This window comes from Streptomyces sp. NPDC059649 (assembly GCF_042734445.1).
In the GTDB taxonomy this organism is placed as follows: domain Bacteria; phylum Actinomycetota; class Actinomycetes; order Streptomycetales; family Streptomycetaceae; genus Streptomyces.
In genome coordinates this window covers 1-57,671 of sequence record NZ_JBHWDV010000044.1, presented here as the reverse complement: position 1 = coordinate 57,671, position 57,671 = coordinate 1, and the positions used below count along the sequence as shown (strand labels likewise).

Annotated in this window: 35 protein-coding genes and 2 pseudogenes (1 of these 37 running past the window's edge); 22 read left to right on the top strand and 15 right to left on the bottom strand. The window is 73.2% G+C overall.

The annotated features are described in order from the left end of the window. From ACFV1J_RS32060 to ACFV1J_RS32050, 3 genes are all read right to left on the bottom strand, one after another. Positions 1-3,493, bottom strand: partial view of a toxin glutamine deamidase domain-containing protein gene (locus ACFV1J_RS32060; protein WP_385863985.1) — the 5' portion only. Its footprint begins 1,439 nt before the window's first position; 3,493 of the gene's 4,932 nt are visible here — the first part of the coding sequence; the start codon lies at positions 3,491-3,493; the stop codon falls past the left edge of the window. Between the two features lie 204 nt (positions 3,494-3,697). Further along, positions 3,698-4,081, bottom strand: a complete 384-nt coding sequence (locus tag ACFV1J_RS32055; RefSeq protein WP_385863983.1) for a WXG100 family type VII secretion target — start codon at positions 4,079-4,081, stop codon at positions 3,698-3,700. Between the two features lie 129 nt (positions 4,082-4,210). Next, positions 4,211-5,947: a PucR family transcriptional regulator gene (locus tag ACFV1J_RS32050; protein ID WP_385863981.1), complete on the bottom strand. Its 1,737-nt coding sequence runs from the start codon at positions 5,945-5,947 to the stop codon at positions 4,211-4,213. A gap of 492 nt (positions 5,948-6,439) precedes the next feature. Here ACFV1J_RS32050 and ACFV1J_RS32045 point away from each other — a divergent pair, with 492 nt between their 5' ends. After that, positions 6,440-7,873: a sodium:solute symporter gene (locus tag ACFV1J_RS32045; protein WP_385863979.1), complete on the top strand. Its 1,434-nt coding sequence runs from the start codon at positions 6,440-6,442 to the stop codon at positions 7,871-7,873. 89 nt (positions 7,874-7,962) lie between these two features. Further along, positions 7,963-9,630, top strand: a complete 1,668-nt coding sequence (locus ACFV1J_RS32040) for a thiamine pyrophosphate-binding protein (RefSeq protein ID WP_385863978.1) — start codon at positions 7,963-7,965, stop codon at positions 9,628-9,630. A 102-nt stretch (positions 9,631-9,732) separates the two neighbouring features. On the opposite strand, the gene ACFV1J_RS32035 is transcribed toward ACFV1J_RS32040, so the two are convergent. Together ACFV1J_RS32035 and ACFV1J_RS32030 are read right to left on the bottom strand one after the other, a co-directional pair. Beyond that, positions 9,733-11,811, bottom strand: a complete 2,079-nt coding sequence (locus ACFV1J_RS32035) for a YhgE/Pip family protein (protein WP_385863975.1) — start codon at positions 11,809-11,811, stop codon at positions 9,733-9,735. Continuing rightward, positions 11,783-12,592 (bottom strand): ATP-binding cassette domain-containing protein, encoded by an 810-nt coding sequence (locus tag ACFV1J_RS32030; RefSeq protein ID WP_385863973.1) that lies wholly within the window; start codon positions 12,590-12,592, stop codon positions 11,783-11,785. Before ACFV1J_RS32030 ends, ACFV1J_RS32035 begins: the two co-directional genes overlap by 29 nt. Positions 12,593-12,845: 253 nt before the next feature. On the opposite strand from ACFV1J_RS32030, the gene ACFV1J_RS32025 reads away from it, so the two are divergent. The 3 genes from ACFV1J_RS32025 (at position 12,846) to ACFV1J_RS32015 (ending at position 21,493) form a co-directional block, all read left to right on the top strand. Further along, entirely contained in the window at positions 12,846-15,698 is a 2,853-nt protein-coding gene (locus tag ACFV1J_RS32025) for a discoidin domain-containing protein (protein WP_385863970.1), read from the top strand. Between the two features lie 203 nt (positions 15,699-15,901). Then, positions 15,902-19,807: an ABC transporter ATP-binding protein gene (locus ACFV1J_RS32020; RefSeq protein ID WP_385863968.1), complete on the top strand. Its 3,906-nt coding sequence runs from the start codon at positions 15,902-15,904 to the stop codon at positions 19,805-19,807. A gap of 264 nt (positions 19,808-20,071) precedes the next feature. Further along, positions 20,072-21,493, top strand: coding sequence for a S28 family serine protease (locus ACFV1J_RS32015; protein WP_385863967.1), 1,422 nt, complete (start codon positions 20,072-20,074; stop codon positions 21,491-21,493). Positions 21,494-21,585: 92 nt separating this feature from the next. On the opposite strand, the gene ACFV1J_RS32010 is transcribed toward ACFV1J_RS32015, so the two are convergent. The 3 genes from ACFV1J_RS32010 to ACFV1J_RS32000 all read right to left on the bottom strand — a co-directional run bounded on the left by ACFV1J_RS32010 (position 21,586) and on the right by ACFV1J_RS32000 (position 25,697). Beyond that, on the bottom strand, positions 21,586-23,412 hold the full coding sequence (locus ACFV1J_RS32010) for a glycoside hydrolase family 3 protein (protein ID WP_385863965.1): 1,827 nt from the start codon (positions 23,410-23,412) through the stop codon (positions 21,586-21,588). A gap of 94 nt (positions 23,413-23,506) precedes the next feature. After that, positions 23,507-24,469, bottom strand: a complete 963-nt coding sequence (locus ACFV1J_RS32005) for a sugar phosphate isomerase/epimerase family protein (protein ID WP_385864005.1) — start codon at positions 24,467-24,469, stop codon at positions 23,507-23,509. 193 nt (positions 24,470-24,662) lie between these two features. Continuing rightward, positions 24,663-25,697: a GNAT family N-acetyltransferase gene (locus ACFV1J_RS32000; RefSeq protein ID WP_385863962.1), complete on the bottom strand. Its 1,035-nt coding sequence runs from the start codon at positions 25,695-25,697 to the stop codon at positions 24,663-24,665. Between the two features lie 634 nt (positions 25,698-26,331). Between ACFV1J_RS32000 and ACFV1J_RS31995 the strand changes: the two genes are divergently transcribed. From ACFV1J_RS31995 to ACFV1J_RS31975, 5 genes and pseudogenes are all read left to right on the top strand, one after another. Then, entirely contained in the window at positions 26,332-27,483 is a 1,152-nt protein-coding gene (locus ACFV1J_RS31995) for a Gfo/Idh/MocA family protein (RefSeq protein ID WP_385863960.1), read from the top strand. Further along, a pseudogene (locus ACFV1J_RS31990) lies at positions 27,480-28,604 on the top strand (dihydrodipicolinate synthase family protein); the annotation flags it as partial. The gene ACFV1J_RS31995 and the pseudogene ACFV1J_RS31990, both read left to right, overlap by 4 nt. A gap of 116 nt (positions 28,605-28,720) precedes the next feature. Further along, positions 28,721-29,653 carry a sugar phosphate isomerase/epimerase family protein gene (locus ACFV1J_RS31985; protein WP_385863957.1) on the top strand — a complete coding sequence of 311 codons (933 nt, stop codon included), beginning with the start codon at positions 28,721-28,723 and terminating at the stop codon, positions 29,651-29,653. A 269-nt stretch (positions 29,654-29,922) separates the two neighbouring features. After that, positions 29,923-32,133, top strand: a complete 2,211-nt coding sequence (locus tag ACFV1J_RS31980) for an ATP-dependent RecD-like DNA helicase (RefSeq protein WP_385863955.1) — start codon at positions 29,923-29,925, stop codon at positions 32,131-32,133. A gap of 177 nt (positions 32,134-32,310) precedes the next feature. Beyond that, positions 32,311-33,600: a citrate synthase gene (locus ACFV1J_RS31975; RefSeq protein ID WP_385863953.1), complete on the top strand. Its 1,290-nt coding sequence runs from the start codon at positions 32,311-32,313 to the stop codon at positions 33,598-33,600. 524 nt (positions 33,601-34,124) lie between these two features. On the opposite strand, the gene ACFV1J_RS31970 is transcribed toward ACFV1J_RS31975, so the two are convergent. Next, positions 34,125-34,412: a heavy-metal-associated domain-containing protein gene (locus ACFV1J_RS31970; protein WP_385863951.1), complete on the bottom strand. Its 288-nt coding sequence runs from the start codon at positions 34,410-34,412 to the stop codon at positions 34,125-34,127. Positions 34,413-34,666: 254 nt separating this feature from the next. On the opposite strand from ACFV1J_RS31970, the gene ACFV1J_RS31965 reads away from it, so the two are divergent. Further along, complete coding sequence (locus ACFV1J_RS31965) at positions 34,667-35,290, top strand: DedA family protein (RefSeq protein WP_385863950.1); 624 nt, start codon at positions 34,667-34,669, stop codon at positions 35,288-35,290. On the opposite strand, the gene ACFV1J_RS31960 is transcribed toward ACFV1J_RS31965, so the two are convergent. Further along, positions 35,226-36,290, bottom strand: coding sequence for a Gfo/Idh/MocA family oxidoreductase (locus tag ACFV1J_RS31960; RefSeq protein ID WP_385863948.1), 1,065 nt, complete (start codon positions 36,288-36,290; stop codon positions 35,226-35,228). The two genes, ACFV1J_RS31965 and ACFV1J_RS31960, sit on opposite strands and share 65 nt — an antisense overlap. A gap of 244 nt (positions 36,291-36,534) precedes the next feature. On the opposite strand from ACFV1J_RS31960, the gene ACFV1J_RS31955 reads away from it, so the two are divergent. Further along, complete coding sequence (locus ACFV1J_RS31955) at positions 36,535-37,638, top strand: LacI family DNA-binding transcriptional regulator (protein ID WP_385863946.1); 1,104 nt, start codon at positions 36,535-36,537, stop codon at positions 37,636-37,638. Positions 37,639-37,657: 19 nt separating this feature from the next. On the opposite strand, the gene ACFV1J_RS31950 is transcribed toward ACFV1J_RS31955, so the two are convergent. The 4 genes from ACFV1J_RS31950 to ACFV1J_RS31935 all read right to left on the bottom strand — a co-directional run bounded on the left by ACFV1J_RS31950 (position 37,658) and on the right by ACFV1J_RS31935 (position 41,587). Further along, positions 37,658-38,608: a 2-dehydropantoate 2-reductase gene (locus ACFV1J_RS31950; RefSeq protein WP_385863944.1), complete on the bottom strand. Its 951-nt coding sequence runs from the start codon at positions 38,606-38,608 to the stop codon at positions 37,658-37,660. A 92-nt stretch (positions 38,609-38,700) separates the two neighbouring features. Then, a complete protein-coding gene (locus ACFV1J_RS31945) occupies positions 38,701-38,892 on the bottom strand; it encodes a helix-turn-helix transcriptional regulator (RefSeq protein WP_385863940.1) in 192 nt (63 codons plus the stop codon). A 242-nt stretch (positions 38,893-39,134) separates the two neighbouring features. After that, positions 39,135-40,172 carry a Gfo/Idh/MocA family protein gene (locus ACFV1J_RS31940; RefSeq protein ID WP_385863938.1) on the bottom strand — a complete coding sequence of 346 codons (1,038 nt, stop codon included), beginning with the start codon at positions 40,170-40,172 and terminating at the stop codon, positions 39,135-39,137. 494 nt (positions 40,173-40,666) lie between these two features. Next, positions 40,667-41,587, bottom strand: a complete 921-nt coding sequence (locus ACFV1J_RS31935; RefSeq protein ID WP_385863936.1) for a sugar phosphate isomerase/epimerase family protein — start codon at positions 41,585-41,587, stop codon at positions 40,667-40,669. A gap of 380 nt (positions 41,588-41,967) precedes the next feature. On the opposite strand from ACFV1J_RS31935, the gene iolC reads away from it, so the two are divergent. The 8 genes from iolC to ACFV1J_RS31895 all read left to right on the top strand — a co-directional run bounded on the left by iolC (position 41,968) and on the right by ACFV1J_RS31895 (position 53,756). Then, complete coding sequence (iolC, locus tag ACFV1J_RS31930; protein WP_385863934.1) at positions 41,968-42,963, top strand: 5-dehydro-2-deoxygluconokinase; 996 nt, start codon at positions 41,968-41,970, stop codon at positions 42,961-42,963. Positions 42,964-43,174: 211 nt separating this feature from the next. Then, complete coding sequence (locus tag ACFV1J_RS31925) at positions 43,175-44,062, top strand: deoxyribose-phosphate aldolase (protein ID WP_385863932.1); 888 nt, start codon at positions 43,175-43,177, stop codon at positions 44,060-44,062. Positions 44,063-44,092: 30 nt separating this feature from the next. After that, positions 44,093-45,106 (top strand): 5-deoxy-glucuronate isomerase, encoded by a 1,014-nt coding sequence (gene iolB, locus ACFV1J_RS31920; protein ID WP_385863930.1) that lies wholly within the window; start codon positions 44,093-44,095, stop codon positions 45,104-45,106. Beyond that, positions 45,106-46,992 (top strand): 3D-(3,5/4)-trihydroxycyclohexane-1,2-dione acylhydrolase (decyclizing), encoded by a 1,887-nt coding sequence (iolD, locus tag ACFV1J_RS31915; protein WP_385863929.1) that lies wholly within the window; start codon positions 45,106-45,108, stop codon positions 46,990-46,992. Before iolB ends, iolD begins: the two co-directional genes overlap by 1 nt. 60 nt (positions 46,993-47,052) lie before the next feature. Further along, entirely contained in the window at positions 47,053-48,546 is a 1,494-nt protein-coding gene (locus ACFV1J_RS31910) for a CoA-acylating methylmalonate-semialdehyde dehydrogenase (RefSeq protein WP_385863927.1), read from the top strand. 158 nt (positions 48,547-48,704) lie between these two features. Beyond that, positions 48,705-49,853, top strand: a complete 1,149-nt coding sequence (locus ACFV1J_RS31905) for a hypothetical protein (protein WP_385863925.1) — start codon at positions 48,705-48,707, stop codon at positions 49,851-49,853. 149 nt (positions 49,854-50,002) lie between these two features. Continuing rightward, positions 50,003-52,735, top strand: a complete 2,733-nt coding sequence (locus ACFV1J_RS31900) for an alpha/beta fold hydrolase (protein ID WP_385863924.1) — start codon at positions 50,003-50,005, stop codon at positions 52,733-52,735. A gap of 82 nt (positions 52,736-52,817) precedes the next feature. Beyond that, entirely contained in the window at positions 52,818-53,756 is a 939-nt protein-coding gene (locus tag ACFV1J_RS31895) for an ABC transporter permease (protein ID WP_385863922.1), read from the top strand. A gap of 99 nt (positions 53,757-53,855) precedes the next feature. Here the strand turns inward: ACFV1J_RS31895 and ACFV1J_RS31890 are convergent, their stop codons facing one another. Next, a complete protein-coding gene (locus ACFV1J_RS31890) occupies positions 53,856-54,878 on the bottom strand; it encodes an alpha/beta hydrolase (protein ID WP_385863920.1) in 1,023 nt (340 codons plus the stop codon). Between the two features lie 301 nt (positions 54,879-55,179). On the opposite strand from ACFV1J_RS31890, the gene ACFV1J_RS31885 reads away from it, so the two are divergent. Together ACFV1J_RS31885 and ACFV1J_RS31880 are read left to right on the top strand one after the other, a co-directional pair. Then, positions 55,180-57,315: an FUSC family protein gene (locus ACFV1J_RS31885; RefSeq protein ID WP_385863917.1), complete on the top strand. Its 2,136-nt coding sequence runs from the start codon at positions 55,180-55,182 to the stop codon at positions 57,313-57,315. 180 nt (positions 57,316-57,495) lie between these two features. Beyond that, a pseudogene (locus ACFV1J_RS31880) lies at positions 57,496-57,567 on the top strand (hypothetical protein); the annotation flags it as partial. Between the last annotated feature and the right edge of the window lie 104 nt (positions 57,568-57,671).

Here is a 57,671-nt window from a genome sequence, read left to right as displayed (position 1 = left end):
CGTTGGCCTCGCCGCGGTCGGAGGGGGTGCCGTCGGGGTGGGTGTCGGGGGTGCGGTGGGCGGCGGCGGTGGGGTTGCCGGCGTAGGTGTCGGCGGTGGCGAGGGCGGCGTCGACGCAGTTGTTGTTACGGCCCGGGGCGTCCGGGCCGGGGTCGTTGATGGTGTTGACCCAGCGGCTGTTGTTGGGGTCGGGGTGGGGCTGCGGACGGCCGTTCTCGTCCCTGGGGACGGCGTTCTCGACGTGCTGTTGGTGCTCGTCGGTGGGGCCGTCGAGGCCGCCGGGGCGTTCGCGGTTACGGGTGTCGGAGGCGGCGGGGGGATCGTCGTCGGCGTGGGTGTCGGTGTCGGTGTCGGTGTGGGTGTCGCCGGGGTCGTGGGGCTCGTGGGCGGACTGGTCGTGGCCGGGCTGGTCGTGGCCGGGCTGGTCGGTGGGGGCGTTGGTGTGCTCGTCGTGTGGGACGTTGCCGGGGCTGGTGGGGTGTTCGGTGCTCGGCTCGTGGGGGGTGCCGGGGCTGCCCGGGTTGTTCGGGTTGTTCGGGGGGTTCGGGCTGTTTTGAGGGTTCGTGTTGTCCGGGTGCTGTTGGTCGTTCGGTGTCTGCTGACCGTTGGGTGTCTGCTGACCGTTCGGGGCCTGCTGACCGTTGCGGTCGTTCGGGGTGTCGTGGGCGTTCGGGGGCGGGTCGGTACGGGTCGGCTGCGGCTGGGGGCGCCGGGGGTCCGGACGGGTCGGGTCGGGGCGTGTGGTGTCGGGCCGGGTGGTGCCGGGCCTGGTGGTGTCCGGGCGGGTCGAATCGGGGCGCGGCTGGGCCGGGACCGGGCGCTGCTGGCGCGGGTCGGGGCGCCCGCCGGCGGGCGTACGCGGGTCGTCCGGGCGGCGCGGTCCGTCGAGGCGGGGGTCGTGGGCGGGGCGGTCCGGACGGCGCTGCTGGGTGAGGTCGTGGACCGGCTGGGTGCCGTCGGGGCGGCGGTTGGGCGGGGTGGTGCCCGGCTTTCCCGCGGGCGGGTTGGAGCCGCGCGGGGGTGCGGTGTTCGGGGCCGGAGTGGTGGTCCCGCTCGGTGTGGCGGTGTGGGGTGAGGGGTTCGTTGCCGTCGGCCCGGCCTGCGGGGGCATGGCGCCGGGCATGCCCACCACCGGTCCCGGCGCCTGCGGGCCGCCCTGCGGTGACTGCGGGGAGGGGGTGGGCGAGTGACCACCGGGCTCGGCCGCCGGGGTGGGTGGCGGGGCGGTCAGGGTGTCGGCGGACTGGGTGGTGACGGTGGTGTCGTCGTCACGGGCGTGCGGCATGGGGTCGCCGGTGGCCGGGTCGCGGTGACCGGCGGGCGACGGTCCGGCGGACGGTGCGTGCGGCACCGCGCCGCCCTGCGAGGGCACGCTCACATGCGGCGCGGTCGGACGCCCACCGCCGCCCGCACCGGAGTTGCTGCCGTCCCCGTCGTGCGAAGGCGCGCCGCCGTCGTCGCTGTGGTGGGGGGTGGGGCCGGGAGTCGGAGTGGAGGTGGGAGTGGAAGTGGAGGGGTCGTGGGAGGCGGCGGCCGGGTGCTCGGAGGGCGCGTGGTCCGGGGCTGGGGAGGGGGACGGAGCCGGGGACGGGGACGGGCTGGATGACGGTCCCGAGTCGGGCGTGGGTGAGGAGTGCGGTGCCGGTCCGGAGTCGGGCGTGGGGGTGGAGTGCGGTGCCGGTCCGGAGTCGGGCGTGGGGGTGGAGTGCGGTGCCGGTCCGGAGTCGGGCGTGGGGGTGGAGTGCGGTGCCGGTCCCGGGTCGTGGGCCGGTGCCGCGTCCGGGTGGGGGGACGGGCCCGGCGTGGGCTGTGTACCGACCGGGTCCGGCCCGGGGTGCGGCCGGGCGGCGTCGGGGGTGGTGTCGGGTGTGGGGTGGGTGCCCACGCTGCCGGAATCGGGGGTCGGGTGGGTGCCCACCGGGCCGGAGTCGGGCGTCGGAGGGGTGCCCATCGGGCCGGAATCGGGCGTCGGGTGGGTGCCTACGGAGCTGGAGTCGGGGGTGTGGCCGGGGCCTGGCGTGGGGCCCGCGTCCGGGGTGTGGCCGGGGCCCGGGGAGGGGCTGCTGTCCGGTGTGGGTGTGGGTGTGGGTGTGGGGGAACTTCCGTACGGGTTGTGGTTGTTGCCGCCCGTGTAGCCCTCGTCGAAGGCGGTGCGCTGGTCCGGGGGCGGCAGCGGCTGGGCCCGCGGGGCCTGGTGGTCGCCGTCCGGGCGTCCGGAGCTGTCGGGAGTGGTGGACGGGCCGCTGCCCGAACCGGACCCGGAATCCGGCCCGGGCCTGGACCCGGAATCCGTCCCCGACCCGGAGTCAGACCCCGAGCCGGAGTCAGATCCCGAGCCGGAGTCAGACCCCGAGCCCGAGCCTGAGCCGGAGTCGGAGGAAGGCCCGTGGCTCGTGTCGCTGTGGGTGGGCGCCGAAGTGCCGCCGCTGCCACCGGAGTTGGACCCGCTGGAGCCGCTTCCCGACCCCGAGCCGGAACCGGAGGTGCTCCCCGCCCCTGAGCCCGTACCGCCTCCGGACCCGGAATCCGACCCGGACCCGGACCCGCTGCCGGACTCGGAGCCGCTCCCAGACCCTGACCCTGACTCTGACCCTGACTCTGACCCGGACCCTGCCCCTGACCCGTGGCCGGAGCCCGCCGACTCGTTCGACGACCCGGACCCGCTGCCGCTGTTCCCGCTGCTTCCGCTGTTCCCGTTGTCTCCGCTTCCGTGTTCGCTGCCGCCGCTCTCGTGGTCCCCGCCGCGCCCGGCGGCGTGGTCCAGGCCGCCGCGGGCGTGGTGGCCCGCGCGGGCGCCGGCGCCGTCGCGCAGTGACTCCGCGAAGGTCTGGCCGGAGTTCTTGGCCGCATCGATGCCCGCGTCCGCGCCCGTCTTGAGGCTGCGGCCGACGTCGAAGCCCTGCTGGGCCCCGAAGTTCATGTTCATGCCCTGGGCGATGGCGTCGGAGATCATGGCCTCCAGTGCGGAGACGGCGGGCTCCTTGACCGTCTCCACGATCGCCTCGACCAGCGCCTCCCGCGCTTCCTTGAGGATGCGCCGGACGATCAATCTGGTCGCTTGGGTGGCGCCCGCCGCGCCGATCTCCGAAAGGCCCAGGGTGAAGGGTGCCGCCGCCTGGGCCGCGATGATCTCCGCTGCCAGGATCACCAATTGGGCGATCACCGCGACTTTCATCCCGATGATCACCACCGCCCCCGCGTCCATCGCGAAGGCGATCAGTTCGGCCGCCGAGCGCGCGTCGTCGAGGTAGCCCGAGCCGTTGCCGGAGTACTTCTCCCAGGTCTTGCTGAAGCCCTCGATGCTGTCGCCGGAGTTCGCCGAGAGGACGTTGCCGGCGGCGGTGACGCCCTCGGACTGTAACTGCTCGACGGCGTTGGCGAACTCCCGCCAGGCGCTGGCGGACTCGTTCATCTTGTCCTCGTCGCCCGTCGGCCAGTCGAAGCCGAGCATCTCGAGGACCCACTCCAGCCAGTCCGGCAGCATGAGCGACATGGCGGCAATCCCCCGTACGTGGAAGCGGTGAGAAGCGGTGAAGCGGTGAGAGCGGTGGTGAAGCGATGGCGGCGCGTGCGCAGAAGGAGCTGGAAAAGCTGACGGAACTGGAGGAAGTGACGGAGCTGGAGAAGCTGACGGAACTGGAGGAACTGGCGGAGCAGGTGGCACGAGCGGGACGAGTGGGGCGGGGGCGCGGGCCCGTTAGGTCTGCGGCGCCTTGAAGTTGCTGATCAGCTGGCTCTGCGCCTCTGCGTTGGCGACGTGCTGCTTCATCAGCGATTCGTTGAAGTCCTCGTCGGCCTGGTGGTTGTCGGCCATCGTGTTCAGCGCGCCGCCGATTTCCTGGAGCTTGGCGGCCAGATGGCCCATCGACTCGTACATGCCGTCGCGCAGGCCCTCGTAGACGACGCCGAACTTCTCGCCGATGTCGTCATCGCCCCACGGCGGGGTGTCCTGGCCCTCCAGGCCGGTGAGCGTGTTCTTCAGCTTCTCCACGGCGGACTGGTATCGCTGTCCGACGTTGGTGAAGTCCCGTCCGCCTGACTTCAGGGACGGGATGTCCGCCTGTAGTCCGTCTCCGGCCATCTGTGGCCCCCCCGGTTCCCCACGCGCGTCGACAGTGCAGGACAACGTTGCGGAAAGTTTAGTCCCGTACTCCCTTACATCTTCAAGGAGTTGACTGTCACAACGCTGTCACCGACGGCCCGGCGCGGCTCATGGGGCACCCTCGCCTGCCGTCCGGTCCGGTCCGGTCCCGGCGCGGTCGAGGCAGCGCAGGGCGAACCACAGCTCCATGCGGACGTCGGTGTCGTCCAGGTCGGTGTCGAGGAGCGCGGCGGTACGGGCGATGCGCTGGCGGACGGTGTTGCGGTGGATGCCCAGGGCGGTCGCCGTACGGTCCCAACTGCCGTGCAGGGAGAGCCAGGTGTGCAGCGTGGTGACGAGGGCGGGGGAGGCGGCCAGGGGGGCGAGCAGGGCCTGGGCGTGCCGGTGGGCATCGTCGGGATCGACGAGGGTGGCGAGGCCGGGGCCCTCGGGGGAGGGGCGGCGGACGAGGGCGGAGCGGTGGGCGAGGGCGCGGCGCAGTGCGGTGGCGGCGTGCCGGTCGGCGGTGGGGAGTTCCTCGACCGGGACCGGGGCGCTGACGCCGAGGGTCCAGCCGGGCTGTGCGCCGATCTCCCGGTCGGCCGGTACCAGGGCCCGGACCCGTCGCGCGGACGCGGGCTCCGGCGCCACGAGAGCGGTGCCCAGGGCGTTGCCCAATGCGGTGGCCAGCGCGGTGGCCGGCGTGGTGGCCGGTGCGGCCGTGTCCGACTCCGGGGCGGCGGCTCCGGCACGGCGCTCGGCGTGCACCACGGTCCAGAGGGGAGCGCCGAGCAGCGGGCCGACCTCGGCCGGCCGGGCGCCCAGGAGCAGGTGGGCCAGCGCGGCGGAATGCCCGGTGTCGGCCGCACCGCGGACCGCGGCCGGGCCGGTGATCAGCGACAGCAGCACGGCGGCGACGCCCGCGATGGTGTGGGCGGGCGGATCGTCCGGGTCCGCGGCGACCACCAGCGCGCAGGCCTCCCGCCCGGCGGCCCGCCCGGTCAGGGCGTACGCGGACAGCTGCGTCCCCGGGAGCGTGTCGGTGGCGGAGGACGGCCCACCGGCCGCGGCCCGCACCCCGGCCCCGATTCCGGCTCCGGTGCCGGTCCCGGCTCCGGTCCCGGCTCCGGTCCCGCCCCCGAAGCGCCTCCCGCCCCCGGGCCCGGCAGCCTCGCCACCCGCCACCACGACGCCACCCCCGGCAGCGCCCCCGCTCCCGGCAGCCACGCCGCCCCCGACCACCTGGGCGAGCCGTCCGGCCGCGGCCCGTACCCGGTCGGTGGGGCGGGGCCCGGCCGCGCCGTGTTCCGTGCCGTCCGGACCGAGCAGCGCCGTCCAGCCGTGGACGTGGCGGGCCAGCGCACGCAGCACGGCGTCCGCCGGGTCCGGCCGGGCGGCGGCCGCGGCAAGGGCGCGCTGCGCCTCGCCGATCCGGGTCAGCTCCCGGTGGCGGGCCTCCGTGACGGCCTGCCATACGGCGCTCTCCACGGCCGTGAACGGGGTCCCGGCCGGCACCTCCACCAGCGGCAGGCCGTGCCGGTCACAGGCCTCCACCAGCGCGGGCGGTACCTCGTCGTGCACCGGCGCGATCCCGAAGCCGAGCGCGGCGGCGCCGGCCGCGACCGTGCGGGCCGCGTAGCCGTCGAGGTACGCGGCCAGGGCCGCGTCCGGGTCCCCGTCCGCGGCCCCCGCGGTCACCTCCGCCAGGTGCACGCCCGCCGTCAACAGCAGCTCGCCGCCCAGGAGGTACGGCACCGGGTCGGCCATCTCGGAGGTGTGCACCCAGTGGAGGGTGACGCCCTCCCGCGGCCCCGCGAGCTGCCGCAGCCCCAGATCCGCCCGCGCGAGCAGACCGGCCAGCGGCACCGGCGGCGTCGACGGCGGGGAGGTCGGTGGAGGAGTGGGCGACGGCGGCGAGGTCGGTGGAGGAGTGGGCGACGAAGGGGTGGTCGACGCCGGGCCGCCCGCCGCCAGGTGCGACGCCTGCGAGGACGGCGGCGGGTTCGACGCCGGGCGTGCGGACCCGCTCGAGGGCGGCACCGGCGGCGGTATCCGGGGCGGCATCGGAGGCGGTACGGGAGGTGGCATGTGCGGACCCTCCACAGGGGCGGCCGGTGAGTGGAGGAAACGTACACTTCAGCGTCGCCGCGCCGCCTCCTAGGGTCAACCCCCGAGACGAGTCCACGGGACGACGAGCCTTTCGGGGCGAGCGAGTCCTCAGGGCGCGTCTCCCTGAGGCGGGCCGCTCTCCCCCGCGCGCGCCCGCCTCACCCCTCCTCCGCACACCCTCCCCACACCCCCTCTCCACCCTCCTCCCCACACCCCCTCTCCCCTCGGCGCAGCTGGAAGGGATGGCCCATGGCTGTCGACTATGCGGTGATCGTGCTCTATCTGGTCGGAATGCTCGCCATGGGCTGGTGGGGCATGCGCCGCGCCAAGTCGAAGAGCGACTTCCTGGTCGCGGGGCGGCGCCTCGGGCCCGCGATGTACTCCGGCACCATGGCCGCGATCGTGCTCGGCGGCGCGTCCACCATCGGGGGCGTCGGACTCGGCTACAAGTACGGCCTCTCCGGCGCCTGGATGGTCTTCACCATCGGCCTGGGACTCCTCGCCCTGTCGGTCTTCTTCTCCGCGCGGATCGCCCGCCTGAAGGTCTACACCGTCTCCGAGATGCTGGACCTGCGTTACGGCGGCCGGGCGGGTGTGATCTCCGGCGTGGTCATGTGGGCGTACACCCTCATGCTCGCGGTCACCTCGACCATCGCCTACGCCACGATCTTCGACGTCCTCTTCGACCTGAACCGCACCGTCGCGATCATCCTCGGCGGCTCGATCGTCGTCGTGTACTCGACGCTCGGCGGCATGTGGTCGATCACCCTCACCGACATGGTGCAGTTCGTGGTCAAGACGATCGGTGTGCTGCTCCTGCTCCTGCCCATCGCGGTGGTCAAGGCCGGCGGCTTCGCCGAGATGAAGGCCAAGCTCCCGACCGCGTACTTCGACCCGCTGGGCATCGGCGGCGAGACGATCTTCACCTACGTGCTGATCTACACGTTCGGCATGCTCATCGGGCAGGACATCTGGCAGCGGGTGTTCACCGCGCGCAGCGACCGGACCGCCAAGTGGGGCGGCACGGTGGCGGGTACGTACTGTCTCGCCTACGCCCTCGCCGGTGCCGTCATCGGTACGGCGGCCAAGGTGCTGTACCCGAAGCTGGCCAGCCCGGACGACGCCTTCGCCACCATCGTCAAGGACGAACTCCCGATAGGCGTACGGGGGTTGGTGCTCGCGGCCGCGCTGGCCGCCGTGATGTCGACGTCGTCCGGCGCGCTGATCGCCTGCGCGACGGTCGCCAACAACGACATCTGGTCGCGGCTGCGGGGCGCCGTGCGGCCCTCCGGTGAGCAGCACGACGAAGTGAAGGGCAACCGTGCCTTCATCCTCCTCATGGGCCTCGCGGTGATCGGCACGGCGATCGCGCTCAACAACGTCGTCGAGGCGCTGACGGTGGCGTACAACCTCCTCGTCGGCGGGCTCCTGGTCCCGATCCTCGGCGGGCTGCTGTGGAAGCGCGGGACCGTGCAGGGTGCGCTGGCCTCGGTGACGGTCGGCGGCCTCGCGGTCATCGGCCTGATGGCGGGTTACGGCATCCTCGCCAACGAACCCGTCTACTACGGCCTGCTCGCCTCCCTCGCGGCCTATGTGGCGGTCAGCCTGGCCACCCGGCCCACGGACGCGGCGGTGCTCGCGGTGTGGCGGGCACGGCTGCAGGCCAGCCCGTCCGACGCTTGACCGGACGACGCGACAAGCCCCGGCAGACGCCGCGACGCACGACGAGACGATCCCCCACGACAGCACGACAGACGGAGAGTCACCCGCCGATGAGCAGCACCGCATCCGCCCCCGCCCCCGCCCCGTCGCCGACGGGCCCCCCGCGCACCGGCGGCGACCTGGTCGTCGAGTCGCTGGCCGCGCTCGGCGCACGTACCGTCTTCGGGCTGCCGGGCCAGCACGCGCTCGGGGTCTTCGACGCGCTGCGCCGGTCCGCGCTGCGGTACGTGGGGCTGCGGGTGGAGAACAACGCGGGCTTCGCCGCCGACGCCTACGCCCGGACCACCCACGGCGTCGCGCCGCTGCTGGTCTCCACCGGGCCCGGTGCGCTGATGACGCTGCCCGCGCTGCAGGAGGCGGCGGCCGCTTCCGCCGCCGTCCTGGCGATCGGCAGCCAGGTCCCGCTGGCCGGGATCGGCGGCGGCCGGCACGGCTATCTGCACGAACTCACCGACCAGAGCGCCGCGTTCCGCGATGTGGTGAAGTCGGTCCACACCGTCCGTACCGCCTCGCAGATCCCGTCGGCGGTGGCCGCCGCCTGGGAGTCGGCGCTGAGCGCGCCGCACGGCCCGGTGTGGCTGGAGATCCCGCAGGACGTGCTGCTGGCACCGGTCGACGTGCCGCCGGTGACCGGGCTCCCGGTCGCCCCGCGGGTGCCCGCGCCCCGGCCGGAGCTGATCCGGGCGGCGGCCGAGCGGCTGAACGGGGCCCGCCGCCCGGTGATCCTGGCCGGCGGCGGGGTCGTCCGGGCCGGGGCGGAGGCGGAGCTGCTGGCGCTGGCCGAGCGGCTGCGGGCGCCGGTGGCCACGACGTTCGGCGGCAAGGGCGCGTTCCCGTGGGAGCATCCGCTCTCCCTGCAGTCCTGGTTGGAGGACCGGCACACCACCGACTTCCTGGAGGACGCCGACACCCTGCTGGTCGTCGGCTCGGGGCTGGGCGAACTCTCCTCGAACTACCACACGTTCCGGCCGCGCGGCCGGGTCGTCCAGATCGAGGCGGACCTCGGCAAGCTGGAGTCCAACCACGCCGCGCTGGGCCTCCACGCGGACGCCCGGCAGGCGCTTGGGGCCCTGCTGGAGACGGTGGAGCAGCGCACGGACGAGTCGGCGCCGCAGCGGGTACGGGAGCTGCTGACGAAGGTCGCGGCCCGCATCGCCGCCCAGGAACTGACCCTGGAACAGGACGTGCTGGCCGCCGTCCGCCGCGCACTCCCCGCCGCCTCCCCGTCCTTCTGGGACATGACGATCCTGGCGTACTGGGCGTGGTCGGCCTTCGATCCGGAGGGCGTGAACACCATGCATTCCGCGCAGGGCGCCGGCGGTCTCGGCTACGGCTTCCCGGCGGCGCTCGGCGCGGCGGCCGCGGACCCGGCCCGCCCGGTCCTGGCGGTGTCCGGGGACGGCGGTGCCATGTACTCGATCGCCGAGCTGGCCACCGCCCGGCAGTACGGCCTGCCGGTGACCTGGCTGATCGTCGACGACGGCGGCTACGGCATCCTGCGCGAGTACATGACGGACGCCTTCGGCGAGGCCACCGGCACCGAACTGGCCCGCCCGGACTTCGTCGCCCTGGCCGAGTCGTTCGGCGTGCCCGCGGTCCGTACCGATCCCGAACGGCTGGCTGCGGACCTGGCCGCGGCGCTGGCCGCACCGGGCCCCTCGGTCGTCGTCCTGCCGGCCCGGCTGCGGATGTTCGCGCCGACGCACCTGCCGGACTGACGCGGGCCGCACCGGCCCGGCACCGGTTTCGGGCTCCCGAAACGCACGGGTGCGGTGCCGGAGGACCGGCACCGCACCGTGGGGACGTCCGACGCGGGCTTCCTAGAGGCTGAGCTCCGGATGCAGGTCCTTCATCCGTACGACCTGGCGGCTGCGCGCCGCGAGGGCGGTGAGGGCCAGGGCGCCGAGGGCGAACGCGGCGAGGACCGCGCTGCCCTGCCACACGACGGCCAGGTCGCCGCCGGTGATCAGCCGGCGCAGCCCGTCGACGACGTAGCTCATCGGCAGGAAGGGGTGCAGGGCGGCGAAGAAGCCGGGGCTGGTCTGCACCGGGTAGGTGCCGCCCGCCGAGGTCAGCTGGAGCATCAGTACGACCAGGGTGAGCACCCGGCCGGCCGGGCCGAAGAAGGCACTCAGCAGCTGGATGATGGCGGTGAACGCGGCCGTGGCCAGCACCAGGAAGCCGATGGTGGCGGCCGAGCGGGCCATTTCCAGCCCGAGGCCCCAGTGGAGCACGGCCATCAGGGCCAGCACCTGGACGACGCCGATGGCGAAGGCCGGCAGCCAGGAGCCGAGCGCGATCCGCCAGCCCGGGGCGCCCGCGGCCAGCGCGCGCTTGCCCAGCGGCGGCAGCAGCATGAAGGCGACCATCGCGCCGACCCAGAGGGACAGCGGGATGAAGTAGGGCGCGAGGCCGGTGCCGTAATTGGGCGCCTTGTGCAGCGACTTGGCGGCGAGGGCGACCGGGTCGGCCATCACCTCGGTGCGGGCGTCGCGGTCCTTCTTGTCGTAGTCGGGGATCTTGCCGACGCCGCTGTGCAGCCCGTCGGCCAGCTCGTTGGTGCCGTCCTTGAGCTTGAACAGGCCGCCGGTGAGCTTCTCGGCGCCGTCCTTGGCGGTGCCGAGCCCGCTGTGGACCTTGCCGGCGCCGTCGGCGAGGGTGACCAGGCCGTCGGCGAACTGGCCGGCGCCCCGGGAGACCTGGTGGGCGCCCGCGTTGAGCTGGTTGATCTTGCTGATGGCGGTGTCGGCGCGGCCGGCGATGCCCGGTGCCTGCTCGGCGACCTCCACGGCGACCCGGTGCAGTGCGCGCAGCTTGCGGCGGAGCTGTCCGAAGTCGGCGTGCGCGACGGTGTCGTTGACCTTCTCGGCGGCGTCGGCGGCGAGCGCGGTGCCCTGCGCGATGCCCTTCAGCTTGGTGCAGTCGGGGTCGGTGTCGACCAGTCCGCCGCAGCGCTGGCGGTAGAGGTCCGCGGCGTCGTCGGCGTTCTTCCGCGCCTGGGTGGCGGCCCGGGCGGAGTCGCCCGGCAGCTTGCCGAGGTCGTCGTCGAGGTCCTGGGTGAGGTCGGCGACGAGCTGCGCCCGCTCGCCGATCTCCTTGCCGTGCTCCCGGAGGTAGGGCAGGTCCTTGCGGGCCAGGCCCTGGACCTTGTCGGCGAGCTGCTGGGTGCCGTCGGCGACCTGGCCGGCGCCCCGGCTGAGCTGCCGGGCCTTCGCCGCGGCTTCCGCGGCGCCCTTGCTGACCTGGCCGGAGCCCTTGTCCAACTTGCCCAGACCGTCGGCGAGTTCGCCGGTCTTCTCCTTCGCGGTGCCGACCCCGTCGTCGACCTTCCCGGCGCCGTCGGCGGCCTCGGCCGTCTTGTCGTGCAGGTCGGAGAAGGACACGAAGATCTTGTCCAGCATGCCGCGGGTCGACGTCGCCGAGGTCTTCGCGCGGATCTCGGAGAAGACGGTCTTGGAGATCGAGCCGACGACGTAGTTGTTGGCGTCGTTCGTACGGACCTGGAGCGCGCCGGTCCGCGGGTCGTCGCCGGAGCTGGAGGCGATCCGCTTGCTGAAGTCCGCCGGGACGGTCAGGGAGAGGTAGTACGTGCCGTCCTCGACGCCCTTGGCGGCGTCCTCGGCGCTGACCTCCTCCCAGTCGAAGGTCTTGCTGTCCTTGACGTTCTTGGCCAGTTCGTCGCCGGCGGCGATCTTCTTGCCGGCGGCGGTGGCGCCCCGGTCGTCGTTGACCAGCGCCACCGGGATCTTGTCCAGGCGGGCGTAGGGGTCCCAGAAGGAGCAGAGGTACAGCGCCCCGTAGAGCAGGGGGATCAGCATCAGGGTGACCAGCCCGATCCGGGGCAGCTTCCCCCGGCCGAAACGCCTGAGCTCAAGCGCGGCCAGCTTCGGCGAACGCATGCGCCGCTTCCTCCTCGGTGGTGTGGGGGGTGGGCTCCGGGCCGTCCTGGTCCGGGGCGGTGTCCGCGGGCCGTGCGGTGTCCGCGGGGGTGGTGCGGACGATCAGTGCGTCCGCGGGGGCTTCGCTGCCGGCCGCGACCACGGTGATGCCGGCCAGCGCGAGGTCCCGCAACAGCTGCCAGACCAGGCCGCGTTCGGCCGGGGACAGTTTGAGGTCGACGTCGTCGACGGCGAGCAGCTGCGGGTCCTGCATGAGCGCGAGCGCGATCGACAGCCGCAGTGCCGCCGGCCGTTCCAGGTCGCGGACGGTGGTCCGCAGGCCCTTGGGGAGGGTGTCCGGGTCGAGTCCGGCGACCGCCAGCGCGGCGTCGATCCGGGCCCGGGTGGCCTCCTTGTGCCGCTTGCCCCAGGGCAGCAGCCCGGCGGGGGAGTTGGCGCTCCGGCGGCCCAACAGGGCTTGTTCCTTGAGGTGTTCGCCGACGGTGAGGGCCGGTTCCAGATCGGCGACGCCCGGGACGTGGGCGAGCGCGGTACGGCCGCGGACCGTGCCCATCCGCTTGGGCAGCGGGAAGCCGGCGACCGTGGCCGCGCCCTCGGTGATCCGCATCCGGCCGGTCAGGGCGAGCAGCAGGCAGGTGCGCCCGGAGCCCGAGGGGCCCTCGACGGCGATCAGCGAGCCCGGCTCGGCGGTGATGTCGACGCCCCGGAATGCCCAGCCGCGTGGGCCCCGCACCCCTATCCCCTTGGCGTGGACCGCCGCCCCCTTGCGGGTGGTGTTCACAACCCCTCCCCATTTGATCTGACTGGTCAGTCTAAAAGTGTGCCGTACCCGGGGCCCTTTTGACCAATCGGCGAGCTTTGGCGGACCCGGGGACGGCAAGCGGGGCGCGTCCCGGGGTATTTGCTCCGTTTGGAGCCGTGACCTGAATGGGGGAGTCGGCCTAGGGTGCCCTCATGGCGGGGGCCTGATGATGTTCACGTGGTGCCCGTGGCGCGGACCCGCGGCACGGGCTCTTCATGGATGACGGAGAACCATGGAAGATTCGACACGTCACCCCGCCCGTCTGCCGTCCCGGGACCCGGCCGGGCCACCTCCCGGCCGCACCGCCCGCCGCTCCCGCACGGCCCTCGCACCGCTCCTCGCGGCCGCCCTGGTCGCGGTCCTCGCGCCGGTCTCCGCCTCGGCCGCGGCCCCGGCAGGAGGGCCGCCGCCGGGACCGGCCACCGGCTCGGACGGTCCGCACGGCCCGCACGGCCCCTGTCTGAGCGGCCACGACGGTGACGGCTGGACCGCCACCTCCGGCACGATCGACCCGGCGGACAGCTACCACGCCTTCGTCGGCAACGGCTACCTCGGCCAGCGCGTCCCGCCCAACGGCACCGGCTACGCGGCCCCCGGCGGCGCAACCGGTTGGCCCCTGAAGACGCCCGCCTACGACGGCTCCTTCGTCTCCGGGCTCTACGCCAAGGGCCCCAAGAACGTCCAGGGCCGCCAGGCCATCGCCGCGCTCCCCACCTGGACCACGCTGAACGTCGGCACCGGCGGAGCCCACCCCGACACCTTCTCCTCGGCCACCGCACCCGGCCGGATCTCGCACTACCGGCAGTCCCTCTCGCTGCGCTGCGGCTTCGTCCGTACCTCGCTGACCTGGACGGCCGCCGACGGCCGCCGCACCGACCTGGTCTACGACGTGCTCACCGACCGCACCGACGCGCACACCGGCGCCGTACGGCTGCGCATGACGCCCCACTGGAGCGGCGCCGCCACCGTCACCGACGCCCTCGACGGCCGCGGCGCCCGCCGGATGACGGCCTCCGGCGCCCCCTCCGCCGCCACGGACGCGTCCGGCGGCACCATCGACGTCGGCTTCTGCACGGACGGCACCCGCACCGAGGGCGCGGTGGCCTCCACCCTGCGCCCCGGGCCCGGCGTCCGGGCCACCGCGGCCCCCAAGGCCCCGGGCTCCGGCCGGACCGCCTCCCTCAGCAACCGCCAGCAGGTGACCTTCCCGGTCCGCAGCGGCCGCAGTTACGAACTGGCCAAGTACGTCGGCGTGGACACCGCGCTCACCTCGCGCCACCCGCGCGCCGCCGCCGACGCCGCCTCCCGGCGCGCCGCCCGCCGCGGCTGGCAGCAGCTGTTCGCCCGGCACACCGCCGCCTGGCGGCAGCTGTGGCGCAGCGACATCGAGGTCGAGGGGCAGCGCGACCTGCGGACCTGGGTCCGCTCGGCGCAGTACGGCCTGCTGTCCAGCGTCCGCGCCGGCAGCCGCAACAGCATCGGCCCCACCGGCCTGACCAGCGACAACTACGCCGGTGAGATCTTCTGGGACGCCGAGACCTGGATGTACCCGGGCCTGCTCGCCACCCACCCCGACCTCGCCCGGTCGATCGTCGACTACCGCTACAAGACCCGCGCCGGCGCCCGCGAGAACGCCCGCAAGCTCGGCTACGACGGGCTGTTCTACGCCTGGACCAGCGGCAGCAAGGGCGATCTGTGGAACGAGTGCCACAGCTGGGACCCGCCGCACTGCAAGACCCAGAACCACCTGATGGGCGACATCTCCCTCGCCACCTGGCAGTACTACCTCGCCACCAAGGACACCGCCTGGCTGCGCTCGCGCGGCTGGCCGGTCCTGAAGGGCATCGCCGAATTCTGGGCCTCCCGCGCCACCCGTAACGCCGACGGCAGCTACTCGATCAAGAACGTCGCCGGGCCCGACGAGTACAGCAACGGCGTCAACGACGGCGTCTTCACCAACGCCGGCGCCGCCACCGCCCTGCGCCACGCCACCCGGATCGCCGCCGTCCTCGGCGAGCGGGCCCCGGCCTCCTGGAACACCATCGCCGACAAGCTGCGCATCCCCTACGACGCGAAGAAGAAGATCTTCGAGCAGTACGCCGGCTACCGGGGCACCACCATCAAGCAGGCCGACACCGTGCTGCTGATGTACCCGCTGGAATGGCCGATGTCGCAGGACCGGGCGGCCCGCACGCTGGACTTCTACGCCGCGCACACCGACCCGGACGGCCCGGCCATGACCGACTCGGTGCACGCCATCGACGCCGCGGGCATCGGCGAGCCCGGCTGCTCCACGTACACCTACCTGCTCCGCTCCATCAAGCCGTTCGTGCGCGGGCCGTTCGCGCAGTTCTCCGAGGCGCGCGGCAACAAGGCCGGCGCCGACGACCCGCACGCCGGCCGGCCCGCGCAGGACTTCCTCACCGGCAAGGGCGGCTTCCTGCAGACCTTCACCAACGGTCTGACCGGGCTGCGGCTGCGCGAGGACCGGGTGCACCTCGACCCGCTGCTCCCGCCGCAGCTCGCCGACGGCGTCACCCTGCGCGGTCTGCACTGGCAGGGCCGGACCTACGACATCGCCATCGGTGCGCACCAGACCACCGTGCGGCTGACCTCGGGTGCGCCGATGCGGATCGAGTCGCCCCAGGGTGAGCAGGTCGTCAGCCGCGGCGTACCGGCCGTCCTGAAGACCCGCCGGCCCGACCTCGCGGCCACCACGAACGCCGCCCGCTGCACCCCGGCGAGCGCCACCTCGGAAGAGCCCGGGATGTACGCGGTCGGCGCGGTGGACGGCAACGCCACCACCGGCTGGGTGCCGGGCGCGGCGGACGGCACCCTCACCGTCGACCTCGGCCGGGCCACCCGGATCGGCAGGATCACCCCGCACTGGACCTCGGCCCGCCCGAAGTCCTTCCTCGTCCAGGTGTCGCGGGACGGCAGGCACTGGACGGACGCCGCCTCGGCCGGCCACGGCCCGGTCCGGTACGTCCGGGTCACGGTGCACGGCGACCGGACGCCGGCGCCCGACGGGAAGCCCCGGCCGCACCCGGGCATCTCGGAGCTGACCGTGCAGCGGCTGAACTGAGCGACCCGCCTGGTCATCCCGCTTGACCGAGGCTCCCGTTTCCAGGCTGTGCGCCGGCCGGTCCCTCTGGGCCGGCCGGCGCACGGCGTGCTGCGCACGGCGCACGATCCGGTCCACAACCACCGGATTGTTGCAGCGGGATGAAATTCATACCGGACGGTGTTGGTGCCTTGCGGTAGACGTCGAGGCGTGGGAGGCATCGGGTGGCGAGGACGGACGCGGATACGGCGGGGACCGGCTGGGCACGGCGGCTGACCCGGGACTGCTGGCGGTACCGGAAGGACGTGCTGCTCGCCCTCGGGGCCTCACTGGCCGGCATGGCCGTGCTGGCACTGGTCCCGCTCGTACCGAAGCTGATCATCGACGACGTCATCGTCAGCCACCGGCGGGCCCTCGCCCCCTGGGCGAGCCTGCTGATCGCCGCCGCCGTGGTCGTCTACGTCCTCACCTACCTCCGCCGCTTCTACGGCGGACGCCTCGCCCTGGACCTCCAGCACGACCTGCGCACCCGCATGTACGGCGCGATATCCCGGCTCGACGGCCGCCGTCAGGACGAGCTGAGCACCGGCCAGGTCGTCGGCCGCGCCACCAGCGACCTCCAGCTGATCCAGAGCCTGCTGTTCATGCTCCCGATGATGATCGGGAACGTCCTGCTCTTCGTGATCTCCCTGGTCGTGATGGCGGTGCTCTCCCCGCTGCTCACGGTCATCGCGCTGGCCGTCGCGCCCGCCCTGTGGTTCATCGCCAAGCGCAGCCGCGCCCAACTCTTCCCCGCCACCTGGTACGCCCAGGGCCAGGCCGCCGCGGTCGCCGGCGTCGTGGACGGCGCGGTCTCCGGCGTCCGGGTCGTCAAGGGCTTCGGCCAGGAGGAGCAGGAGACCGGCAAGCTCCGCGCGGCCGGCCGCCGGCTGTTCGCCGGCCGGCTGCGCACGGTCCGCCTCAACGCCCGCTACACCCCCGCCCTGCAGGCCGTGCCCGCCCTCGGCCAGGTCGCGATGCTGGCCCTCGGCGGCTGGATGGCCACCCGCGGCCAGGTCACCCTCGGCACCTTCGTCGCCTTCTCCACCTACCTCGCGCAGCTGGTCGGCCCGGTCCGGATGCTCGCGATGATGCTGACCGTCGGACAGCAGGCCCGGGCCGGCGTCGAGCGGGTCTACGAGCTCATCGACACCGAACCGGCGCTGACGGAACGGCCCGACGCCCACGAACTGCCCGCCGACGCCCCGGCCACCGTCGAGTTCGACGAGGTGACCTTCGGCTACGGCACCGGCGACGGCGCCCGCCCGGTCCTCGACGGCTTCTCCCTGCGCATCGAGCCCGGCGAGACGGTCGCCGTGGTCGGCACGTCCGGCAGCGGCAAATCCACCGTCTCCCTGCTGCTGCCCCGCTTCTACGACGTTTCCGCCGGCCGCGTCCTGTTCGGCGGCCACGACGTCCGCGACCTCACCCTCGCCTCGCTGCGCGCCGCCATCGGCCTGGTCCCCGAGCACAGCTTCCTGTTCTCCGACTCCCTGCGCGCCAACATCGCCTACGGCAACCCCGGCGCCACCGACGCCGAGATCCGGGCCGCGGCCCGCGCCGCGCAGGCCGACGGCTTCATCTCCGAGCTGCCCCACGGCTACGACACCGAGGTCGGCGAACAGGGCCTGACCCTCTCCGGCGGCCAGCGGCAGCGCATCGCCCTGGCCCGCGCGATCCTCACCGACCCCCGGCTGCTGGTCCTCGACGACGCCACCTCAGCCGTCGACGCCCGCGTCGAGCACGAGATCCACGAGGCGCTGCGCGGCGTCATGGCGGGCCGGACCACCCTGCTCATCGCGCACCGCGCCTCCACCCTGGCGCTCGCCGACCGGATCGCCGTCCTCGACGGCGGACGGCTGGTCGACGTCGGCACCCAGGAGGAGCTGGCCGAGCGATGTCCGCTCTACCGCGAGCTGCTGACCGACCCGGAGGAACTGGGCGGCGTCCAGCGGGACCCGGCGGGCGAGCTGGCCGGCGCCTTCGACGGCGAGTTCGCGGCCAGCGGGCTGCTGGAGTACGGGTACGCACCCGGCACCGACGAGGCGGAGACCGCCGCACCGGAGACCACCGGGCCGGCCGACACCATCACCCCCGAACTGTGGGTCCGCCGCGAACAGGACGCCGAGGCCGGCGCGGCCGGTGTGGCGCCCCGCGCGGCCGCCGCCACCGGCCCCGGCATGGCCGCCGCGACCGCCGGCCTGGCCGCCACCCCCGCCCTGCTCGACCAGGTCGCCGCGCTCCCGCCGGCCACCGACACCCCGGACATCGACGAGGACCGGGCCGTCCGCCCCGAGCGCTCCTACGGCCTGCGCCGGCTGCTGCACGGCTTCGGCGCCCCGCTGGCCGTCGCCCTGGCCCTGGTCGCCGTCGACGCGGTCGCCGGACTGCTGCTGCCCGTCCTGATCCGGCAGGGCATCGACGACGGCGTCCGCCGCGGTGTGCTGACGGGCGTGTGGACGGCCGCGGTGCTCGCCCTGATCGTGGTCCTCGTCCAGTGGGCCGCCCAGTTCGGCGGCAACCGCATGACCGGCCGCACCGGCGAGCGGGTGCTGTACGCCCTCCGCCTCAAGATCTTCGCGCAGCTGCAGCGCCTCGGCCTCGACTACTACGAGCGCGAGCTGACCGGCAAGATCATGACCAGGATGACCACCGACATCGACGCCCTGTCGACGTTCCTGCAGACCGGACTGGTCACCGCCCTGGTCTCGATGCTGACGTTCTTCGGCATACTCGTCGCCCTCCTGGCCATCGACGTCCAGCTGGCCCTGGTCGTCTTCGCCACCCTCCCGCCGCTGGTCATCGGCACGTACTTCTTCCGCAAGCAGAGCGTCAAGGCGTACGAACTCGCCCGCGAGCGGATCAGCACCGTCAACGCCGACCTCCAGGAGAGCGTCGCCGGCCTGCGGATCGTCCAGGCGTTCCGCCGGGAGCGGCGCGGCGCCGAGCGGTTCGCCGCCCGCAGCGACGCCTACCGCCGGGCCCGGGTGCACGGCCAGTTCCTGATATCGATCTACTTCCCCTTCGTGCAGCTGCTGTCGTCCGTCGCGGCGGCACTGGTGCTGATCGTCGGCGCGAACCGGGTGAGCACCGGCACCCTCACCGCCGGCGCGCTGGTCGCCTACCTGCTCTACATCGACCTGTTCTTCGCCCCCGTCCAGCAGCTCTCACAGGTCTTCGACGGCTACCAGCAGGCGTCCGTCTCGCTGGGCCGCATCCAGGAGCTGCTGCGCGAGCCGACCTCCACCCCCGCCGCCGAACGCCCCCGCGCGGTGCCCGCGCTGCGCGGCGAGCTCACCTTCGACGACGTCCACTTCCGGTACGGCACGGGGGACACCCCCGCGCTGGACGGGATCAGCCTCACCGTCCCCGCCGGGCAGACCGTGGCCTTCGTCGGCGAGACCGGCGCCGGCAAGTCCACCCTGGTCAAGCTGGTCGCGCGGTTCTACGACCCGACCTCGGGCGCGGTCCGTGTCGACGGCACCGATGTGCGCGAGCTGGACCTGACCGGCTACCGCCGCCGCCTCGGCGTCGTTCCGCAGGAGCCCTACCTCTTCGCCGGCACGGTCCGCGACGCCATCGCCTACGGCCGGCCCGACGCCACCGACGCCGAGGTCGAGGCCGCCGCCCGGGCCGTCGGCGCACACGCCATGATCGCCACCCTGGAGGGCGGCTACCTCCACGAGGTCGCCGAGCGCGGCCGCAACCTCTCCGCCGGCCAGCGCCAGCTGCTCGCCCTGGCCCGGGCCGAACTCGTCGACCCGGACGTGCTGTTGCTCGACGAGGCCACCGCCTCCCTCGACCTCGCCACCGAGGCCGTCGTCAACCAGGCCACCGACCGCCTCGCCGGCCGCCGCACCGCCCACCCGTCGCCCGACCACCACCCCTCATCGAGCCCTGGCGGGCGCACCACCTTGATCGTGGCCCACCGCCTGACCACCGCCGCCCGCGCCGACCGGGTGGTGGTCCTCGACCGCGGCCGGATCGCCGAGGACGGCAGCCACGCCCAACTCCTCGCCCGTGACGGCCGCTACGCCGAGCTGTGGCGCACCTTCACCGGCGAGGGCGAGGAAGAGGAACTGGTGGCCTGACCCTCCTGGGCGCGGCGGCCGGCCCCGGACCGGGCATCGGACCGGGCCCCGGACCGGGCACCGGGCCAGGCCGGCCGCCCCGCCCCCTGCGCCTCCGCGGCCCCGCACCCCGCGGCCCCGCCGCCCCGCACCCCGCGCCCCGTACTCCGCGCCCCCGCAGCCCGTGGCCCGGCCGCCGGTCCCCGGACGGCCCCCGGGGGCTGGTGGTGCCCCCGGTGCGCCGATAGGTTCGGCCCGACCTTTGCAATCCCAAGGGGAGGGTGCATGCGCAAGGCCACCAGATGGCTGCTGTCGCTCGTCGTGCTCATAGGCACGGCCACGGCCGGCAGCGCCTCGGCGGGAGCGGCCACCGCCGCCGAGCCGACGACCAAGGACATCAAGGACCGGATCCTCGCGATACCGGGCATGAGCCTCGTCGAGGAGAAGCCGGTCGACGGCTACCGGTACTTCGTCCTGAACTACACCCAGCCGATCGACCACGAACACCCGTCCAAGGGGACCTTCCAGCAGCGGCTGACCGTGCTGCACAAGTCCGTGGACCGCCCGACGGTGTTCTTCACCTCCGGCTACAACGTCAGCACCACGCCGTCCCGCAGCGAACCCACGAAGATCATCGACGGCAACCAGGTCTCCCTGGAATACCGGTACTTCACCCCGTCGCGGCCCACGCCCACCGACTGGAAGAAGCTCGACATCCGGCAGGCCGCCACCGACCAGCACCGCATCTTCCGGGCGCTGCACCGCATCTACGGCAAGAACTGGATCGCCACCGGCGGCAGCAAGGGCGGCATGACCGCCACCTACTACCGCCGCTTCTTCCCGCACGACATGAACGGCACCGTCGCCTACGTCGCGCCCAACGACGTGAACAACGACGAGGACTCCGCCTACGACCGGTTCTTCCGGCACGTCGGCACCGCACAGTGCCGCGCCGACCTCGCCGCCGTCGAACGCGAGGCCCTGCTGCGCCGCGGCGAGATGGTCAAGCGCTTCCAGGACTGGGCCGGCAAGGAGAAGCAGACCTTCCACAACACCGGCAGCGCCGACCGGGCCTACGAAGTCATGGTCACGGACCTGGTGTTCGGGTTCTGGCAGTACCAGCCCGCCGAGACCGCCTGCGCCGAGGTGCCCAAGCCCACCGTCTCCACCGACGAGCTGTGGAAGTGGATGGACAAGGTCGGCGGCTTCGACAGCTACACCGACCAGGGCATGGAGCCCTACCTGCCGTACTACTACCAGGCGGGCACCCAGCTCGGCGAACCCGGCTACGGCTACCCGAACCTGGCCGGCCTGCTGAAGTACCCCGGCATCAACAACTCCCGCACCTTCGTGCCGAAGGACATCCCGATGCGCTTCGACCCGCGCGCGATGCCCGACGTCGACCGCTGGGTGCGCCACCACGCCCGGCGCATGATGTTCGTCAACGGGCAGTACGACCCGTGGAGTTCGGAGCACTTCGAGGTCGGCAAGGGCTCCCGTGACGCGTACGTCTTCACCGTCCCGGGCGGCAACCACGGCTCCAACATCGCCAAGCTGAAGGACGCCGACCGCACCAAGGCCACCGCCGAACTCCTCGCCTGGGCCGGGGTCCCGGCACCCGAGGGCACCACCCCCGCCCCGCTGGCCCACCCCGACAAGAAGCTCGACCGGCAGGAGACCCGCCGGATGCCGATGCTCCGCCCCTGAACGGACGGACGGGCCCACCGGCCCACGGCTGACGGACCGACGGGCCGGCGCGCTCCCCGCGACCACGGGGAGCGCGCCGTACCCGCAGCGGCTCAGTACGACAGACCGTGCCCGATCTGGTACAGCGCCGTCTCCGGCACGTCCGCGCGCATTATCGCCACCGGCAGCCGGCCCACCGGATCCCGCCGCCCGGCGATCACCCGGGCCGCCGCCCGCAGCTCCACGTCCGTCCACGAATAGCTCGCCAGCGCCGCCCGGACCCCGGCCAGCTGCGCGATGTCGTACGGATTGCGCACCGCCAGCTGCACCACCGGCTTCCCGGTGGCCAGCAGCGCCTCGACCAGCTTCCGTTGCGGCGAGTTCGCGGCCACGTTGTACGTGGCCACCACCACCGCGTCCCGCTCGCCGAGCGCCGCCACCGCCGCGTCGATCTGCGCGGACGTCGGCGACATGCCCGTCGACCGCGCGGTGGCCGTGAACCCCAGCTCGCCCAGCGCCCGCGCCAGGACCGCGGTGGGCGGACCGCCGGTGCCGGACGGCGCGGCCGGGTCGACGCCCACCACCAGCACCCGCCGCTCCCGCCGGCGGGACAACGGCAGCACCCCGCCGTCGTTGCGCAGCAGCGTCGTCGTACGGTCCGCGATCCGGTCCGCGGCCGCCAGATGGCCCCGCGTCCCGACGACGCGGTCCACGTCCCGGGAGGTGGTGTACGGGTCGTCGAACAGCCCCCGCCGCTCCTTCAGCAGCAGGATCCGCAGCAGCTTCGCGTCGAGGTCGCGCTCGGACAATTCCCCGTCCCGGAGCGCCTTGAGGACGGCGCTGTACGCCACCGACAGGTCCGGCGGGTTCAGCAGCTGGTCCACGCCGGCCTTGAGCGCGAGGACCGGCACCCGGGCGTCGCCGTACTTCTTCCGTACGCCCTCCATGCCCAGCGAGTCCGTCACCACCACCCCGTCGTAGCCGAGGCGTTCGCGCAGCAGACCGGTGAGGATCGGCCGGGACAGCGTCGCCGGGTCCTCGCTCGCGTCGAACGCCGGCACGACGATGTGCGCCGTCATGATCGAATCGATGCCCGCGGCGATCGCGGCCTTGAACGGCGGTGCGTCCAGCCGCTCCCACTCCTCGGCGGTGTGGTGGATGTACGGCAGCCCCACATGGCTGTCGGTGTCGGTGTCGCCGTGCCCGGGGAAGTGCTTGGCGCAGGCGGCCACCCCGCCCTCCTGATAGCCCCTCACCTGCCCGCCGACCATACGGGCCACCGCTTGCGGATCGGCGCCGAAGGACCGCACGCCGATGACCGGGTTGGCCGGGTTGACGTTCACGTCCGCGTCCGGCGCGTAGTCCTGCCGGATGCCCATGGCGGCCAGCTCCTGCCCGGCGATCCGGCCCGCCGTACGGGCGTCCTCGCGGGAGCCGCCGGCGCCGAGCGCCATCGCGCCGGGGAACAGCGTCGCGGGCGCACCGACCCGGGCCACTATGCCGTGCTCCTGGTCCGTGGAGATCAGCACCGGCACCGGCACGCGCAGCGCGGCGGCGGCCTTCTGGATGCCGTTGGACAGCTCGGCGATCTGGTGCGGCTCACGGGTGTTGTGCGCCCAGCCGAAGTAGATGATGCCGCCGACGTGGTACTTCGCGATCAGCTCCGCCGCGTTGGCGACCCCGATCTCCTTCTGGTTGTCGGCCGCGTCGGCCGGGTCGGGGTCGGTCGCCGAGTGGCCGTAGACCCGCATCACGAACAGCTGGCCGACCTTCTCCTCCGGGGTCATCCGGGCGATCAGGCGGCGCAGCCGGTCCCGGGCGGCGGCATCGGGGGCGGGCCGGCGCCCGGTGACGGGCGCCGCCACGGCGGGTCCGGCACCCGCCGCACAGGCGGCGACGGCACCGGCCGCGGTGGTCAGAACGGTACGTCTGGAGTGCATCCGCGCTCCTTCCGGAGGGCTTCCTCGACCTGGAAACAGGACTCGTTGAAGGAAACTTCCAAGGAGACACGGATAGCCGGAAAACTATTGTCGGTCAATCACTCCGACCGGGGGTGCCGCCCTCCTCTTGCACGCCGGCCGGCGCTGTGGGAGGGACCACCGGAGCCGCGCCGGCGGCGTCACCACCCGCCGGTGCACCGGCCGCCACCCCGTCGAGCAACTGCCGCAGATGGTCCCGGCCCGCGGCCAGCAACCCGGGCAGCTCGGGCGCCTCCGGGAACCAGCGCTTCTCGTACTCCCAGCACAGCCAGCCGCCCGCCCCCAGGCCGTAACCGCCCTCCGGCGCCGGCACCGGACCGTGCGTCGCCGCCGGCTCCGGCCCGAGCGCGGCCAGCGCGGACGCCAGCGGCAGGGCGCCCGCACCGAGCGGCACCGGACGCGGATCCGCCGCCGACACCACGTCCTTGACCTGCACATAGCCCAGATACGGCGCGAGCGCGGCGCGGGTGTCGGCGGGCCGCTCACCGCCGCGCCAGGTGTGCAGCACGTCCCACAGCGCGCCGACGCTGCGGTGCCCGACCAGGCCCAGCACCCGTGCGGCGGCCGCGCCCGTGCCGTGCGAGTCATGGGTCTCCAGCAGCACCCGGACGCCCCGCTCGGCCGCGAGCGGCGCCACCGCCGCGAGCCGCCGGGCGGCATCCGCGTCCGCCGCGTCCGCCGGCCGCTCCCCGCCGCCGGGGAACACCCGCACATACGGCGCCCCCAGATCCGCGGCGAGCAGCACCAGCTCGGCCAGCTCCTGCGCCAGCTCCTCCTCACCCGCCGCGTCCCGCTCGGCCGCGACCCGGGCGTACCCGGCCACGGCCAGGATCTCCACGCCCGCCGCCGCGCACTGCGCGCGCACCGCGGTCCGCTCGCGGGCCCCGATCAGTGGATGCACCGGCTCCTCCGGATGGGCCCGCAGCTCCACTCCCTGATAGCCGGCCCCGGCGGCCAGCCGCACCACGTCGGCGACCGGCATGCCCGGCACCCCGAGCGTGGAGAACGCCAGCCGCAACGGGGGCGCCGCCGCCCGGCCCGGACCGGCGGGCGGGGTGCTGCCGACACCGCCGCCGCGCTGGCCCCCGGCCTGGGTGCCGCCGCCCGTGTCCGCCGTGCCGTCCGTTCCGGTCATGCCCGCGCTCCTCTCTCCGTGGTCGCCCCCGTGGTCGTCCTACGTGGCCGCCCCGTGGTCGTCCCCCGTCGTCGTCCTACGTGGCCGCCCCGCGCAGCGACAGCCGCCAGTCCTGGCCGACCAGCTCCTGGCCGAAGCTGTGGTGCGGTGTCTCCGAGACCAGCTCGAACCCGGCCCGCTGATAGATCCGGCGGGCCGCGCCGAGGACGGAGTTCGTCCACAGCACCATCTCCTCGTACCCGGCGCCCCGCGCGAAATCGACACAGGCGTCGACGAGTTGCCGCCCCACGCCGTGGCCCCGCGCGGACGGCTCCACCAGCAGCAGCCGCAACCGGGCCACGCCCGGACGGCCGTCCCGTACGCACATCACCGCACCGGCCCGGGCACCGGCCAGCTCCGCCACCCAGGTGCGGTCCCACCGAGGGTCGAAGTCCTCGGCGTACTCCGCGACGATCCGGGCCACCAGCGCCTCGTAGCTCAGGTCGAAGCCGTACTCGGCGGCGTAGAGCGCGGCGTTCCGCTCGACCATCCAGCCGAGGTCACCGGGACGGGTGGTGCGCAGGGTGACCTCGGGGGAGGAGCCATGAGAGGCGTCGCCGGTGGCCGCCCGGTCGTCGCCGAGCAGGGCACGTATCGTCCGCATCGCGTCCGTCAGGCGGGCCCGGTCCGCCGGCGGAAGGTGCCGGAGCAGGGAGCCCGCGGCTTCCTGGGAACGCTCCTCCAGCAGCCCGGCCGCCTCCCGGCCGTCCCCGGTGAGGGTGATCCGCTGGCGGCGCGGGTCCTGCTCTGATCTGCCCCGGCTGATCAGCTCGCGCTGCTCGAACTTGCCGAGCAGCCGACTGAGATAGCCGGCGTCGAGGGACAGCGAGGTGCGCAGGTCCGCCGCGTCCACCCGCTCCTGGTGGGCGAGTTCGTAGAGCACCCGCGCCTCGGTGAGGGTGAAGGGGGTGTAGAGGTGCCGGCCGTAGTCGAGCGCGCCGATCAGGTTCGTGTAGAAGCGGTTGAACCTGCGCAGCTCGCGGACGTCGGGGGCGGGATCGGCGGGATCGGACGCCGCGGTGGTGCCGGCCGGCCCGCTGCCGGACCGGCTGGAGGGTGCTTGGGTTGTCATCGTCGACCACCTCACCATTGACTGAGTCAAGGGTAGCGGACCGAGATCGATCCGCACACCCTCAATTCCGCCCGCGGTCTCGCCAGCCCGCCCGGCGGCCGCTCCTCCCGCCCCGTCACCGGCCGGCCGGCCCGCGGCCCCGGCCTCCGCCAGCGGGCAGCCGTACGGTCGTCGGCCGCCACGACGACCGTCAACCGGGCGTCCCTGCCCAGCAGTTCGCCGTGTACTCCAGCTCCTCGACCACCCGCAGCACCCGGCCGCGACCACCCGCAGCACCCGGCCGCGATGGCCCGCAGCACCCGGCCGCGGCTGCTCGCGGCGACCGGGCAGGTGCCGTTCAGCACCCGCGGGACGGTCGCCGCCGAGCCCCGGCGCGGGCCGCCACGTCCGCCGGCGTCACCGTCATCGTGCGCCCCCGGGCCCCGCCCCTGCTTCCGGTTCCGCTCACGTCCGCCCCTCGTTCGCCGGCCGCCGCGCAGGCTGGCATCCCCCGCGATGCCACGATAGAAAGCGGGAGAAAGCAAAAGAAAGCGAAAGAAAGCGCTTACTGCACGTCCGTTTCCCCTGCACCACGCCACTGCTCCACCCGCCATCGAGGAACCCGCCCCCGCCCGAGGGGGAGAGAGGCCGGGCCGTGACACGCAGGACCGTACGCATCGCCATGAACGGCGTGACCGGGCGCATGGGCTACCGCCAGCACCTGGTCCGCTCCCTCCTCGCCCTGCGCGACCAGGGCGGACTCCCCCTGGACGACGGCACGGTCATCTGGCCCGAGCCGGTACTGGTCGGCCGCTCCCCGGACAGACTGCGGGCCCTGGCCGAGCGGCACGGCCTCACGGAACGGTCCTGCGACCTCGACGCCGTACTGGCCGATGACAGCGTCGAGATCTACTTCGACGCCCAGATCACCGCCGCCCGCGAGGAGGCGGTGAAGAAGGCGATCGCGGCCGGCAAGCACCTCTACGTCGAGAAGCCCACCGCGAGCAGCCTCGCCGGCGCCCTCGAACTCGCCCGGCTCGCCCAGGAGGCCGGCGTCAAGAACGGCGTCGTCCAGGACAAGCTCTTCCTCCCCGGCCTGCGCAAACTCCGCCGCCTCGTCGAGGGCGGCTTCTTCGGCCGCATCCTGTCCGTACGCGGCGAGTTCGGCTACTGGGTCTTCGAGGGCGACTGGCAGCAGGCCCAGCGCCCCTCCTGGAACTACCGGGCCGAGGACGGCGGCGGCATCGCGGCCGACATGTTCCCGCACTGGGAGTACGTACTGCACGAACTGTTCGGCCCGGTCCGGACCGTCCAGGCGCAGCTGACCACCCACCTCCCGCGCCGCTGGGACGAGTCCGGCACCCCGTACGACGCCACCGCCGACGACGCCGCCTACGCCGTGTTCCAACTGGCCGGCGGCATCGTCGCGCAGATCAACTCCTCCTGGGCGGTCCGGGTGCACCGCGACGAACTCGTGGAGTTCCAGGTCGACGGCACCGAGGGCTCCGCCGTCGCCGGACTGCGCGGCTGCCGGGTGCAGCACCGCTCCGTCACCCCCAAACCGGTCTGGAACCCCGACCTCCCGGCCACCGAACCGTTCCGCGCGCAGTGGCAGGAGGTCCCCGACAACGCCGACTTCGACAACGGCTTCAAGGCGCAGTGGGAGCTCTTCCTGCGCCATGTCGTCCGCGACGAGCCCTGGCGCTGGGACCTGGCGGCCGGCGCCCGCGGCGTCCAACTCGCCGAACTGGGCGCCCGGTCGTCCGCGGAGGGCCGCCGCCTGGACGTCCCGGAGCTCGCCCGGTGACCGCCCCGACGCCCGGCCGCGCCACCGGTGGGCCCGCGGCCGCCGCGGCGCCCGCAGCCCGGCCCCCGTCGCCCTCCCGCACCGTCTTCGCCGCCGCCCACGTCGTCGCCGATCCGTACGCCGACACCACCCCGGACGGGCCCGCCGCCCTCGACTGGGACGCCACCCTCGCCTTCCGCCACCACCTCTGGTCGCACGGCCTGGGCGTGGCCGAGGCGATGGACACCGCACAGCGCGGCACGGGCCTGGACTGGGCCGTCGCCGCCGAACTCATCCGCCGCTCCGGCGCCGAGGCCCGCGCGGCCGGCGGCCGGCTCGTCTGCGGCGCCGGCACCGACCAGCTCACCGGCGGCTCGCTCGCCGAGATCCGGGCCGCCTACGAGGAGCAGCTCGCCGTCGTCGAGGACGCCGGCGCGCAGGCCGTCCTGATGGCCTCCCGGGCGCTCACCGCCGCGGCCCGCGGCCCCGAGGACTACCTGGACCTCTACGGCCACCTCCTCCGCCAGGCCGCCCAACCGGTCGTGCTGCACTGGCTGGGCCCGATGTTCGACCCGGCGCTGGCCGGCTACTGGGGCTCGGCCGACCTGGACGCCGCCACCGACACCCTCCTCGCGGTCATCGCCGCCCACCCCGGCAAGGTCGACGGCGTCAAGCTCTCCCTGCTGGACGCCCGGCGGGAGATCGCGCTGCGCCGCCGTCTGCCGCCCGGCGTGCGCTGCTACACCGGCGACGACTTCCACTACCCCGAGCTGATCGCCGGCGACGACCAGGGCTTCAGCCACGCCCTGCTCGGCGTCTTCGACCCGCTGGCCCCCCTGGCCGCGCAGGCGGTCCGCCGCCTCGACACCGGTGACCCGGCCGCCTTCCGTGAACTCCTCGACCCCACCGTCCCGTTGGCCCGCCACCTCTTCCAGGAACCCACCCGCCACTACAAGACCGGGGTCGTCCTGCTGGCCTGGCTGGCGGGCCACCAGTCGCACTTCACCATGGTCGGCGGCCTGCAGTCGGCCCGTTCGCTGCCCCATCTGCGCCGCGCCCACGAACTCGCCGCGGAGCTCGGCCTGTTCCCGGACCCGGACCTGGCCGCCCACCGGATGCGCCGGCTGCTGTCCGTATACGGCGCCGAGGACACCTGGCCGCCTCCGGGCACGGCGAAGAACACCCCCGGCGCGGCAGCGAAGAGCGCCGGCCCGGAGGCGGAGACCCCCGGCACCGCGCACCAGAGCGGAGCCCCCGCATGACCGACGACCGCACCCACCTCACCCGTATCACCGACCGCACCGGCCCCACCTCCCTTTCCCGGCTGAGCCTCAACCAGGAGACCCTCCGGCAGTGGTCGCTGCCCGAACTGGCCGACGGCTGCGTACGGGCCGGGGTCCCCGCCGTCGGGCTGTGGCGCGCGCCCGTGCAGGCGTACGGCGTGGCCGCGGCCGCCCGGCTCGTCCGCGCGGCCGGGCTGCGGGTCAGCAGCCTGTGCCGGGGAGGGTTCCTCACCGCGCTCGACCCCGGTGAGCGGGCGGCGGCCCTGGCCGACAACCGGGCGGCCGTCGACGAGGCCGCCGCCCTGGGGACGGACACCCTGGTCCTGGTCTCGGGCGGACTGCCGGCCGGCAGCCGGGACCTGCCCGGCGCCCGGGAGCGGATCGCGGACGCCCTGGGCGAGTTGGCGCCGTACGCCGCGGACCGGGGCGTACGGCTGGCGATCGAACCGCTGCACCCGATGTACGCGGCGGACCGGTGCGTGGTCTCCACCCTCGCCCAGGCGCTGGACCTCGCCGAGCGGTTCCCCGCGGACCGGGTCGGGGTCGTCGTGGACACCTACCACCTGTGGTGGGACGACACGGCCGGGGCGCAGATCGACCGCGCCGGGGCCGCCGGACGCATCGCCGCCTTCCAGCTGGCCGACTGGGTCACCCCGCTCCCGGAGGGCGTCCTGCTGGGCCGCGGGCAACTGGGGGACGGCGTGGTGGACCTGCGCTGGTTCCGGGAGCGCGTCGAGGCGGCCGGCTACCGGGGGCCGATCGAGGTGGAGATCTTCAACCCGGCACTGTGGGCCCGCGACGGCACCGAGGCACTGGCCGAGATCGTGGACCGTTTCCGCCGGCACGTCGCTGCCCGGCCGGACTCCGCACCGACGGCGACAGGTGAACGGAATTCGTACAACGGGTGACAACGAAATAACTCAGCGGATGCGCGCAACCGTTCACGGTCGACGGAGGTCATAGCTGACGCTGGCCCCGCAAGGGGGAGGGATCCGGGGGGATCCGGGGCCGGCACGGGAGGGGGAATCGAGGGGCCCGACCTTGGGGGGACGGGCCCCTCGACGGAGATCCGCCGACGCCGCACCACCGGTGATCCACCGACACCGCGCCACCGCGCCGCGAGGTCGGACCGCGAGGCCCGGGCCGCGTTGTCGGACCCCGGCGGTACCGTCGGGGCATGGTCAACACAGCCGTGGTGGAAGGGGTCCTGGAGCGGATCACGTACGCCAACGAGGAGAACGGCTACACCGTCGCGCGGGTCGACACCGGCCGGGGCTCGGGCGACCTGCTGACCGTCGTGGGCGCGCTGCTGGGGGCGCAGGTGGGCGAATCCCTGCGGATGGAGGGCCGTTGGGGCTCCCACCCGCAGTACGGCAAGCAGTTCACCGTGGAGAACTACACCACGGTGCTGCCCGCCACCATCCAGGGCATCCGCCGCTATCTCGGCTCGGGCCTGGTCAAGGGCATCGGCCCGGTCTTCGCCGACCGGATCACCCAGCACTTCGGAGTCGACACCCTCGACATCATCGAGCACGAGCCGAAGCGGCTCATCGAGGTGCCGGGGCTCGGCCCCAAGCGGACCAAGAAGATCGCGGACGCCTGGGAGGAACAGAAGGCCATCAAGGAGGTCATGGTCTTCCTCCAGGGCGTCGGGGTGTCCACCTCCATCGCCGTGCGGATCTACAAGAAGTACGGCGACGCCTCGATCTCCGTCGTCCGCAACCAGCCCTACCGGCTCGCCGCCGACGTCTGGGGCATCGGCTTCCTGACCGCCGACCGCATCGCCCGGTCCGTCGGGATCCCGCACGACAGCCCGGACCGGGTCAAGGCCGGCCTGCAGTACGCCCTGTCGCAGTCCACGGACCAGGGCCACTGCTTCCTGCCCGAGGAGCAACTGATCGCCGACGCGGTCAAGTTGCTCCAGGTGGACACCGGCCTGGTGATCGACTGCCTGGCCGAGCTGGCCGCCGAGCCGGAGGGTGTGGTGCGCGAGAAGGTGCCGGCCGGGGAGGACGGCGCGGAGGTCACCGCCGTCTATCTGGTGCCGTTCCACCGCGCGGAGATCTCCCTCGCCGGGCGGCTGACCCGGCTGCTGCGCACCGACGAGGACCGGATGCCGGCGTTCCAGGACGTCGCCTGGGACAAGGCGCTGGCCTGGCTGGCCCGCCGTACGGGCGCCGAGCTGGCCCCCGAGCAGCAGGAGGCGGTGCGGCTGGCGCTGACCCGGAAGGTCGCGGTGCTCACCGGCGGCCCGGGCTGCGGCAAGTCCTTCACGGTCCGCTCCGTCGTCGAGCTGGCCCGCGCCAAGAAGGCCACCGTCGTGCTGGCCGCGCCCACGGGCCGGGCCGCCAAGCGGCTGTCGGAGCTGACCGGCGCGGAGGCCTCCACGGTCCACCGCCTCCTGGAGCTCAAGCCCGGCGGGGACGCCGCGTACGACGCGGACCGGCCGCTGGACGCCGATCTGGTGGTCGTCGACGAGGCGTCCATGCTGGACCTGCTGCTGGCCAACAAGCTCGTCAAGGCGGTCCCGCCGGGCGCCCATCTGCTGCTGGTGGGCGATGTCGACCAGCTGCCGTCCGTCGGGGCGGGGGAGGTCCTGCGGGACCTGCTGGCCCCCTCCGGCCCCGTGCCGGCGGTCCGGCTGACCCGGATCTTCCGGCAGGCCCAGCAGTCCGGCGTGGTCACCAACGCCCACCGCATCAATTCCGGCGTCCCGCCGCTGACCACCGGGCTGACCGATTTCTTCCTGTTCGCGGAGGAGGACAATGAGGAGACCGGGCGGCTCGCCGTGGACGTCGCGGCCCGCCGCATCCCGGCGAAGTTCGGACTCGACCCGCGCCGGGACGTCCAGGTGCTGACGCCGATGCACCGCGGCCCGGCCGGAGCGGGCGCGCTGAACGGTCTGCTCCAGCAGGCCGTCACCCCCGCCCGCCCCGACCTGCCCGAGCGGCGCTTCGGCGGCCGGGTCTTCCGGGTGGGCGACAAGGTCACCCAGATCAGGAACAACTACGAAAAGGGCCGTAACGGCGTCTTCAACGGCACCGTGGGCGTGGTCACCGCCCTGGACGAGGTGGAGCAGCGGCTGACGGTCCGCACGGACGAGGACGAGGAGGTCCCGTACGACTTCGACGAACTCGACGAACTCGCCCACGCCTATGCCGTGACGATCCATCGCTCGCAGGGTAGTGAGTATCCAGCGGTGGTGATTCCGGTCACCACCAGCGCCTGGATGATGCTGCAGCGCAATTTGCTGTATACCGCCGTCACCCGGGCAAAGCGCTTGGTGGTGCTGGTCGGCTCCCGTAAGGCCCTGGGTCAGGCCGTCCGCACGGTTTCCGCCGGTCGGCGGGGTACGGCGCTGGCTCACCGGCTCGCCGGGGCGATGTGATGTCACTCCTCTTTCCCAATCAGGGCGAACGGGAGCAGGATGGGACACTGACGCGGCACTGAGTGCCGTAATGCGGCCCTATGGCCGACCCCGAGTGCACATCCAAGGTCCAAATGGGGGAAGGTATAGGCAGTCAGGGCACCTCGAAGAAGAGGCACAACGTCGGTGAGGGATGACGTGAGCGACAACTCTGTAGTACTGCGTTACGGGGACGGCGAATACAGCTACCCGGTCGTCGACAGCACGGTCGGCGACAAGGGCTTCGATATCTCGAAGCTGCGCGCCGAGACCGGTCTGGTGACCCTGGATTCCGGTTACGGCAACACCGCGGCATACAAATCCGCGATCACCTATCTCGATGGTGAGCAGGGAATTCTTCGTTACCGCGGGTATCCGATCGAGCAGCTCGCGGAGCGCAGCACGTTCGTCGAGACCGCGTACCTCCTCATCAACGGTGAGCTGCCCACCGTCGACGAGCTGTCGGCCTTCAAGCAGGACATCACCTACCACACCCTGCTCCACGAGGACGTCAAGCGCTTCTACGACGGCTTCCCCCGGGACGCCCACCCGATGGCGATGCTGTCCTCGGTGGTCAGCGCGCTGTCGACCTTCTACCAGGACAGCCACAACCCGTTCGACGAGCAGCAGCGCCACATCTCCACGATCCGGCTGCTGGCCAAGCTCCCGACGATCGCTGCCTATGCCTACAAGAAGTCCGTCGGCCACCCGGTCGTCTACCCGAGCAACGACCTCGGTTACGTCGAGAACTTCCTGCGGATGACCTTCTCGGTGCCCGCCGCCGACTACGAGCTCGACCCGGTCGTCGTCAGCGCCCTGGACAAGCTGCTGATCCTGCACGCCGACCACGAGCAGAACTGCTCGACCTCCACGGTCCGCCTGGTCGGCTCCTCGCAGGCGAACCTCTTCGCCTCGATCTCCGCCGGCATCAACGCCCTGTGGGGCCCCCTGCACGGCGGCGCCAACCAGTCCGTGCTGGAGATGCTGGAGCGCATCCAGCGCGACGGCGGCGACGTCGACGCCTTCATCCGCAAGGTGAAGAACAAGGAAGACGGCGTGAAGCTCATGGGCTTCGGGCACCGCGTCTACAAGAACTTCGACCCCCGGGCGAAGATCATCAAGGCGGCGGCGCACGACGTCCTCTCCGCGCTCGGCAAGTCCGACGAGCTGCTGGACATCGCCCTCAAGCTGGAGGAGCACGCGCTCTCCGACGACTACTTCGTCTCGCGCAAGCTCTACCCGAACGTCGACTTCTACACCGGTCTGATCTACCGGGCCATGGGCTTCCCGACCGAGATGTTCACGGTGCTCTTCGCGCTCGGCCGGCTCCCCGGCTGGATCGCCCAGTGGCACGAGATGATCAAGGAGCCGGGCTCCCGCATCGGCCGCCCGCGCCAGATCTACACCGGCATCATCGAGCGCGACTTCGTGCCGGTCGAGCAGCGCTGACGCCCCAAAAGCGAAAAGCGCCCCGCCTCCGGATCCCCCCACGGGTCCAGAGTGCGGGGCGCTTCCCTTGTCCCGGTTGGATTCCCCCCACGGGATCCGTCCGGGCGTTCCGGGTTGCACCGCGCTCCGCCGGGACGCGCACATCGGGAGGGCCGCTCAAAGCTCCCCGGGCACGTCGCCCCGGCCACGCGTAGCCGTGGCACGGTCCCCCAAGACCGACACGGCTGGTGCAGTGCAAGACCCGCCGGGGTGCCTGCACTGCCCGGTTAGACTCGCGACCCCCCTCAATGGTTACGTTGCGATGAGTGTGATCTGGGTCTCTTGCCATATGGGGGCGAATACGGTCAAGGCCCTCGATCTGGAGATCGGGGCCCTGGGGTATGGGTGTTGTGTCCCGGAGTGTGGGCGTTGTGTCAACTGTGGCGATTATGTGAACATTTGAATGGTTGCGCCTGGCGGCGCGGGTCGCGGCACCTCGGAAGGCGGCGACCCGCATCCGCCGCACGCGGACCGGCGAACCGGAATCAGGCCGCCCGGCCCACCAACTCGTACCCCGCCTCGTCGACGGCCGCCCGCACCGCCTCCTCGTCCAGCGGTGCCTTGGAGGTGACCGTCACCAGCCCGGTGGCCGCGACCGCCTGCACCGCGCTCACGCCCGGGATCTCCGAGATCTCCGACGCCACCGCCCCCTCGCAGTGACCACAGGTCATGCCCGTGACCTGGTACGTCGCGGTCACCGCGGCGGCCGGGGCGTCGACGGCACCGGAGTGGCAGGAGCCTTCCGGGGTGCAGCAGGAGCTGTTCTCAGCCATGGGTTCTCCTCGTGGGGCAGATGTCCGAGCTTCTGTCCGAGCTTCGACCAACGCTGGCCACTCTATACCCCTAGGGGGTATGGATCCAAGCGGGGCATGCCGGTTCCCGGCCGTGGGACGCCGCTTTCGGGGCAGGTCGCTTGCAGGTCGCTTGCAGGTCGCTTCCCGACAGGGGCACCCCGTCACGTTGCCGCACCCCCCGCCACGCGTCAGCCTGGGGATACGGACGCGGAGCCGATCCGAGGAGGCGGCACATGGCCGTACTCGCCTTCTACGCCCTACTGGCGCTCACCACCCTGCCGCCCCTCGTCCCCAACTCCGCCCTGCTCGTCTCCGCCGGCGTCCTCGCCTCCCGGGGCGCCCTCTTCCTCCCCCTGGTCCTGCTCACCGTGGCGGGCAGCGCGCTCGCCGGGGATGTGCTGATGTTCCTCGCCGCCCGGCGCTTCGGCGGACCCGTACGGGACTGGCTGCGGCGCAACCCGCGCCGCCGCGCCCTCCTGGACCGCACCTCCCGGCGCATCGAGCGGTACGGCGTCCCGTTCCTGATCGCCGTGCGGTTCCTCCCCAGCGGCCGGATCGCCGGCGCGCTGGCCGCCGGCATCCTCCGCTACCCGCTGCGCCGGTACCTCCTCGGCGCCGGCATCGCCGAGGCGACCTGGGCGGCGTACTCGGTCGGCCTCGGCTACCTCGGCAGCGCCACCGCCGGCAGCCCGCTGTACGCCGCCGCCCTCGGCCTGGGCGTCTCCTGCGCGGTCGCCGCCATCGCCAGCGCCCTTCAGTGGGCCGGCCGCCGCCGGGCGGCCCGCCGCGCGGCTACCGCCGCCCGTCCGCCGTGCCTGCCCCCGCCGGACCGTTCGGGGCTGCCGGACCGGCCGTAGCGCGGACGTCGGCGAGCGCCACCGGCGCACCGGACCGCCGGGACCGCTCACACGCCTCCGCCACGTACAGCGCCTCCAGCGCCTCCGCGGGCGGACACGGGTTCGCCGCCCGCCCCGCCGCCACCTCGGCGAAGGCACCCAGCTCGGTGACGTACGCATCGTGGAAGCGCTCCATGAACGTCGCGTACGGGGCGGCCGCCCGCCGCCACGACAGCCGCGGCTCCGCCGACGGCAACGGCGCACGGTCGTCGAGACCGACGATCCGGGCGCCCCGCGAACCGCACACCTCCAGGCGGACGTCGTGCCCCGCGCCGTTGTAGCGGGTCGCCGTGACCGTCGCCAGGGTGTCGTCGTCGAAGCGCAGCAGCGCCGCACAGGTGTCGACGTCGTCGCCGTCGGCGAAGAAGGACGCCCCGCGGTTGGCGCCCTGCGCGAAGACCGAGACCACCTCGCGGCCGGTGAGCCAGCGCAGCACGTCGAAATCGTGGATGGAACAGTCCCGGAACAGTCCGCCCGAGCTGGGGATGTACGCGGCCGGCGGCGGGGCCTGGTCACTGGTGCAGGCGCGCAGGGTGTGCAACCAGCCCAGCTCGCCCGACCGCAGCGCCTCACGGGCGGCCCGGTACCCCGCGTCGAAGCGCCGCTGGAAGCCGACCTGGACCGGCACCGAGCCCGCCCGCGCCCGCTCCACGACGCCGATCGTGCCCGCCACGTCCAGGGCGACCGGCTTCTCGCAGAAGACCGGCACCCCGGCGTCCAGCGCCTGATGGATCAGGGCGGCGTGCGCACTGGTCGCGGCGGTGATCACCACCCCGTCCAGGCCTTCCGCGTACAGCTCCGCCAGGCCCGCGGCCGCGCGCACGCCCAGCGTCGCCGCCAGTGACGCGGCCCGCGCCGGATCGGCATCGGCGACCACCAGGTCGGTGACGCCGGGAACCTGCTGAAGGGTCTTGGCATGGAACGCGCCGATGCGCCCGGTGCCGATGAGGCCGATCTTCACTTCTCGGTCCTTCCAGGAGGTGGCGGTGACGGCCGCCGTCGGGACGTCGTCGCCGTCGGGTCGTCGTACGTATATTGGAACGTTCCAACGGAGGCCGTTCCGCGCACCCTGCAGGGCCGGATGTCCGCATGTCAACCCTTTGCGCAGGCAGGAGGGCAGAACATGGCGGCCCCTACGAAGACCGGCGGGTCGGGGACCGCTCGGCCGTTGACGGTTACCTGCGGCGATGGCAGGATCCCCGTCCATGGAACGGTTGGAACGGTCCAACAAGCGCGACGGCGTCGCACGGGCAGCCGCCGGCCGGCCCCCGACGATCCGCGGGGTCGCCGAACGCGCCGGCGTCTCCAAATCGCTGGTCTCGCTCGTCCTGCAGGGCTCACCACGGGTCAGCGACGCCAAACGACGGGCCGTCCTGGACGCCATCGACGAGCTGGGCTACCGGCCCAACGCCGCCGCCCGCAGCCTCGTCGCCCGCCGCACCCACACCGTCGGCGTGCTCCTGAACGACCTGCGCAACCCCTGGTTCGTCGACCTCCTCGACGGCCTGAACTCGGTCCTCCACGACCACGGCCTGCGCATGCTGATGGCCGACGGCCGGCTCGACCGCCGCGCCGGCCAGGACGTCGCCCGCACCTTCCAGGAACTCCGGGTCGACGGCCTCGTCGTCGTCGGCACCCTCCCGGACACCGGCGGCCTCGCCGAGGTCGCCGAGCGGCTGCCCACCGTCATCGCGGGCAACCACGAACCCCGGCTCCCGCACGTCGACATCGTCGCCAACGACGACGAACGCGGCGCCCGGCTCGCCACCGAGCACCTGATCTCCCTCGGCCACCGCCGGATCGCCCACATCGCCGGCCGCGGCGTGGTCGGCACCCTGCGCCGCCGCGGATTCGAGGCCGCCGTACGCGCCCACGGCCTCCACACCGCCGCCGTGGTGGAGAGCGCCGACGGCACGGAGGAGGGCGGCTACCGCGCCGCCGTACGCCTCCTCAACCCCGCGCGCCGCACCGAACGCCCCACCGCCGTCTTCGCTTTCAACGACATCTCCGGCGTCGGCGCGCTCTCCGCGGCCCAGGAACTCGGGCTGACCGTGCCCGTCGACCTCTCCCTCGTCGGCTACGACAACACCTACCTCGCCCGTATCCGCCACCTCTGGCTGACCTCGGTCAACAACGCCAGCCACGAGGTCGGCCGACGGGCCGCCCGCTGCCTCCTGAACCGCATGGCCGGCAACGACGCGCCGACCGGTAAGAACCCACCGACCGGCACGAACCCACCCGCCGACCACCAACTCGTCGCCCCGGAACTCGAGATCAGGGGATCGACGGCCCCACCCCCCGCTGCCTGACGGCCGGCTGCCGTCGGCGCTACCCCTGCCGCCCGGCCCGCAGCTCGCGGTCCACCGCCCGCAGCAGCACCAGCAGCATCCGGTTCAACGGCGTCGCGATGCCGTGCCGTTCGGCCGCCCGCACCACCGCGCCGGTGAGGTACTCGTGCTCCAGCGGACGGCCCGCGAGCCGGTCGTACAGCATCGACGAACCACCGTCCGGCGGCGCGTGCGCGTACAGCTCCAGCGTCCGCGCGATGTCCGCCTCACCGATGTCCGCCCCCTCCGCGCGGGCCACCACCGCCGCCTCCCGCAGCAGATCACGGCTGAGCGCCGCCATCTCCGGGTCCGCGAAGACGCCGATCCGCTGCTGGAGCAGCGCGGTCAGGGGGTTCGCCGCGAGGTTCGTGAACAGCTTGCGCCACACGGCCGTGGTGAAGTCCGGCACCGGATGCACCCGCAGCCCCGTACCGGCCAGCAGGGCGGCGAACCGGTCCGCCAACGGGCCCTCCGGAACGTGCAGTTCACTGGCGACGTGGTGCCGGACCCGGCCGGGCGCGATGCGCTCCGCGGAGATGTAGACCACCGTCGGCAGGATCGCCGTCCCCCGAGGAACGAGCGGCACCACCCGCTCCTCCTGGTCGATACCGTTCTGCAGCACCGCGACGACCGTCTCCGGGCCGCACAGCCGCCGCAGCCAGCCCTCGGCACTCGCGGTGTCCTGCGCCTTCGTCGTCAGCAGCACCCAGTCGACCGGCGCCACCCGCGCCGGATCGGTGACGATCCGCACCGCCGCGGGCCGTACCTCGCCGCCGCTCTCGACGGCGAGGTCCCGCAACGGGCTGCGCACGCACAGCGTGACGTCCAGACCCGCCCACCGGGTCAGGGCGGCGACGTACCCGCCGATCGCACCGGCCCCGATCACCGCGACCCGGGCGGGCGCGGCAGCGGCCCGGTCCGGCACGGAGGCGGCCTGGGGTGTCTGGGCCATACCTCGATCGTAGCCACGCGACCGGGCGTCCCGGGGCCCCAATGGGGACAGGGGGACGAGCCAGGAGGATCGTCCCCCTACGGGTGGCTTCCCTACCGGCCGCCCCGACCCGGCCGCCGTGCCACCCACGCTCTGACCGTGTCCGCGAACCAGTACGGTCTACCGCCCTCCACCAGATCCGGTTCGGGCAGCAGCCCGTGCTTGCGGTACGAGCGCACGGTGTCCGGCTGCACCTGGATGTGCGCCGCGATCTCCTTGTACGACCAGAGCCTGCGGTCGGTCATCTCTGCCACCTCCTGAGCGCCGCACACGGGGCCGGCCCGGAGGGAGCCGGCCAGGACCGCGTACGGCCTGGTGATCACTGAGCCTGTGCCTGGACAACGACACTCGGTGACCACCGGCGAGGGGCTGTTGAACGGTTGTGACGGAAGGCCCGGTCAACTGTGACAGCCGTGACACCGGCCGCACGCCTGTGACGGGAGAGAGACACGGGCCTCGCCTCGGGTCAGCGGTGGTGCGTGACGGGTCAGCGATACATCGCCGGCCGTTCGACCAGCTCGACCATGACGCGCTCACCGGTGGCCTGGGCGCGCACTCCGGCCTCGCAGACCGCCGCCGCGGCATAGCCGTCCCAGCAACTGGGGCCCTCGACCTCGCCGCGCCGGGTCGCGTTCACCCAGAGCTGCACCTGCCGGTCGTACGCGTCCTCGAAGCGCTCCACGAAACCGGGCGGAATGGCGCCGCCCCAGCGGCCGGCGGTGTTGCTGAAGACGCCGTGGTCGTCACCGATCCGGGCGGTGCCGCCCTCGCAGACCGCCTCGCAGCTGACCTGGTAGCCGAAACCGCAGTTGACGAAGATCTCGGTGTCCACGACCTGGCCGCCCGCGGTTTCGAAGAGCACCAGCTGCGGATCGCTGAGCCCCTCGGGCGCGTTCCCGGTGGGGGCGGGGCGCAGGACGCGTACGGCGGTGATCTCGTCGTCCAGCAGCCAGCGCGTCACATCGATCTCGTGCACCACCGAGTCGTTGATCATCATCGCGTTGGTGAAGCCGGGCGGCGTATCCGCGTTCCGATGCCGGTTGTGCAACATCAGCGGACGGCCGTAAGTCCCTTGTGTCAGAAGGGACTTGAGGCTCCGGTAATCCGCATCGTAACGACGCATGAAACCCACCTGCACGCGGCGGTGACCCAGCGCCTGCTCCGCCTCCAGCACGCGCAGAGCGGACGCGGCGTCCGGCGTCAGCGGCTTCTCGCAGAGTACGGGCAGATCGCGCGCGAACGCCTCCAGCAGCGCCGCCTCGTGCGCGGGGCCGGGTGAGGCGATCACCACGGCATCGACGGCCGGATCGTCCATGGCGGCGGCCGGATCGGTGTACGGGGTACAGCCCTCGATGCCGTCCGCCAGATGCTTCACCCGCGCCGCGTCGATGTCCGCCACCGCCGCCACCCGGGCCCCACTGATCACCTCATTGATCCGCCGCACATGGTCCGCCCCCATCCGCCCGGTCCCGACGACCGCCACCCCGAGCGTCCCCCCGAAACCCGCGTCGCTCCGCCCACTCATACGTTCCTCCATGCCGCCCTCAACTCCTCGTCAATCCCGCAATGTCCGCAGTCTCTTGGTGCCTGCCGGTGTCTGCTGGTGTCTGCTGGTGTCTGCTGGTGGCCCGCCTACCTGTCGGATGCGCCCGGGCCTGCGATAAGACCCTGACTCCCTGGTGCATTACAGATGGTGAAGGTAACCTGGGAACTGATTACTCTCCGTGTTCGTTGCCGGAAAAGAAGGAGGCGCGCAAGGCCAAGCCACGCACGGCCCCATCACGCGAGCTCAAGCCATGCCGGGCAGACCCCGGGCTGAACGCAAGGCCATCTCCGACGCCCCCAAGGCCCAGGCTCTGAGGAAGGCTCGGGCTCTGAGGAAGGCCCAGGCTCCGAGGCCGTGCGAGGGGTCCGGTCCGAGCCCCGAGCCCCGCCGAGCAGGGCCAGGCCCCCGGTGGTTCGGTTCCTCGAACGTCGCCCTGGTCGCCCTGGTCGCCCTGGTCGGGCTGGTCAGGCCGGTCAGGCGCCGCAGGAGCGCAGGAAGCGGCGGGTGCGCTCGGCGATGGGGAACGGGCGGTCGGGCGGGCAGGGGTACATGTCCTGCTCGACGATGGCGAAGAGGTCGACGTTCAGCGCCTGCGCGGCCTCCAGGACGGGCGGCAGTGCGGGTACGCCGAGCGGCGGTTCGCACATCACGCCCTGCTGGACGGCCGGGCCGAACGGCGTGCCCTTGGCGACGACGTCGCTGAGGATGTCCGGGTCGACCTGCTTGAGGTGCAGGTAGCCGATCCGTTCGCCGTAGGTGCGGATCAGCTTGACGCTGTCGCCGCCGCAGTAGGCGTAGTGGCCGGTGTCCAGGCACAGGTTGACCAGGTCGGAGTCGGTGACGTGGAGGAAGCGCTCGACGTGCTCCTCGGTGTCGATGTGGGTGTCGGCGTGCGGGTGGACGACGATGTCGAGCCCGAACTCGTCGCGTACCCGCTTGCCCAGACGCTCCATGCCGGTCGTCAGGTGCTTCCACTGCTCGACGGTCAGCTCGCGCGGTTCGAGTTCCTCGGCGGTCTTGTCGTCGCGCCAGAAGGACGGGATGACGACGAGGTGCCGGGCGCCCATGGCCTGGGTGAGGGTGGCGACCTCGGAGACGTGGGCCCAGGTCTTGTCCCATACCGACGGGCCGTGGTGCAGCGAGGTGAAGATCGTGCCGGCCGAGACCTTGAGGTCGCGGCGGGCGATCTCGTCGTGGAGGACGGCGGGGTCGGTGGGCAGGTAGCCGTACGGGCCGAGTTCGATCCACTCGTAGCCGGCCTGGGCGACCTCGTCGAGGAAGCGCTGCCAGGGCACTTGCTGGTCGTCGTCGGGGAACCAGACTCCCCACGAGTCGGGGGCCGAACCGACGCGGAGGCGGTCCAGGACGGGCGGGGCGGCATGGCGTGCGGGCATGCTGCGGCTCTCCTCTCGCCGGTCGGCGGTGACCGGGAAGGCGCGGGGCGGGGTTGTGGGGCACAGCCTCTCTGCCGCCCCGGGGAGTGTCAAGAGTTCGTCCTGACATAAGGACGTAAGGACTTGCAGAGGGGGCGGGGGGAGGGTGATGCGTGGGGTGGGAGGGCTGATGGTGTCAGGGGCGGGTTGGCTTTTACGTCAGAATGTAAGGACAAACTGTTGACAGGGTCTGAGGGTCACCGTTAGACCTTTCCTCGGGCGGGGCGGCAGAACCCGGTCCCGCTGAGTGAAACCCGCTGAGCGAAATCTGTTGAGTGAACCCGTTGGGCGAAATCTGTTGAGGGCGGGCGGATGCGGCGCGCTGATCTGAAGGGGCGTGTATGACCGAGTCGTACGACCTGATCACGATGGGCCGGATCGGGGTGGATATCTATCCGCTACAGACCGGTGTGTCGTTGGCGCGGGTGGAGACCTTCGGGAAGTTCCTGGGGGGTTCGGCCGCGAACGTTGCGGTGGCGGCCGCCCGGCTCGGGCGGCGCAGCGCGGTCATCAGCCGGACCGGCGAGGACCCGTTCGGGGAGTTCCTGCACCAGGCGTTGCGGGACTTCGGGGTGGACGACCGGTGGGTGACGCCGGTCGCGGCCTATCCGACGCCGGTGACCTTCTGCGAGATCTTTCCGCCGGACGACTTCCCGTTGTACTTCTATCGGCGTCCGAAGGCGCCTGACCTGGAAATTCATGTCGAGGAGCTGGACCGGGAGGCGATCGCGGGCGCGCGGATCTTCTGGGTCACCGGTACGGGGCTGTGTGAGGAGCCGAGTCGCGGCGCCACCCTGGCCGCGCTGGAGGCCCGCGCCGAGTCGGCCGGACCGACCGTCTTCGACCTCGACTGGCGGCCGATGTTCTGGGGCGGTGAGGGGGGCGCCTCCGGGGACGGCGGGGCGACCGGCGCCGCGGCACGGGCCACCGCCCGGCCGTATTACGAGGCCGCGCTGCGGCACGCCACCGTAGCGGTCGGGAACGTGGACGAGGCCGAGGTCGCGACCGGGCTGCGCGACCCCAAGGCGTGCGCGCAGGCGCTGCTGGACATGGGCGTCGAGCTGGCCGTCGTCAAGCAGGGGCCCAAGGGGGTGCTGGCCGTGCACCGGGACGGTCGGGTCGCCGAGGTGCCGCCCACACCCGTCGAGGTCGTCAACGGGCTCGGCGCGGGGGACTCGTTCGGCGGGGCACTGTGCCACGGTCTGCTCTCCGGCTGGGAGCTGGAGCCGATGATGCGGTACGCGAACGCGGCCGGGGCGATCGTTGCCTCCCGGCTCGCCTGTTCCTCCGCGATGCCCACGCGGGAGGAGGTCGAGGCGTTTCTCGCCGGCGGGTGATTTCGAGGGGGATTCTCATCGGCCGGGCCCAGCCTCTCTCCCCGCTCCCAGCTCGCAGCTCGCAGCGCAGCTCCCGGCTCCCGGCCCGCGCCCCCGCTGCGCCACCCACTCCCCGGCCCACTCCGCCACCCCGCCTCCTGCCCCCACCCCCCCCGCGCCACCCGCTGTGCCCCGCACCCCCACACCCCGCCCCCAGAAGGTGAGTTGACCCTTGTCCCCTCGGATCAGTGATCTCGCGACGTTGCGGGCGCGGCAGCCCGGAGCGGTGGCGGAGGCCGCCGCCCGTCGTACCCGTCGGCCGCTCATCGGTGAGAGCGGGCGGCTGATGATCGTGGCCGCCGACCATCCGGCCCGCGGCGCGCTCGCCGTGGGTGAGCGGCGGCTCGCCATGGCCAACCGCCTGGACCTGCTCGAACGTCTGGTGCTCGCGCTGTCGCGGCCGGGGGTGGACGGGGTGCTGGCCACCGCGGACATCCTGGAGGACCTGCTGCTGCTCGGTGCGCTGGAGGGCAAGGTGGTGATGGGCTCGATGAACCGCGGCGGGATCGCCGGCGCGTCGTTCGAGATGGACGACCGGTTCACCGGGCACCGGCCGCAGGATCTGGCCCGGCTCCGGTTCGACGCCGGGAAGCTGTTGCTCCGCATCGACTACGACGATCCCGGGTCGCTGACCACGCTGGAGGCCACCGCCCGCGCCATCGACGCGATGGCCGAGCGGGAACTGCCGGTCTTCGTCGAGCCGTTCCTGTCCTCCCGAATAGACGGCAGGGTCCGCAACGACCTCAGCCCGGAGGCGGTCATCCGCTCCGTCGCCATCGCCTCCGGCCTCGGCGGTACCTCCGCGTACACCTGGCTGAAGCTGCCGGTCACCGACGACGCGGAGGCGATGGCGCGGGTCTGTGAGACCACCACGCTGCCGACGGTGCTGCTCGGCGGCGACATCGGCTCGACCGTCCGGGAGCAGGAGGCGGCGTACGAGAAGTGGGCCAAGGCGCTGCGGCTGCCGACGGTGCAGGGCCTGGTCGTCGGGCGGTCGCTGCTCTATCCGGCCGACGGTGATGTCGCGGCCGCCGTGGACACCGCCGTCGGCCTGCTGTAAACGCCGCCCTTCCCGCAGGAGACTTGAGACATGAGTGCTGAATTCCCCCCGACGGGCACGCCCGGTACCGAGGGCAGCTCCCACCCCGCGCCCGGCACCCACCCCGCGCCCGGCACCCACCCCGACGCCGGAGCCCGCACCGCGCCCCGCCCCCCTGCTGCCGGTTTCCACCTCAGAGCCGGAGAAGCCGCGCGCGGGCCGTACGCCGTGGACATCGACCCGGAGCGGGCCGGCTGGGGGTATTCCTCGTTGCGGGTGCTGGAGCTGGCGCCCGGGGAGCACCATGCGTTCGACACCGGGGACAGCGAGTGGATCGTGCTGCCGTTGTCCGGGGGGTGCACGGTCGTGGTGGACGGCGGTACGGAGTTCGAACTCCTCGGCCGGGACAGCGTGTTCGGCGGTGTCACGGACTTCGCGTACGTGCCGCGGGACGCGCAGGTGGGGATCACGAGCGATGCCGGCGGCCGGTTCGCGCTGACCGGTGCCCGGTGCGAGCTGACGCTGCCGGCCCGTTACGGGGCCGCCTCCGAGGTGCCGGTGGAGCTGCGCGGCACCGGGAACTGCTCGCGCCAGGTGAACAACTTCGCCGCGGCCGGCACCTTCGAGTGCGACCGGCTGATCGCGGTGGAGGTGCTCACCCCGGGCGGCAATTGGTCGTCCTATCCGCCGCACAAGCACGACGAATGCCGCCCGGGCGTGGAGTCCGAGCTGGAGGAGATCTACTACTTCGAGATCGCGTCCGCGCGCGGCACCGAGGGCGTCGGCTACCAGCGCGTCAGCCCGTCCGGGCACGGCCGCGGTACGGACGTGCTCGCCGAGGTGCGGGGCGGCGACGCGGTGCTGATCCCGGACGGCTGGCACGGGCCGTCGATCGCGACGCCCGGCCACGCCATGTACTACCTGAACGTGATGGCCGGCCCGGGGGAGGAGCGGGAGTGGCTGATCTGTGACCACCCCGAGCACGGCTGGATCCGTGACACCTGGCCGGACCAGCCGGTCGACCCCCGCCTTCCGCTGTACGACGCGCCTGTAGGAGACGTCTGATGAACGCCGCCCCGACGACCCGCCGCCTCACCGTCGCGCAGGCCCTGGTCGAGTTCCTCGCCCACCAGTACACCGAGCGGGACGGCCGGCGGCAGCGGCTGATCGGTGCCTGCTGGGGCATCTTCGGCCACGGCAATGTCGCCGGTGTCGGCCAGGCGCTGCTGGAGTCCGGTACGGCGCTGCCGTATCTGCAGGGCCGTAACGAGCAGGCGATGGTGCATGCCGCGGTCGGTTACGCCCGGCAGTGCGACCGGCTGTCCGCGCAGGCCGTCACCACGTCCATCGGTCCGGGGGCGACGAACCTGGTCACGGGCGCGGCGCTGGCCACCGTCAACCGGCTGCCGGTGCTGCTGCTGCCGGGGGACACCTTCGCCACCCGGCCCGCGGAGCCGGTGCTGCAGCAGCTGGAGGTGCCGTACGCCGGTGATGTGTCGGTCAATGACGTGCTGCGGCCGGTGTCGCGGTATTTCGACCGGGTGACCCGGCCGGAGGCGCTGATTCCGGCGGCGATGCAGGCGATGCGGGTGCTGGCCGATCCGGTGGACACCGGGGCGGTCACGCTGGCGCTGCCGCAGGACGTGCAGGCGGAGGCGTACGACTGGCCGGAGGAGTTCTTCGCCGACCGGGTGTGGCGGGTGCCCCGGCCGGCCCCGGACGCGGCCGCGCTGGCGGAGGCGGTGCGGTCCGTCCGCGGTGCCCGCCGGCCGTTGGTGATCGCGGGTGGCGGGGTGCACCACTCGGAGGCGGAGGAGGCGCTGCGGGCGTTCGCCGACGCGACAGGGATCCCGGTGGCGTCCACCCAGGCGGGGAAGGGGTCGTTGCGCCATGACCACCCGTGTGATGTGGGCGGGATCGGGCACACCGGTACGGCGACGGCGGATGCGCTGGCCCGTGAGGCGGATCTGGTGATCGGTGTGGGTACTCGCTACACGGACTTCACCACCGCGTCGGCGACGCTGTTCGCGGAGCCGGGGGTGCGGTTCGTCAACCTGAACATCGCCGCGTTCGACGCGCACAAGCTGGGTGCGTTGTCGCTGGTCGCCGATGCCCGGGCGGGCCTTGAGGCGCTGACGGGCGCGCTGGCCGGGCACCGGGTGGAGAAGGAGTACGAGGCGGCGTACGGGGCGGCGAAGGAGGAGTGGGAGCGCCGGGTGGACGCGGCGTACGGTGCCGCGGACGCGTCGGCGCGGCCGTCCCAGACCCAGGTCCTGGGGGCGCTGGACGCGCTGGTGGACGACACGGACATCGTGATCAACGCGGCCGGGTCGCTGCCCGGTGATCTGCACAAGCTGTGGCGGGCCCGGTCCCGCCGGCAGTACCACCTGGAATACGGGTACTCCTGCATGGGGTACGAGATCCCGGCGGCGATCGGGGTGCGGCTGGCCGCGCCGGACCGGCCGGTGTGGGCGCTGGTCGGCGACGGTACGTATCTGATGAATCCGACCGAGATCGTCACCGCGGTGCAGGAGGGCATCAATTTCACGATGGTGCTGATCCAGAACCACGGGTATGCGTCGATCGGCGGTCTGTCGGAGGCGACCGGCGGTGAGCGGTTCGGGACGGCGTACCGCTTCCGGGCCGGGGACGGTACGTACACGGGGGCGCCGCTGCCGGTGGATCTGGCCGCCAATGCCGCCTCGCTCGGGATGCGGGTGATCCGGGCCGCGACGGTCGGTGAGCTGCGGGCGGCGCTGGCCGAGGCGCGTGGCGCGAACCGGCCCACATGTGTCTATGTCGAGACCGAAACGGCTGACACTGTGCCGGGCGCGCCGGAGGCGCAGGCCTGGTGGGATGTTCCTGTTGCCGAGACCGCGACGCGTCCGGCGGCGGTCGCCGCGCGTGCGGCGTACGACCGGCAGGCCGCCGGGCGCCGCCGTCACCTCTGACCCACGTTCGTCATCGTCACAGTCGTCACAGCGAAGTCGTCACCCAGAAAGGCCCCTCGCATGAAGACCATCAGCCACTGGATCGGCGGTAAGCCCGTCGAGGGCGTCTCCGGCAACTTCGGTCCGGTCTACAACCCGGCCACCGGCGCCCAGGAGAAGCAGGTCGCCTTCGCCTCGGCCGGTGAGGTGGACGCGGCGGTGCGTGCCGCGAAGGAGGCGTTCGCGACGTGGGGCACGAGTTCCCTGGCGAAGCGCACGTCGGTGCTGTTCAAGTACCGGGAGCTGGTCGACGCGCACCGTGACGAGCTGGCCCGGCTGATCACGGCCGAGCACGGCAAGGTGCATGCGGACGCGCTCGGTGAGGTCGCCCGCGGTCTGGAGATCGTGGAGCTGGCCTGCGGTATTCCGGAGAAGCTGAAGGGCGAGCTGTCGACGCAGGTGTCCACGCGGGTGGATGTGGCGGCGATCCGTCAGTCGCTGGGTGTGGTGGCGGGCATCACGCCGTTCAACTTCCCGGCGATGGTGCCGATGTGGATGTTCCCGCTCGCGATCGCGTGTGGGAACACGTTCGTGCTGAAGCCGAGCGAGAAGGTGCCGAGCGCGGCGTTCAAGCTGGCGGAGCTGGCGGCCGAGGCGGGGCTGCCGGACGGTGTGCTGAACGTCGTCAACGGCGACAAGGTGGCGGTGGACGCCCTGCTTGCGCACCCGGACATCGCCGCGGTGTCGTTCGTCGGTTCCACGCCGATCGCCCGGTACATCCACACCACCGGTACGGCGAACGGCAAGCGGGTGCAGGCGCTGGGCGGCGCGAAGAACCACATGCTGGTGCTGCCGGACGCGGATCTGGACCTGGCGGCGGACTCGGCGATCAACGCGGCGTACGGTTCGGCCGGTGAGCGCTGCATGGCGATCTCCGTGGTCGTGGCGGTGGGGGACACCGCGGACCCGCTGATCGGCAAGATCAAGGAGCGCGCCGACCGGCTGCGGATCGGCCCGGGCGACGACCCGGCGTCCGAGATGGGCCCGCTGATCACCAAGGCGCACCGCGACAAGGTCGCCTCGTACGTCACCGGTGCCGCGGCGCAGGGCGCGGACGTGGTCATCGACGGCACGGGCCACACCGTCGAGGGCTACGAGGACGGCCACTGGATCGGCGTCTCGCTGCTGGACCACGTCACGCCGGAGATGGACGCCTACCGTGACGAGATCTTCGGCCCGGTGCTGTCGGTCGTGCGGGTGGAGACGTACGACGAGGCGATCGCGCTGATGAACAACTCGCCGTGGGGCAACGGCACCGCGATCTTCACGCGGGACGGTGGCGCGGCCCGCCGCTTCCAGCTGGAGGTGGAGGCCGGCATGGTCGGTGTGAACGTGCCGATCCCGGTGCCGGTGGGCTACCACTCGTTCGGTGGCTGGAAGGACTCGCTCTTCGGCGACCACCACATCTACGGCAACGACGGTGTGCACTTCTACACCCGCGGCAAGGTCGTCACGACCCGCTGGCCCGACCCGTCCGACGGTGGCATCAACCTGGGCTTCCCCAGCAACCACTGACGAGGACCGGGTGATCCGACCCCCTGCCGGCGAGTGGGCCGGTGGGGGGTCGGTGACGTTCGGGCGCTTGCTAACGTGCTCCCTCGCACACCGATGGGACGAGCGGCGCGCCCGGTTGGCGGGGCACCGGGAACAACGGGGGACGAATGCAGTCATCCATGGCGCTCACCAAGGGCGCCCGCATCACCGGCGGGGCGTTCTGCCTGCTCTTCTTCTTGTTCACGGCGTACTGGCTGGCCGTCGATGTGGGCGAGTTCGGCCCCGACGGGGTGTGGGGGTTTTGGACCCTGCAGCGTCCGGCCGGTCTCAATCAGGTCACCGGGCCGTTCCATGTGGGGCTGGCGCTGGTGCAGTTGGCGGCGGTGTTCACGGCGTTCGCGGGGCAGCGGGTGGCCGGTGGGCTGCTGGCGGTGGCGACGACGCTGACCTTCGCCACCACGCTGCAGGCGATCGTCAGTGTCGGCAACCACACCAGCGACGACAAATGGTTCCAGCACGCGGAGACCGGCACCTCGACGTTCGACGGGGTGTTCATCAGCAGCGGTCTGCTGTTCCTGCTGACCATCGTCGCCGGTGTGGTGCTGCTCGCCGGGATGCGGGCGTGGCCGGGTCCGAAGCCCAGTGAGCCGCCGCTGCGGCCGGCCGGGGTGGCCGGCACGGTGGCCGGGCTGCTGCTCGGTGTGATGGCGCTGTGCCTGGTGATCTGGCACGTCTACATGCTGGTGCAGGGCGGCACGGGGTCCTTCGAGATGCTCTATCTCGGGCGGGGTGCGCTGCCGTCGCTGCTGAGCCTGGCGCCGGGCTGGTCGGGGCTGGTGTTCCTGGTGCTGACCGCGGTGGCCGGGCTGAACAGCCTGCTGCGGGGCGGTGCGGCCCGCGGACTGGCGATCGGGCTGTCGGTGGTGTCGCTGCCGGGTGCGGTGCTGACGCTGATCGGGCTGATCGGCAACGGCGAGCTGTTCACGCTGAACGAGACGATGCCGGGCCTGAGCATCCTGGGCGATGTGCAGTTGCTGCTGGACCTGCTGGGGTCGGCGGCGCTGCTGGCACTGATGGCACGCGGTGAGCCGGTGGCCCCCGCCTGGTATCCGCCGGCCCCTGTCCCGCAGTTCGGGGTGCCGGGCCATGTCCCGCCGGCCGGCCCGCCGCAGCCGCCGATGCCCGGCTGGCAGCCGCCGGTGCCGCCCGGCCCGCCCGTGCCGCCCGGTCCTCCGGTCCCCCCTGGTCCGCCGGCCGGCGGACCGCCGCTGCCGCCGCCGGGCAACCCGCCGCAGCCGCCCGGTGGTTTCGGCCCCGCCCCGTACTGACGCCGTTCGCCGGCCGCCGCCGGTTCCCGCCCGGCCCCCGCGTACCGCATCCGCGGTAGGCGGGGGCGCACACCGTACTCCCCCTGGAGACCCCCGGGTTCACCCCGGGGTACCGGCCGCCCGCACCGCCCCGTACCTAGGATCGCGGTATGGATCTGCGAGGTTTCGGGCGGCGGGCCCGGTCGCGTGCGGCGCTGCGCGGGCGGCGGCTCTACGCCGCCGTGGGCGCGCTGGCCGTACTGGCGGGGGGCGGCACCTGGGCGGCCGCCTCCTCGGACGCGGCGCCCGCGGTGCACCGCGAGGACCGGCTGCTGTCCCTGCCGGCACGCCCCGGTGGCACGAAGGAGGTGCGGATCGACACCTCCTTCTTCACCTCCGGTCCGGCGTCCGGACGGCGGCCCGCGGTGCTGCTCGGCCACGGCTTCGGCGGCAGCAAGGCCGATGTCCGTCCCGAGGCGGAGCGGCTGGCCAGGGACGGCTACGCGGTCCTGACCTGGTCGGCGCGCGGCTTCGGGAGGTCCACCGGGAAGATCGGGCTGAACGACCCGGACGGGGAGGTCGCCGATGTGCGCCGGCTGATCGACTGGCTGGCGCGGCGGCCCGAGGTGCGGCTGGACCGGCCCGGCGACCCCCGGGTGGGGGTGGCCGGCGCCTCGTACGGCGGGGCGGTGTCGCTGCTGGCCGCCGGGTACGACCGGCGGGTGGACGCGATCGCCCCGCAGATCACGTACTGGAACCTCGCCGACGCCCTTTTCCCGCACGGTGTGTTCAAGAAGCTGTGGGCCGGGATCTTCTTCACCACCGGCCAGTCCGGCGCCCCCACCGGCGCGCCGCGCACCCCGCCCGCCTCGTCCGGCGGCTGCGGGCGGTACGAGCCGGCGCTGTGCCGGATGTACGAGCGGACCGCGGTCTCGGGCACGCCGGACGCGGAGGCGCGGCGGCTGCTGGCGGCCCGTAGTCCGTCCGCCGTCGGGGACCGCATCAAGGTCCCGACGCTGATCATGCAGGGCCGGACCGATTCGCTGTTCACCCTGGACCAGGCCGATGCGATGCAGCGGGCGATCCGCCGCAACGGGGCGCCGGTCGCGGTCGACTGGATCGCCGGCGGGCACGACGGCGGCGACCGGGAGACCGCCCGGCTGACGGGCCGTACGGCGGCGTGGTTCGACCGCTATCTGAAGGGCGACAAGGGCGCGGACACCGGGCCCGGGTTCCGGATCAGCCGGACCGGGGGAGTGGACTCCACCGACGGCGCGGTGCGGCTGCGCGGGGCGAGCGCGGACCGGTACGCCGGGCTGGCGCACGACCCGCGGCGGATCCGGCTCACCGGCCGGACCCAGACCTTCCGCAACCCGGCCGGCTCCGGGCCGCCGGCGATCTCCGCGGTACCCGGGGTGGGGGCGCTCGGTGATCTGTCCTCGCTCGGTTCCGGCGGGCTGTCGCTGGACTTCCCCGGACAGTACGCCCGGTTCGAGTCGGCGCCGCTGTCTTCGGCCGTCCGGCTGACCGGCCGCCCCGAGGTGACCGTGCGCGTCCGGTCCGGCTCCCGGGACGCGGTGCTCTTCGCCAAGCTCTACGACGTCGCCCCGGACGGCCGCCGCCAGGTACTGCCCGCGCAGCTCGTCGCCCCCTACCGCGTCGCGGACGCCCGCGCCGGCCGCACGGTGCGGCTCCAACTGCCCACCGTGGACCACGAGTTCGCGGCCGGGCACCGGATGCGGCTGGTCCTGGCGGCCACCGACCTCGGCTACGCCTCACCGGCCGAACCCACCGCGTACACCGTCTCGCTGGCGGGCGGCGGGGTGCTGGACGTGCCGACCGTGCCGCAGGTGCGCAGCGCGGCCGCCCCGCTGCCGGCCTGGACCTGGGCGCTGCCGGCCGCGGCCGCCGTGCTGGCCGGGCTGCTGCTCTTCACCGCCCGCCGCCGGACCGCGGCGCCGCCGCCCGACCCGGCGCTCGCCGCGGTGCCGCTGGAGATCCGCGGGCTGAGCAAGCGGTACGCGGGCTCCGAGGACCGGTACGCGGTACGGGAGTTGTCGTTCCGGGTGGAGCGGGGGCAGGTGCTGGGGCTGCTGGGGCCGAACGGTGCCGGGAAGACGACGACGCTGCGGATGCTGATGGGCCTGATCGCGCCGGACGAGGGCGAGGTGCGGATCTTCGGGCAGGCGGTGCGGCCGGGTGCGCCGGTGCTGTCGCGGGTCGGCGCGTTCGTCGAGGGCGCCGGGTTCCTGCCGCATCTGTCCGGCCGGGCGAACCTGGAGCTGTACTGGCAGGCGACCGGCCGGCCCGCCGGGGACGCGCACCTGGACGAGGCGCTGGCGATCGCCGGCCTGGGGGAGGCCCTGCAGCGTGCGGTCCGCACGTACTCGCAGGGCATGCGGCAGCGGCTGGCGATCGCCCAGGCGATGCTGGGGCTGCCCGATCTGCTGATCCTCGACGAGCCGACCAACGGGCTGGACCCGCCGCAGATCCGTGAGATGCGGGAGGTGATGGTCCGTTACGCCGAGGCCGGCCGGACCGTCATCGTCTCCAGCCATCTGCTGTCCGAGGTCGAGCAGAGCTGTACGCATCTGGTCGTCATGGACCGCGGGCGGCTGGTGCGGGCCGGGCCGGTCGCCGAGATCACCGGCTCCGGCGACACCCTGCTGGTCGGGGTCGCCGGGGAGGTCACCGACGCCGTGGTGGAGAAGGTGGCCGCGCTGCCGGGGGTGACGTCCGCGGTCCGGGCCGACGGCGGGCTGCTGGTGCGGCTGGCGGACTCCGCCGGTACGCCGCGGCTGGTGGCCGAACTCGTCCGGCTGGACGTCCCGGTGGACCGCGTGGGCCCGCACCACCGGCTGGAGGACGCCTTCCTCACCCTGATCGGAGGCGACGCCCGATGACCGCTGTCCGGAGGGGACGCGCGATGACCGCTGACCGGAGGGGAAGGGGGCACCTGATGACCGCTGACCGGAGGGGGACCCGATGACCGCTGATGCCAGGGGTCGCGCCGCGACCGCGACCGCGACCGGGGGCGGGGCCGCGGCGGTGGCCGGGCCGGGACCGGTGCCGGGGGACGGGCGGGCGCCCGGCTACCGGCCGCGCGGCACCCTGCCGTTGCGTGTGGAGGCCCGTCGGCAGCTGCTGCGCCGCCGCACCCTGGTGGTGGCCGCGGTGCTGGTGCTGCTGCCGTTCGTGCTGGTGGCGGCGTTCGCGATCGGCGGTGACCCGTCCACCCGCAGCGGCGGCGGCCGGGTCTCGCTGATGGCCGCGGCCACCGCCTCCGGCGGGAACTTCGCCGCGACCGTGCTGTTCGTGTCCGCGGGCTTCCTGCTGGTGGTGCCGGTGGCGCTGTTCTGCGGTGACACGATCGCGTCGGAGGCGAGCTGGTCGTCGCTGCGCTATCTGCTGGCCGCGCCGGTGCCGCGGGCCCGGCTGCTCCTGGCCAAGCTGACCGTGGCGCTGGTGTTCAGCGCCGCCGCGATGGTGCTGCTGCCGCTGGTCGCGCTGGGCGTGGGCACCGCCGCGTACGGCTGGGGGCCGCTGCAACTGCCCACCGGAGGGGCGCTGTCCGCGGGTGACGCGGCGGGGCGGCTGGCGGTCGTGGTCGGCTATGTCTTCGTCAGCCAGCTGGTCACCGCGGCGCTGGCGTTCTGGCTGTCGACGGTCACCGACGCGCCGCTGGGCGCGGTCGGCGGCGCGGTCGGGCTGACCATCGTCGGCAACGTCCTGGACCAGGTCACCGCCCTCGGCGGCTGGCGGGACGTGCTGCCCGCCCACTGGCAGTACGCCTGGGCGGACGCCCTCCAGCCGACGGTGGAGTGGTCCGGGATGGTGCAGGGCGCGTCGGTGTCGGTGGCGTATGCGCTGGTGCTGGTGGCGCTGGCGTTCCGGGGGTTCGCACGCAAGGACGTGGTGTCGTGACGGCGTGACGTCGGGCCTGGACCCGGACCCGGTCGTGCTGCAGGGCGCCGGCCGCGGGCAGGGGGCCCGCAGCCGGCGTCCCCGGGCCGGCCGCCGTGATCAGGCGGTCGGCCGCTGCATGTGTGCGCTGACCCAGCGCATGGTGCCCTCGCCCAGGCCCCGCACGTAGGTGGCGGCGCTGTGCGTGCCGCCCGGCACTATCTGGAGCCGGGTGTGCACCGGGCCGTGCCCGTACCGGGCGATGAACCTGCGGACCTTCGGCAGCACGGTGTACTCCTTCGAGCCGTCCTGGAAGGCCAGGTAGACCTCCGGTCCGCCGCGCGCCGTCAGGCGGCGGGCCAGCACCTCGGGGTTGTTCTCCCGTTCCTGTGCGGCGTGGCCGTTCCACAGCGGGGAATCGGGCACGATGTCGGGCCCGTTGGGGATGGCCACCTTGAAGGTGCCCGGGTTCTGCAGGACGTTCTTCAGGGCCGCGAAGCCGCCCGAGGAGGAGCCCATGATGGCCCAGGCGTCACGGGTCTTGAGGGTGCGGAAGTTCTGCCGTACGAGGTCGGGCACGTCCTGGCTGAGCCAGGTGCCGATCTTCGGCTGGCCGGGTATGTCGCTGCCGTCGTAGTACTGCTTGTCGTTGGGGTTGAGGACCGGCATGACGACGATGAAGGGCAGGCTGGTGCCGTTCTTCGACCAGCGGGCGAGGTTCTCCTCCAGCTTGAGGTCGGAGCCGATCCAGTAGTTGACGGGGTAGCCGTACGAGCCGGGCAGCGCCTCCATCACCGGGAAGCCCTTGTCGGCGTTGCGCTTCTCGTAGTACTCCGGCGGCGCCCACACCCACACCTTGCCGGTGAAGCCGGACTTCGGGCCGTGCAGGGTGGTCACGCCGATCGGGGTGTTGCCGCCGGCGCCGCCGACCCGGCTCTCCTCCTGGAAGGTGATCGGCTTGGTGGGCCACTGCACCAGGGAGTGCTTCCCGTGCGGCGTGGTGTGCAGCGCGGCGCCCGTCTTGGGGCCGCCGCCGAAGCGGACGGGGGAGTGCGGGGAGGGACCCGTGCCGCAGCCGGCCGTGGTGACGAGAACGGTCAGGGTGATCAACGCGATCACCGGGTGGAACAGGGCTTTGCGCACGGGCCTTCTCCTTGCCGAACCTGCCGGGATGCGTCCCGGCCGGCCAGCAAGAGGGCGCGGGGGCGCGCCCGGGTTTCCCCCGAGGAGTGTCGGTTTGCTCGCACCCCCGCCCGGAATCCGACCTTCCCCTTCCTGACCTGGGGCGTTTTACGCGCGACGGAAGGGCGGTTTACCAGGATTTTCCCGGCGGGCGGGGCGCTCGGGGCGGGCCTGCGCGCGGGGGCGGGCCCGCCGGGTCGTGGCGGGGCGCCGGTCCGCCCGCCGCCCCGGTACGCCCCGCTCTGCCCCGTATCCTCGCGTTATGACCTGGTCGCGTGCCCTGAAGGACGCCGCCCGCTCCGGGCTGACCATCGAGCGGACCAAGCTCACCCCACTGATCGCGGTCCGCGGCACGGCCGGTGTCGCCCTCGTCCTCGGCCTGTGCCTGTGGCGCGGCAACCCCGCCCTCGCGGTGTCCTCCGCCTTCGGCGCGTTCGCCTCCGGCATCGTCACCTTCCAGCGCAGCATGCGACCGCGCCCGGTGCTCGCGCTCGTCGTCGCCGGCGCACTGGCGGTCTCCACCTTCCTCGGCTACCTGGCCGCCGCCCATGTCGCCGCGTTCGTCGCGCTGCTCGCCGGCTGGACCCTGCTGGCCGGGATGGCCTGGGCGATCGGCCCGGTCTCCGGGCTGGCCGGCACCCAGACCGTGGCGATGATGCTGGTCACCGTCACCCTGCCGACCTCCGTCCTCGGCGCCCTGCAACACGCCGCCCTGATCTTCTTCGGCGGGCTCGTCCAGGCCGCCCTGATCGTCCTCTTCCCGGTCCGCCCCTGGGGCACCCAGCGCGATGCGCTCGCCGACGCGCTGGCCGCCGAGGCCGACTACGCCCGCCGGCTGCGGCACGACCCCGTCGCGCCCTTCGACCCGGCGCCCCTGATGGACGCCCGGCTCGCCGCCACCGTGACCCCGCGTCAGGCCCGCCGTCGCCCCGTCCAGCTGCACGGCCCGCGCGGCCTCGCCGAACGCGTCCGGCCGGTCCTCGCCTCCCTCGCCGACCCGGTCGTCGGCGCACCCCTGGAGGGCCCCGAACGCGACCGCGCCCGCGACCTGCTGGGCGCCGCCGCCACCGTCCTGGACGCCGTCGCCCACGCCGTACGGCACGCCCGGCCCGTACGGCTGCCGCCGGAGGCGATGGCCACCCTGGAGGTCCCGGCGACCGGCCCGATGCTGCACGGCCCCGCCCGGCGCTCCGCCTACCGCCTGATCTCCCTGCTCGCCGACGCCGTCGAGCTCACCGACGAGCCGGTCCGGGCCACCCGCCCCACCACCGGGGCGGAACGAGGGCAGGGCGGCCGGGAACGAGGCAGCCACCTGCTGCGCCCCAGTGTGCCCAAGCTCGTACCGGTCGCGCTGCGCTCCCTGCGCCGCGAGGCCCGCTGGTCCTCGCACATCTTCCGGCACGCCCTGCGGGTGGCCGTGGTCGCCGCCGTCGGCTATGTGCTGGGTGCCGCGCTGCCGTTCGGCCACGGCTACTGGGCGCCGCTGGCCTCCGTGATGGTGATGCGCCCGGACTTCGCGCAGACCTACTCCCGGGGCGTGGCCCGTTTCTGCGGCACCCTCGTCGGCGTCGCCGTCGGGGGCACCGTGATGGCCCTGGTGCACCCCGGCGCGTATGTCAGCGCCGCACTCGCCGTGGTCTGCGTCTGGCTGATGTACCTGCTGATGCGCACCGGCTTCTCGGTGACCTCGGCCTGCGTGGCCGCCTATGTGGTCTTCCTGCTCGGCATCGCCGGCGCCGGCTGGGAACAGACCGTCCAGGAACGCGTCGTGCTCACCCTCCTCGGCGGACTGCTGGCGATGCTCTCCTACGCGCTGTTCCCCGCCTGGGAGACGCCCCGGCTGCGCGACCGGCTCGCCGACTGGCTGGAGGCCAACGGCCGCTACGCGCTCGCCGTATGGGAGGCCTGCGCCCGGCCCGCCGCCCGTCGGCCACGGCAGGTCCGCGAGGCCCTGCTGGACGCCCGGGCCGCCCGCGCAGCCTGGGAGAAGAGCGAGGACCGCGCCGAGAAGGAACCGGTACGCCACCGCGGGCTGTCGCCGGGCTCGGCGAAGGCGGCCGGCGCCGCGCTCGCCACCATGGGCCGGGTCACCATGATCCTGGAGGCCCATCTGCCCGCCAAGGACGCCGAACCCTCCGCCGGCGCCGCCGCGTTCGCCGCCGAACTACGCCCCTGCATGGCGCGCGCCACCCAGGCCGTACGGGAACGCGGACCGCTGAACTGGAGCGCCCTGCGCACCGTATGGGAGAGGTGGGACGCCGAAACGGGGAGCGAGGGCGTCGCCCCGCGCGCCGCCGAACTGCTCCTCGACGCCCTCGACGAGCTGGCCGAGGCACTGTCCGGCGATCCCGAGGCAGACGAGGAGGGAGCGCGGGGAACCATCCCACGCCCCCAGTAGTCTTAGTAATTGCCCGCAATGAACCCCATTGGTGCCCAATGAGTCATCTGCGGCCCACCGCCCGCCCCCGTCCCCGCTCCCGTTAGCCCCTGTCCCCGTCAGTTCCGCCCCCGTCCCCATCAGTTCCGTCCCCCTCCCCGTCAGTTCCGCCCCCGTCGCGAGAGAGCACCCCAACTCCCCATGGCGTCCAGCACTTCGTCCGGTACGTACGACATAGGCATCGACCTCGGCACCGCCAACACCCTGGTGTACGCGCGCGGCAAGGGCGTGGTGCTGAACGAGGCGGGAAGTTCCTCAACCACTGGCGGATGGCCGAGCTGCACGCCCGGGAGGCGCCGGACCGGGTCTGGGAGCTG

Excerpts from the sequence above, each read along its gene's own strand:
- ACFV1J_RS31955 (WP_385863946.1), top strand. The coding sequence starts at position 36,535 with ATGGAACGGTTGGAACGGTCCAACAAGCGCGACGGCGTCGCACGGGCA.
- ACFV1J_RS32015 (WP_385863967.1), top strand. The coding sequence starts at position 20,072 with ATGCGCAAGGCCACCAGATGGCTGCTGTCGCTCGTCGTGCTCATAGGC.
- ACFV1J_RS31945 (WP_385863940.1), bottom strand. The coding sequence starts at position 38,892 with ATGACCGACCGCAGGCTCTGGTCGTACAAGGAGATCGCGGCGCACATC.
- ACFV1J_RS31905 (WP_385863925.1), top strand. The coding sequence starts at position 48,705 with ATGGCGCTCACCAAGGGCGCCCGCATCACCGGCGGGGCGTTCTGCCTG.
- ACFV1J_RS31940 (WP_385863938.1), bottom strand. The coding sequence starts at position 40,172 with ATGAGTGGGCGGAGCGACGCGGGTTTCGGGGGGACGCTCGGGGTGGCG.
- ACFV1J_RS31950 (WP_385863944.1), bottom strand. The coding sequence starts at position 38,608 with ATGGCCCAGACACCCCAGGCCGCCTCCGTGCCGGACCGGGCCGCTGCC.
- ACFV1J_RS32000 (WP_385863962.1), bottom strand. The coding sequence starts at position 25,697 with ATGACAACCCAAGCACCCTCCAGCCGGTCCGGCAGCGGGCCGGCCGGC.
- ACFV1J_RS31985 (WP_385863957.1), top strand. The coding sequence starts at position 28,721 with ATGACCGACGACCGCACCCACCTCACCCGTATCACCGACCGCACCGGC.
- iolB (WP_385863930.1), top strand. The coding sequence starts at position 44,093 with ATGAGTGCTGAATTCCCCCCGACGGGCACGCCCGGTACCGAGGGCAGC.
- ACFV1J_RS32025 (WP_385863970.1), top strand. The coding sequence starts at position 12,846 with ATGGAAGATTCGACACGTCACCCCGCCCGTCTGCCGTCCCGGGACCCG.
- ACFV1J_RS31910 (WP_385863927.1), top strand. The coding sequence starts at position 47,053 with ATGAAGACCATCAGCCACTGGATCGGCGGTAAGCCCGTCGAGGGCGTC.
- iolC (WP_385863934.1), top strand. The coding sequence starts at position 41,968 with ATGACCGAGTCGTACGACCTGATCACGATGGGCCGGATCGGGGTGGAT.
- ACFV1J_RS31970 (WP_385863951.1), bottom strand. The coding sequence starts at position 34,412 with ATGGCTGAGAACAGCTCCTGCTGCACCCCGGAAGGCTCCTGCCACTCC.
- ACFV1J_RS32035 (WP_385863975.1), bottom strand. The coding sequence starts at position 11,811 with ATGCGTTCGCCGAAGCTGGCCGCGCTTGAGCTCAGGCGTTTCGGCCGG.
- iolD (WP_385863929.1), top strand. The coding sequence starts at position 45,106 with ATGAACGCCGCCCCGACGACCCGCCGCCTCACCGTCGCGCAGGCCCTG.
- ACFV1J_RS31935 (WP_385863936.1), bottom strand. The coding sequence starts at position 41,587 with ATGCCCGCACGCCATGCCGCCCCGCCCGTCCTGGACCGCCTCCGCGTC.
- ACFV1J_RS31965 (WP_385863950.1), top strand. The coding sequence starts at position 34,667 with ATGGCCGTACTCGCCTTCTACGCCCTACTGGCGCTCACCACCCTGCCG.
- ACFV1J_RS32055 (WP_385863983.1), bottom strand. The coding sequence starts at position 4,081 with ATGGCCGGAGACGGACTACAGGCGGACATCCCGTCCCTGAAGTCAGGC.
- ACFV1J_RS32040 (WP_385863978.1), top strand. The coding sequence starts at position 7,963 with ATGAGCAGCACCGCATCCGCCCCCGCCCCCGCCCCGTCGCCGACGGGC.
- ACFV1J_RS32045 (WP_385863979.1), top strand. The coding sequence starts at position 6,440 with ATGGCTGTCGACTATGCGGTGATCGTGCTCTATCTGGTCGGAATGCTC.
- ACFV1J_RS31895 (WP_385863922.1), top strand. The coding sequence starts at position 52,818 with ATGACCGCTGATGCCAGGGGTCGCGCCGCGACCGCGACCGCGACCGGG.
- ACFV1J_RS31885 (WP_385863917.1), top strand. The coding sequence starts at position 55,180 with ATGACCTGGTCGCGTGCCCTGAAGGACGCCGCCCGCTCCGGGCTGACC.
- ACFV1J_RS32010 (WP_385863965.1), bottom strand. The coding sequence starts at position 23,412 with ATGCACTCCAGACGTACCGTTCTGACCACCGCGGCCGGTGCCGTCGCC.
- ACFV1J_RS31980 (WP_385863955.1), top strand. The coding sequence starts at position 29,923 with ATGGTCAACACAGCCGTGGTGGAAGGGGTCCTGGAGCGGATCACGTAC.
- ACFV1J_RS31900 (WP_385863924.1), top strand. The coding sequence starts at position 50,003 with ATGGATCTGCGAGGTTTCGGGCGGCGGGCCCGGTCGCGTGCGGCGCTG.